This is a genomic window from Dysgonomonas sp. Shenzhen-Wh21 (genome assembly GCF_043392705.1).
Classification (GTDB): Bacteria; Bacteroidota; Bacteroidia; order Bacteroidales; family Dysgonomonadaceae; genus Dysgonomonas.
Window position 1 is genome coordinate 115,343 of the sequence record NZ_JAIXHZ010000078.1, and the last position, 47,494, is coordinate 162,836.

37 protein-coding genes, 1 tRNA gene and 1 pseudogene (1 of these 39 only partly in view) are annotated in these 47,494 nt (G+C 40.7%); 25 read left to right on the forward strand and 14 right to left on the reverse strand.

Annotated features, from left to right (window positions below):
- Positions 1–273, forward strand: the 3' portion of a protein-coding gene (locus tag LDB17_RS05240) for a carboxymuconolactone decarboxylase family protein (RefSeq protein ID WP_252638358.1). Its footprint begins 171 nt before the window's first position; the window shows 273 of its 444 coding nt (coding positions 172–444); its start codon lies beyond the left edge, outside the window; it ends in the stop codon at positions 271–273.
- Between the two features lie 82 nt (positions 274–355).
- On the opposite strand, the gene LDB17_RS05245 is transcribed toward LDB17_RS05240, so the two are convergent.
- The gene (locus tag LDB17_RS05245) at positions 356–2,779 is read right to left on the reverse strand and encodes a sodium-translocating pyrophosphatase (protein WP_252638357.1); all 2,424 of its coding nucleotides are present in this window, start codon (positions 2,777–2,779) and stop codon (positions 356–358) included.
- Between the two features lie 425 nt (positions 2,780–3,204).
- On the reverse strand, positions 3,205–3,966 hold the full coding sequence (locus tag LDB17_RS05250; RefSeq protein WP_252638356.1) for an amidohydrolase: 762 nt from the start codon (positions 3,964–3,966) through the stop codon (positions 3,205–3,207).
- A 170-nt stretch (positions 3,967–4,136) separates the two neighbouring features.
- Here LDB17_RS05250 and LDB17_RS05255 point away from each other — a divergent pair, with 170 nt between their 5' ends.
- Positions 4,137–5,009: a helix-turn-helix domain-containing protein gene (locus tag LDB17_RS05255; RefSeq protein ID WP_252638355.1), complete on the forward strand. Its 873-nt coding sequence runs from the start codon at positions 4,137–4,139 to the stop codon at positions 5,007–5,009.
- Positions 5,010–5,173: 164 nt separating this feature from the next.
- The gene (locus LDB17_RS05260) at positions 5,174–5,563 is read left to right on the forward strand and encodes a nuclear transport factor 2 family protein (protein WP_252638354.1); all 390 of its coding nucleotides are present in this window, start codon (positions 5,174–5,176) and stop codon (positions 5,561–5,563) included.
- A 120-nt stretch (positions 5,564–5,683) separates the two neighbouring features.
- Here LDB17_RS05260 and LDB17_RS05265 read toward each other — a convergent pair whose 3' ends face one another.
- The 3 genes from LDB17_RS05265 to LDB17_RS05275 form a co-directional block, all read right to left on the reverse strand.
- On the reverse strand, positions 5,684–6,796 hold the full coding sequence (locus LDB17_RS05265) for an Mrp/NBP35 family ATP-binding protein (protein ID WP_252638353.1): 1,113 nt from the start codon (positions 6,794–6,796) through the stop codon (positions 5,684–5,686).
- A complete protein-coding gene (gene trmB, locus LDB17_RS05270) occupies positions 6,789–7,550 on the reverse strand; it encodes a tRNA (guanosine(46)-N7)-methyltransferase TrmB (protein ID WP_252638352.1) in 762 nt (253 codons plus the stop codon). Before trmB ends, LDB17_RS05265 begins: the two co-directional genes overlap by 8 nt.
- Before the next feature lie 99 nt (positions 7,551–7,649).
- Complete coding sequence (locus LDB17_RS05275) at positions 7,650–9,491, reverse strand: ABC transporter ATP-binding protein (RefSeq protein ID WP_252638351.1); 1,842 nt, start codon at positions 9,489–9,491, stop codon at positions 7,650–7,652.
- Positions 9,492–10,029: 538 nt separating this feature from the next.
- Here LDB17_RS05275 and LDB17_RS05280 point away from each other — a divergent pair.
- From LDB17_RS05280 to LDB17_RS05325, 10 genes are all read left to right on the forward strand, one after another.
- Positions 10,030–10,599 carry an RNA polymerase sigma-70 factor gene (locus LDB17_RS05280; protein ID WP_252638350.1) on the forward strand — a complete coding sequence of 190 codons (570 nt, stop codon included), beginning with the start codon at positions 10,030–10,032 and terminating at the stop codon, positions 10,597–10,599.
- 130 nt (positions 10,600–10,729) lie between these two features.
- A complete protein-coding gene (locus LDB17_RS05285; RefSeq protein ID WP_252638349.1) occupies positions 10,730–11,689 on the forward strand; it encodes a FecR family protein in 960 nt (319 codons plus the stop codon).
- Between the two features lie 145 nt (positions 11,690–11,834).
- The gene (locus LDB17_RS05290; RefSeq protein ID WP_252638348.1) at positions 11,835–15,182 is read left to right on the forward strand and encodes a TonB-dependent receptor; all 3,348 of its coding nucleotides are present in this window, start codon (positions 11,835–11,837) and stop codon (positions 15,180–15,182) included.
- Positions 15,183–15,230: 48 nt separating this feature from the next.
- Entirely contained in the window at positions 15,231–16,808 is a 1,578-nt protein-coding gene (locus tag LDB17_RS05295; protein ID WP_252638347.1) for a RagB/SusD family nutrient uptake outer membrane protein, read from the forward strand.
- 331 nt (positions 16,809–17,139) lie between these two features.
- The gene (ruvX, locus tag LDB17_RS05300; protein ID WP_006843792.1) at positions 17,140–17,565 is read left to right on the forward strand and encodes a Holliday junction resolvase RuvX; all 426 of its coding nucleotides are present in this window, start codon (positions 17,140–17,142) and stop codon (positions 17,563–17,565) included.
- 7 nt (positions 17,566–17,572) lie between these two features.
- Positions 17,573–18,136: a peptide deformylase gene (def, locus tag LDB17_RS05305; protein WP_252638346.1), complete on the forward strand. Its 564-nt coding sequence runs from the start codon at positions 17,573–17,575 to the stop codon at positions 18,134–18,136.
- Positions 18,137–18,147: 11 nt separating this feature from the next.
- Entirely contained in the window at positions 18,148–18,960 is an 813-nt protein-coding gene (locus LDB17_RS05310; protein WP_252638345.1) for a polysaccharide biosynthesis/export family protein, read from the forward strand.
- A 1-nt stretch (position 18,961) separates the two neighbouring features.
- A complete protein-coding gene (locus LDB17_RS05315) occupies positions 18,962–19,705 on the forward strand; it encodes a polysaccharide biosynthesis/export family protein (protein ID WP_252638344.1) in 744 nt (247 codons plus the stop codon).
- A 49-nt stretch (positions 19,706–19,754) separates the two neighbouring features.
- Positions 19,755–22,151, forward strand: a complete 2,397-nt coding sequence (locus tag LDB17_RS05320; RefSeq protein ID WP_252638343.1) for an exopolysaccharide transport family protein — start codon at positions 19,755–19,757, stop codon at positions 22,149–22,151.
- 109 nt (positions 22,152–22,260) lie between these two features.
- Entirely contained in the window at positions 22,261–24,321 is a 2,061-nt protein-coding gene (locus LDB17_RS05325; RefSeq protein ID WP_252638342.1) for a tetratricopeptide repeat protein, read from the forward strand.
- Positions 24,322–24,587: 266 nt separating this feature from the next.
- Here LDB17_RS05325 and LDB17_RS05330 read toward each other — a convergent pair whose 3' ends face one another.
- Positions 24,588–26,600, reverse strand: a complete 2,013-nt coding sequence (locus LDB17_RS05330) for a hypothetical protein (RefSeq protein ID WP_252638341.1) — start codon at positions 26,598–26,600, stop codon at positions 24,588–24,590.
- A 688-nt stretch (positions 26,601–27,288) separates the two neighbouring features.
- Between LDB17_RS05330 and thrS the strand changes: the two genes are divergently transcribed.
- From thrS to LDB17_RS05365, 7 genes are all read left to right on the forward strand, one after another.
- Complete coding sequence (gene thrS, locus LDB17_RS05335) at positions 27,289–29,241, forward strand: threonine--tRNA ligase (RefSeq protein WP_252638340.1); 1,953 nt, start codon at positions 27,289–27,291, stop codon at positions 29,239–29,241.
- A gap of 239 nt (positions 29,242–29,480) precedes the next feature.
- The gene (locus LDB17_RS05340; protein WP_252638339.1) at positions 29,481–30,050 is read left to right on the forward strand and encodes a DUF4468 domain-containing protein; all 570 of its coding nucleotides are present in this window, start codon (positions 29,481–29,483) and stop codon (positions 30,048–30,050) included.
- A 223-nt stretch (positions 30,051–30,273) separates the two neighbouring features.
- Complete coding sequence (infC, locus tag LDB17_RS05345) at positions 30,274–30,897, forward strand: translation initiation factor IF-3 (protein WP_252638338.1); 624 nt, start codon at positions 30,274–30,276, stop codon at positions 30,895–30,897.
- Positions 30,898–30,950: 53 nt separating this feature from the next.
- Positions 30,951–31,148 (forward strand): 50S ribosomal protein L35, encoded by a 198-nt coding sequence (gene rpmI / locus LDB17_RS05350; protein ID WP_006843779.1) that lies wholly within the window; start codon positions 30,951–30,953, stop codon positions 31,146–31,148.
- Positions 31,149–31,250: 102 nt separating this feature from the next.
- Positions 31,251–31,595, forward strand: a complete 345-nt coding sequence (gene rplT / locus LDB17_RS05355; RefSeq protein ID WP_006798843.1) for a 50S ribosomal protein L20 — start codon at positions 31,251–31,253, stop codon at positions 31,593–31,595.
- Positions 31,596–31,864: 269 nt separating this feature from the next.
- Positions 31,865–32,779, forward strand: coding sequence for a DMT family transporter (locus LDB17_RS05360; RefSeq protein ID WP_252638337.1), 915 nt, complete (start codon positions 31,865–31,867; stop codon positions 32,777–32,779).
- 135 nt (positions 32,780–32,914) lie between these two features.
- Positions 32,915–32,986: transfer RNA gene (locus LDB17_RS05365), tRNA-Arg, on the forward strand.
- A 255-nt stretch (positions 32,987–33,241) separates the two neighbouring features.
- Here LDB17_RS05365 and LDB17_RS05370 read toward each other — a convergent pair.
- Entirely contained in the window at positions 33,242–34,588 is a 1,347-nt protein-coding gene (locus tag LDB17_RS05370) for a DUF6056 family protein (RefSeq protein ID WP_252638336.1), read from the reverse strand.
- Positions 34,589–35,145: 557 nt separating this feature from the next.
- On the opposite strand from LDB17_RS05370, the gene LDB17_RS05375 reads away from it, so the two are divergent.
- Positions 35,146–35,322 (forward strand): hypothetical protein, encoded by a 177-nt coding sequence (locus LDB17_RS05375; protein WP_252638335.1) that lies wholly within the window; start codon positions 35,146–35,148, stop codon positions 35,320–35,322.
- A 417-nt stretch (positions 35,323–35,739) separates the two neighbouring features.
- Entirely contained in the window at positions 35,740–35,991 is a 252-nt protein-coding gene (locus LDB17_RS05380; protein ID WP_252638334.1) for a hypothetical protein, read from the forward strand.
- A 10-nt stretch (positions 35,992–36,001) separates the two neighbouring features.
- On the opposite strand, the gene LDB17_RS05385 is transcribed toward LDB17_RS05380, so the two are convergent.
- Positions 36,002–36,316 carry a hypothetical protein gene (locus LDB17_RS05385; RefSeq protein WP_252638333.1) on the reverse strand — a complete coding sequence of 105 codons (315 nt, stop codon included), beginning with the start codon at positions 36,314–36,316 and terminating at the stop codon, positions 36,002–36,004.
- 193 nt (positions 36,317–36,509) lie between these two features.
- Between LDB17_RS05385 and LDB17_RS05390 the strand changes: the two genes are divergently transcribed.
- Positions 36,510–36,938: a hypothetical protein gene (locus LDB17_RS05390; RefSeq protein WP_252638332.1), complete on the forward strand. Its 429-nt coding sequence runs from the start codon at positions 36,510–36,512 to the stop codon at positions 36,936–36,938.
- A 160-nt stretch (positions 36,939–37,098) separates the two neighbouring features.
- Here LDB17_RS05390 and LDB17_RS05395 read toward each other — a convergent pair whose 3' ends face one another.
- The 5 genes from LDB17_RS05395 to LDB17_RS05415 all read right to left on the reverse strand — a co-directional run bounded on the left by LDB17_RS05395 (position 37,099) and on the right by LDB17_RS05415 (position 44,116).
- The gene (locus LDB17_RS05395; RefSeq protein WP_252638331.1) at positions 37,099–39,708 is read right to left on the reverse strand and encodes a hypothetical protein; all 2,610 of its coding nucleotides are present in this window, start codon (positions 39,706–39,708) and stop codon (positions 37,099–37,101) included.
- 89 nt (positions 39,709–39,797) lie between these two features.
- The gene (locus tag LDB17_RS05400) at positions 39,798–40,970 is read right to left on the reverse strand and encodes a PBSX family phage terminase large subunit (RefSeq protein ID WP_252638330.1); all 1,173 of its coding nucleotides are present in this window, start codon (positions 40,968–40,970) and stop codon (positions 39,798–39,800) included.
- 176 nt (positions 40,971–41,146) lie between these two features.
- Positions 41,147–42,871, reverse strand: a complete 1,725-nt coding sequence (locus LDB17_RS05405) for a hypothetical protein (protein ID WP_252638329.1) — start codon at positions 42,869–42,871, stop codon at positions 41,147–41,149.
- Positions 42,872–43,089: 218 nt separating this feature from the next.
- Positions 43,090–43,554, reverse strand: coding sequence for a hypothetical protein (locus tag LDB17_RS05410; protein WP_252638328.1), 465 nt, complete (start codon positions 43,552–43,554; stop codon positions 43,090–43,092).
- Positions 43,555–43,567: 13 nt separating this feature from the next.
- Positions 43,568–44,116, reverse strand: coding sequence for a hypothetical protein (locus LDB17_RS05415; protein WP_252638327.1), 549 nt, complete (start codon positions 44,114–44,116; stop codon positions 43,568–43,570).
- Positions 44,117–44,307: 191 nt separating this feature from the next.
- Here LDB17_RS05415 and LDB17_RS05420 point away from each other — a divergent pair, with 191 nt between their 5' ends.
- Positions 44,308–46,212: a RagB/SusD family nutrient uptake outer membrane protein gene (locus tag LDB17_RS05420; protein ID WP_252638326.1), complete on the forward strand. Its 1,905-nt coding sequence runs from the start codon at positions 44,308–44,310 to the stop codon at positions 46,210–46,212.
- Between the two features lie 123 nt (positions 46,213–46,335).
- On the opposite strand, the gene LDB17_RS05425 is transcribed toward LDB17_RS05420, so the two are convergent.
- A complete protein-coding gene (locus LDB17_RS05425) occupies positions 46,336–47,028 on the reverse strand; it encodes a hypothetical protein (protein WP_252638325.1) in 693 nt (230 codons plus the stop codon).
- Between the two features lie 218 nt (positions 47,029–47,246).
- On the opposite strand from LDB17_RS05425, the pseudogene LDB17_RS05430 reads away from it, so the two are divergent.
- A pseudogene (locus LDB17_RS05430) lies at positions 47,247–47,494 on the forward strand (hypothetical protein); the annotation flags it as partial.

Sequence of the window (47,494 nt, forward strand, 5' to 3'; positions counted from 1 at the left end):
CGTGATGCTCGTAAAATCGGGGAAACTGAACAACGTATCTATTTGTTGAACGCATGGCATGAAGCAGGCAACTTATATTCTGAAAGCGAGAAGGCAATACTTCGTCTGACAGAAGAGGTTACCCTTATCAGCAAAGGAGGTGTTTCGGCTGAAACATATCAACAAGCAGAAAAGATATTGGGAGTATCTAAACTCGCTGAGGTAATAATGGCTGCGGTGGTTATCAATGGCTGGAACAGGATTGCCATATCCACAGAATTACCGATAGACTAATCGCTTAAACAAACAATAGGGATAATCGCTAAAGATTATCCCTATTTATTATATACAGATTTCAATATTTTACATCAAGCTGCTATGCAGTCTTTATTGGGATTCTCATCCGATAGAATGAACGCCAAACAAATACCAAGCCCAGAATTAAGAATGGTATAGCAATAAATATAGAATAATCACTATCGGGATTGGAGCGCATTTCTATACAGATTTCTGTTGCCAACAATCCGAATAGGGTAGAGAACTTGATGATAGGGTTTAACGATACGGACGAAGTATCTTTGAATGGGTCGCCCACAGTGTCTCCTATTACTGCCGCTTCGTGCAGAGGAGTGTTCTTTTCTTTCAAGTCTACTTCTACTACTTTCTTAGCGTTATCCCAGCTACCTCCCGCATTAGCCATGTAGATGGCCTGGAACAATCCGAATACAGCGATAGATACAAGGTAAGCCACAAAGAAGTTAGGGTCGAGGAATGCAAATGCCAATGTGAGCGAAATAAGGGCGATAAATATGTTCCACATCCCTTTTTGTGCATATTGGGTACAAATCTTGACCACGGCGATAGAATCTTCGATGTCTGCTTCTTTTTTGGTGATATCGAATGTGCGTTTGATGAATTCTACAGCACGATAAGCTCCTGTGGTAACGGCTTGCATAGAAGAACCACTAAACCAGAAGATAACAGCACCACCACAGATCAGCCCGAGAAGTACCGGCGCATCGGTTAGAGACAGTTTCAGCAGCCCTACTTTTTCGAGCAGCAAGATGATGGAGAATATCATCGTTGTAGCACCTACTACGGCTGTTCCGATCAATACCGGTTTGGCTGTAGCCTTGAAGGTGTTTCCTGCCGAGTCATTTGCTTCGAGAAAATGTTTTCCGTTTTCGAAATTAGGTGTAAAACCATATTCATTCTTTATCTCCTCAGATATATTCGGAATGCTTTCTATTTGCGACAATTCGAATACCGATTGGGCATTGTCTGTTACAGGGCCATAGCTGTCTACGGCAATGGTTACAGGGCCCATACATAAGAACCCGAATGCAACCAACCCGAATGCAAAGATAGAGGCGTGAGGGCCTAATATGGCGTCCAATCCCATCTGTGCGGTAAAAAATGCACCTGTCATCAGCGCTGCGATAAGCAATCCTGTCCAGAATGCTCCGAAATAACCGGCTACAATACCCGATAGGATATTCAGTGACGGGCCTCCTTCGCGTGAAGCGGTGACGATTTCTTTCACATGTTTCGATTTGGAACTGGTAAAGAACTTCGTAAACTCAGGAATCAATACCGCAGCAAGTGTACCGCAGCTGATAATAATTGCCAATTTCCACCAAAGGCTGCCATTTGCCGGGTTGCCTGTGATTTCTACCATATCGCCTAGCAATAGGTGGCTCATAAAGAAGCTCGCCGAGATACAAAGAACAGCGGCGATAATGATGAGGCGCATCAAAGGAGACTCGAAGTCGAATTCTTTTTTATTTCCGTATAGTCTTTTCGATATAGCCTGATTGATAAAGAATGCACATCCCGACAAGAAGTCCATCAAGAAACGCATTCCGAATATCCATACTATCAGTTTAGCCTGAATATGCGGATCTTCTACGGCTAATGTGATAAATGCAATCAGAGCAACCCCTGTTACACCGTATGTTTCAAATCCGTCGGCTGTAGGGCCTACACTGTCACCGGCATTGTCGCCTGTACAGTCGGCTATCACACCCGGATTGCGGGGATCGTCTTCTTTTACCTTGAAAACAACCTTCATCAGGTCGGAACCGATGTCGGCAATTTTGGTAAATATACCTCCGGCAATACGCAAGGCACTTGCTGCAAGCGATTCGCCAATAGCAAATCCCAAGAAGCAGATACCTACTATTTCGCGAGGCACAAAAAGAAGGATAATAACCATAAGTACCAGCTCGAGAGAGATGAGGAACAGACCGACGCTCATGCCGGCCTTCAACGGTATATTAACGACATCCAACGGACGTCCTTTTAACGAAGCAAATGCGGTGCGTGCATTGGCATAGGTATTTACACGAATACCAAACCAAGCCACAGTGTAAGACCCTGCCATACCTACAATGGAGAATAACAAGACTTGAATAACAACCCCGAAAGACTGCCCGATCAATCCGAAGAAGTAGATGCATAGCACAAGGGCAATCAATGCAAACAACATCAGAAGGAATTTACCTTGCTGGATCAGATATGTCCGGCAAGTGGCGTAAATAGTAGCAGCTACTTTGAGCATAGAGTCGTGAGCAGGTAATCTCTTGACCTGACGGAACAAGAGAAGACTGAAACATAATGTTCCAGCAATGATCAGTGCACCATAAAATAAAAAATCCCATGAAGTAATCGCAGTTCCAAAGATGTGGAAGGTGCCCTCATGGAGATCAGGAATCGCCAGGTCGGCTTCGCTTGCAAACGTAGATAGGTTAACACCAAGAAGCAGACCAATCAGTAGACCAACATTTTTTAGTTTTTTCATGATAAAAAATTGTATTTAGATAGACAATAACAAACATACTCTCTCCCTAAAATACCAACTGAAAATATGTTTGTTTATCAGTTTCCGCTCCGAACTAAAAATTGTTTTGAATTTACAAAATTTAATCCTTTTTCGATCTATTTTTTATTGATTTTCTTACCGTTAAAAAAACGTTTTAAGTAAAAATAACAATGGAGGAGTTAAATTAACATTTGGCTCACCTCCGTGCTTGTTTTATGATGTTTTTTATATGTTAAACAACATGTTTTGCTTAGTAATAAGCTAATTACCTTGATGAGGCGGTGGATACCTTCAAAAATTATTGTTGCTTGAGATTGTTTCGATTTAACAAATTACAGTTATAAGAAGGAATAATTTCCTGCGATAAACGGATGAGATGCTTCGCCCCTCCGCTTGACAAAATCTTATATTAGTTTAAATTGATCTGCGTCTTGCAGTGCCGGAAATTTATTTCTGAACCTGATTAAATCTTGCATGTCGATTGTTCCGCTTACAATATCTTCTTCTGTTCCGGCTTCAGCGATGGTTTTGCCCATAAAGTCGTAAAGGGCTGTTCCCCCGCTGTATTGTACATAAGGGTCGCTGCCTGTGCGGTTTACGGCTGCTACATAACAAACGTTTTCTATGGCACGAGCCCGCACTAGGGTATTCCATGCATCCAAACGTACGGTAGGCCAGTTGGCTACATATATTATCATGTCATAGTCACCCCTGTTGCGCGAATAAACAGGAAAGCGTACATCATAACATATCTGCAACAGAATGCGGAAACCGTGGTATTCTACAACGACTCTTTCTTCTCCGGCGGTGTATTCTTTATGTTCTCCCGCAAAGGTAAACAGATGTCGTTTGTTATATGTCGCATAGCTTCCGTCGGGTTTGACGAAATAAAAGCGGTTGTAGTATTTTCCATTCTCTTCGGTGGCTACACTTCCTGCCAAAGCCATATTGCGGCGTAAAGCAATGGATTGCATCCACAGCAGTGTATCTGTATCAGCTTTTTCGGCTGCACCTTTGGGTGATGTGCAAAAACCGGTGGTGAACATTTCGGGTAAAACGACAAGGTCTGTAGAATCTGATAACGAATCTATCAAATTCTCTACATGATCTCTGTTGGCTTCAGGCTTCTGCCATACGATGTCAGTTTGCAGCAATTTAATGTTCATGTATATCAGATATTTATTTGATGATATTAGCTTCGAAGTTAAAGATTTTCTATAAAAGAAAAAAGTTACATTTTGTAAAAGTCTATTTTAATTTCAGGCAGAAATGAATTTTGCTTTCGCTTCGTATCATCTGTAACGATTTTTTGTAGATTTGTATATTGTTAAAAGGAATGAAATCAATACCTGTATATAATTTTCATAAAACAAAATACGGAGAAGAACTCCTTATCGATGTTGTCAGGCTTGCAGATATACAGAAGTATATACAAAAAGATCCTGTACACACATTATCTTATTATGACATTACTTTTATAGAGAGTGATAATGTGGCGTTTGGTCTCAACAATAGCAAATACACGTTGGATAGTGGCGATGTTGTTTTCTCAAAGCCCGGAGATGTGCGTGCATGGATAAAAAGCGAAAATACGCCGGATGGCTATGCGCTAATTTTTGAAGGTGAATTTCTACTTTCTTTTTTCAACGACCCACTCTTTCTGCAAAGCCTTTCGTATTTCGGAACACAAAGAAAGATTCATAAGATAAGTATTGCTGCTATAAAGGAACGGATAGTATATCTTGTTGGCAATATAACAGCCGAAATGCAAGACTATCAGTCGAAAGACAAACATATATTAAGGGCATTGCTTTATGAAATACTGATGCTCCTCGACCGTGAATACAAAAAGCAAAATGAAGGTGAAAGCGAAATGCGGGTAATGCCGAGCAGACATGTCGATTCTTTTGTCGAAGCGGTAGATAAAGACTTCAGGGAGTTTCACGACACAGCGTATTATGCCGACAAGCTGTGTATAACACCTAATTATCTGAACGCCATCGTGAAAAAGGCGATGGGTGTAAATGCAAAGCTCTATATTCAGAACAAGATACTTGCGGAAGCAAAAAAGATGCTGGCGTATTCCAATTTGTCTGTATCTGAAATAGCCGAGCATCTTAATTTTGAGACTTCTTCTTATTTTATTCGCTTTTTTAGAAAATATACCCACTCCACACCGCTGCAATATCGCAATAGTGAAAAACGTTGAAAAGTGCTATTTTCTCCGTAGTTTATATCCTGATAAATAGGCAAACGATCTCTATTTTTGTCTAATAAATATCTATTTTATTAAAATGAGTCGGGAGTCTTTCTTACACTCAGAATGACAGAGAAGTGAAATGATAAAGAATACATAATCTAATAACAAAAGACATGGATAAAGAAATCATCAAGAAAAAGATCATCGAAATGGAAGTTGCAGCTTTGGAGCTTTGGAACACAGGAAACCCTGACGGTTATCTGGCTATTTACTCTCCTGACTTTACCTATTTTGATCCGTATCAGGAAAAAAGGCTTGACGGCTTTGAGAGAATAAAAGAGTTGTATGAGAGTATGAGAAATAATTTTCAGGTAGAGCGTTACGAAATGATAGACCCTGTGGTACAGGTATATCCACAAACGGCTGTGTTGACATATAATCTGATTTCTTATTCCGGCGAAGAGCTTTACCGATGGAATTGTACCGAAGTGTATCAATTGAACGACAAGGCTGAGTGGAAAATAATCCATAACCACTGGTCGCTGATAAAACCGTTGGGATAAAAATACTTCTAGTCATTGACAGTGTATTTCCTATACCTTATTATTATAAACGAAGCATCTCTACTAAAATAGTGGAGATGCTTTTAATCATTGATCTGATAAATATCTTCAGCTTGTACCTTATCTATTATGTATCTCTACTTTTTGAGTAGGGGCTTTTTCTGCATTGCGTTTTTCTACCGAACTGATAAAGTTATCGGCAAGATGTGCAAACGCCATTCCCGTGATCGTGTTTTCGTTCAATGCTACAGGCACACCCTTGTCGCCACCTTCGCAAATGCTTTGTACAATAGGTATTTGTCCTAGTAATGGTACATTCATTTCTTCTGCCAGATTTTTTGCACCTTCTTTGCCGAAGATGAAATACTTGTTTTCAGGCAGTTCGGCAGGAGTAAACCATGCCATGTTCTCTACCATGCCGAGGATAGGCACATCTACCTTTTCGTTGGTAAACATATTGATTCCCTTGCGGGCATCGGCAAGTGCTACCTGCTGAGGGGTGCTGACTACTACCGCTCCGGTTATTGCAAGCGTTTGCACCAGTGTGAGGTGAATGTCGCTTGTTCCGGGTGGAAAGTCGATAAGGAAATAATCGAGTTCGCCCCAGTTACCGTCGTTTATCAGTTGCTTCAATGCATTGCCTGCCATTGCTCCACGCCATACTACAGCGTCGTCTCTGTTTACAAAGAAACCTATCGAAAGCATTTTCACGCCATACTTTTCTATCGGAACGATGTATTCTTTTCCGTCAATCGGTTCAAGAAACGGGCGAGCTTCTTCTTCGTCAAACATTTTGGGTAACGAAGGTCCGAAGATATCGGCATCGAGCAAGCCCACCTTGTAGCCTTTCTTGGCAAGGGCAACCGCCAGATTTACCGATACGGTGCTTTTGCCTACACCGCCTTTTCCGGACGATATGGCAATGATATTTTTTACCTGAGGCAGTGCTTTCACCGGTTTGGGTGCTTCTACCTGTTGGGTTTTTACTTCAATATTTCCTTTTATGTCGACATTGGGGTCAACGTAAGTCAGGATAGCTGTTTCGGCAGCTTTCACTATCGATTTGATAAACGGGTCGTTCGCTTTTTCGAAAAGTAGAGAAAAGCTTACTTTCATTCCGTCGATGTGGATATCGTCGGACACAAATCCCATTTCTACGATATCCTTCCCTGTGCCGGGATAACGCACATTGCGCAGTGCGTCGATAATTAATTTAGGATATATATTAGCCATTTTTAGTTGATTGATTTAATATATTACTTCGCCCAAAGCTGCGATAGTCGTCTTTTTCGATCTCTATGTCGGGTTCTATCCAGTGGTCGCGATGTTGACATTCAAATTTTATATACTTGATATTTAAACCCCTTGCCAGCCATTGTTGTTCATAGTAGGTTTGTATTTTAAGTATATCGTCCACAAGCTGAGAGTGATACAGATCGTCCGTTTCGAACAGTACAGGCAAAGCGTTTGCTTTCACCATCTCGCTGGTGTAGGTGTACATGAAGTTGCTGTCTGTTTTGAGGTGTACAATACCCTTGTCGGACAAAATCTCACGGTACAGCTTCATAAAGCGGGTAGAGGTCATCCGCTTGTTTACCTTGCTCATTTGCGGGTCGGGGAAGGTGATCCATATTTCAGACACTTCGCCCGCTGCAAAGAAGTGCGTTATCAGTTCTATGTGCGTGCGCAAGAATGCGACATTTTGCATGCCGGCTTCAAGAGACTGCTTTGCCCCTGTCCACATGCGTGCGCCTTTTATATCTACTCCTATGAAATTTTTGTTCGGATATAGCTTGGCAAGCCCTACGGTGTATTCGCCTTTGCCGCAGCCCAGTTCGAGGACTATCGGGTTGTCGTTCTTGAAGAAAAGCGAGTTCCACTTCCCTTTCATCTCAAATCCTTTTTCCTGCAAAACGGCAAACGGATATTGGAATACGTGCGGGTATTCCTCCATGTTGGCAAATTTGGCAAGCTTATTTTTTCCCATTGTTGTCAGCCCCCTATACCTCCGGAGGGGGAACCGGAATAAAAAATTCTTATATAACCCTCTTTGTACAAAGCCTCCCTTCGGGGAGGTTGGAGGGGCTCAAAACTGCTGCATGTCGCACAGTTTACGATAGTAGCCATTCTTTTCGAACAGCTCGTCGTGATGTCCACGTTCTACAATTTCGCCTTCGTGCATCACACATATTTCGTCCGCATTCTTTATTGTAGAAAGGCGGTGAGCGATAACCAGCGTGGTGCGGTTCTTCATCAGGTTGTCGAGCGCATCCTGTACCAGGCGTTCCGATTCGGTGTCGAGTGCCGATGTGGCTTCGTCGAGAATCAGTATCTGAGGGTTCTTGAGGATGGCGCGGGCAATGCTGATGCGTTGGCGTTGACCGCCCGACAGTTTGCTGCCCCGGTCGCCTATATTCGTGTTGTATCTTTCTTCGGTGGCAATGATAAAATCGTGGGCATTGGCTATCTTGGCTGCCTCTACCACTCTTTCCATTGTGGCGTCATCTACACCAAACGCAATGTTGTTGTAGAATGTATCGTTGAAAAGGATTGCTTCCTGATTTACATTACCCATCAGCGAGCGGAGGTCGTGCACATCGGCATCCTTGATGTTTATATCGTCGATATAGATACCTCCCTTGTTTACGTCATAAAAACGGGGTAGGAGGTCGGCCATCGTAGATTTGCCCGAGCCCGATTGTCCCACAAGGGCAACTGTTTTCCCTTTAGGAATGGTGAGGCTTACATTCTTGATGATCCAATGACTGGTTTCGTATTTGAATTCTACATTTCTGTAGGTGATCGATTCTTTTAGTGATATTGGTTTCGGATTAGCAGGATTTTTAATGTTATTCTCTGCTTTTAGTATCTTGTCGATACGTTCAACCGAAGCCATCCCTTTTTGTATGGCGTAAACCGATTTGGATAGGTCTTTGGCCGGATTGATGATCAGATAAAATATAGTCAGGTAATAAATAAACTTCGATGCGTCCATTGATCCCGATCCGTCTAATATAAGCGTTCCTCCAAACCAAAGTACACAAACCACTGCAATCGTTCCCAAGAATTCGCTCATGGGGTGTGCCATCTGTTGGCGGCGAGCGATCTTGTTCGACATGTTTCTGAAAATATTGTTAGACGAGTCGAAACGGGTTTTCATCTTCGACTCGGCATTGAATGCTTTGATGATACGCAGTCCGCCCAGCGTTTCTTCTATCTGCGAAACAAGGCTTCCCCATTGGTTTTGTGCTGTCACCGATCTGCGTTTGAGGCTTTTGCCTACCTTGCCCATTATGTATCCGGCTATAGGTAGTAGTATCAATACGAAGATGGTAAGTTCCCAACTGATAAAAAGCATTGTACCCAGATATACGAGTATCATAATCGGGTTTTTGGTAACCATATCGAGCGAACTCATCACCGAATTTTCCACCTCGTTTACATCCCCTGTCATACGTGCAATAATATCGCCTTTGCGTTCTCCCGAGAAGAAACCGAGAGGCAGCGATAGTATTTTGTCGTTTATCTGTTTGCGGATATCCCGTACCACGCCTGTGCGTACATCTACAATATAGTGAGCACTGAGGTAGGTAGCACCGGTTTTGAATAAGGTCATCACCACAAGTGTTAGCCCCAAGCCAAGCAATACTGCTCCGCCCGAGTGTGTGGCCATCATATCCGAAAGGTATGCGTAGAAGTTGTTTTCGAGAACCTTATAGTTGAGCATCGTGCTGATGCTTGAAGTATCCACAGGCATGTATTCGTATACCTTTTCGTCTACCTTAAACAATATACGGAGTATAGGTACTATCAGCGCAAAAGAAAATACATTGAGGATAGCACTCAGTATGTTGAACACAAGATTTAGTGCTACTTGCCTTTTGTACGGAGGTACAAACCTCCTTATCAGTGTTATAAAGTCTTTCATCAGAAAGTTTTTGGGTGAAAAAATGTCGGGGTTTACGTCCCGGCGAAAAACGGCTGCAAGTTAGCCATAATTCTTTATTTATAGAATAGCTTTCAGGTATTTTAGATAATTGGCATATATGTTGTTTTAATGGAAATGTTTTGTGATATTTGACACTTAATTGGGTGAAGCAAGGCAAATATAGAGTATGGTAATGATATACGGTATGCAGCAGTTGTGCCGACTCTTTTTATTGTGAGATTTTGTGTTAATATTTCCGTTGTGAAAGATTTACAAAAAAATGAAATCTTACAGTTGATATTTTAAGAGTCTGTTTGAATTTTGCTCGTTCCAATTTTTAGAACTGTTTTCAGGATGATTTATTCTTTTGAGAAACGATAATAGCAGGCTATTAAAGTTGAACAAAAGGATAAAGCGGACAAAAAGAGACTAAAAATGAACGAAGAAAATCGGAGAAATATTCATAGAAAAATATTCGTGGAAAATTTAAACAGGTTCTAAATAGTTCCTACTTTTGTATTGTCTAAATGATGTATGAATGGTTAACCCTGTAAATCCAAAGTTTAATAGTTTTTTCACGAAATACTATAACCGCTTTGTTCGTTTTGCTAATTCGTATGTACGTAGTATGGATGTTGCGGAAGACCTCACCACAGAGGCCTTCATGATTTATTGGGACAATAAGGATAGCCTGAGTGCAGATTCTAATATAGAGGCATATATATTGACGATAATAAAAAACAAATGCCTCAACTACCTCAAACAAACAGAACGCAGAAGCCGGATACTTACCGATATGGGCAGCTATGCTCAATGGGAGCTTGATGTGCGTATCAGTTCGTTGGAAGCATGCGACCCCGAAGAGATATTCTCCGAAGAGATACAGCAGATTGTGAGAGATACACTGGCCAAACTACCACAGCGAACAATCGATATATTTGTTGAGAGCCGTTACAAAGAAAAATCGCATAAAGAAATAGCCGAAATGTTTGGCATTACACCCAAAGGAGTTGAATTTCACATCTCAAAAGCCCTGAGCTTGCTTCGGCTAAACCTGAAAGATTACCTTTCGGCGTGGATTGCGCTTTTCTTTATTCTGAATAAGTAGCTCTTGCTTATAATCGAATTTCATTTTTAATATTTGTTAACAATATTTTGACTAGGGATGTACTGCCTTCGTTTGTTATTCTTATACACGACATTCTTATAGAAAAAATATAAATAGTCGCAAAAAGTAAATGGATTCAGAATTGTTATTTAGGTTTTTTGAAGGTTTAACTACTGATAGTGAAGATCAAACGATAAAAGAATGGTTTGAAGCATCGCCTCAGCATCAGGAGCAGTTTTATCAGGAGAGAAAACTTTTTGATGCCTTGATCCTGCATCACGACCAAAGCAGCATCACTGCCGATAGTAGCATATTGGTAGAAGAACCGTCGACAGACCGTAAACGGATACTGTTTGGTACATTTATGAAAGTGGCGGCTGTTATTGCTATCTTGCTTATGAGCGGATTGCTGTACATGCAAATAAAAAACAGTAATGAAGACTATGGAATGCAGTCTATCAGTGTTCCTGCCGGGCAATATGTAAACCTTTCCTTGCCCGATGGTACACAAGTATGGCTCAATGCCCGTACCAAAATAGAATATCCGGTATCTTTCAATAAAAAACAACGTATCGTAAAGCTCGACGGGCAAGCCTATTTTGAGGTGGTGCACAACGAGGATAAACCCTTTATAGTAGAAACATCGAAAGGAAACGTGAGCGTACTGGGAACCAAGTTTGATGTGATGGCATATTCGGGTGAAGACGATTTTGTGGCCACACTGATGGATGGTAAGGTAAAGGTAGATCTTACGTCCGACCCTAGCCAGTCGTTGACCCTCAGCCCCAACACCAGAGCAGTTTTGAGAAATGGCAAGCTCGAGGTTTCGGGTATCGAAGACTATGATGTCTACCGATGGAAAGAGGGCTTGATCAGCTTCAATAATGCCTCTTTTGGCAGTATTATGCGCGACTTTGAAAAAATATACGGACTAAGAATCAATATAGACAATACGCATGTAGGCAAATATTCGTACACCGGTAAGTTCCGTTTTGTAGACGGCATCGACTATGCGTTACGGGTTTTGCAAAGAGATATAAAATTTGAATACCAAAGGGATCCTGAAACCCATATCATTAATATCAAGTAAAAATACAATCACTCTAAAATGTAAGCCAATGAAAAATATCTGATCGTAACAAAAAGTGCCAAAAAATGCTGCAACATTTTTTGGCACGTGAAACCAATACAGTTTTAATAAAAAAGAGTATCAATCTCATTAACAAAACAAATCTATGAAAAATAATGATTTGAAGGATGTTTTTTATTTAAAATATCCGGAATTAAAACAATTGACAAAAATCATGAGGGTTTTTATTTTATGTCTATTATGCAGCATACAATTCTTATTTGCTGAAAACTCTTACTCTCAGAGTGCAAGAGTGACAATGAACCTGAAAAATGTTAAGTTAGCCAAAGTCTTAAACGAAATCGAAAGCCAAACCAGCTATTTGTTTATTTACAATAACAAGGTTGGTGTAGATCAGACAACCACTGTGAACGTAAAAGATAAGCCCACCGCGGAGGTGCTTGATCATGTGTTGAAAAATACAAATATCAGCTATAGCATGGAAGGTGCACATATCATCCTTTCGGCGAATGCAAATACCAAAGAGACGAGTGCAACTCAGCAAGACAGGGTGGTAACAGGTACTATAAAGGATAAGAATGGCGAACCGCTCATCGGGGTTAGTGTCGCCATAAAAGGGACTACTACAGGTACAATGACCGACATTGACGGTAATTTCTCGATAAAAGTTCCTGCAGGAAAAGCGTTGGAAGTAACTTATATTGGTTATGTTTCGCAAACGCTGAATGTAGGAAGTCAAACTTCGTTCGATGTCGTATTGAAAGAAAGCGACGTGAACCTTGACGAAGTGGTGGTAACTGCTTTGGGTATCAAGAGAGCACAAAAGGCATTGAGCTACAATGTGCAGGAAATAAAAGGCGATGAACTTACAGGAGTAAAAGATGTAAACCTGATGAACTCCCTGTCGGGTAAAGTGGCCGGTGTAAACATCAATGCATCTGCTGCCGGTATCGGTGGAGCTACACGTGTGGTAATGCGTGGTTCTAAATCTATAACAAAGGATAACAACGCATTGTACGTGATAGACGGTGTGCCTATCTTCAACGCCAACAATGGCGGATTGAATCAGAACAATGAGTATGCCGATCAGCCTCGTGGAGAGGGAATCTCTGACCTCAACCCCGACGATATCGAAAGCATGTCGGTGCTTACCGGTCCTGCCGCTGCTGCCCTTTACGGGTCTAACGCTGCAAATGGTGCGATTGTGATCACAACCAAAAAGGGAGCTACAGGTAAACCAAAAGTGACAATATCCAACCAGACTACATTCTCTCGTCCGTTTGTGATGCCTGATTTCCAAAACAAATATGGAAACAAAACAGGTGAGTATAAGAGCTGGGGCGATGTGCAAAACAAATACGCTTACAATCCTTCAGACTTTTTCGATACAGGTGCTACTTCCCAAACATCGGCTACACTGTCGGTAGGTACAGACAAGAATCAGACATTTATGTCGTTGGGTTCTACTAAAGCCAATGGTATAATACCTGAAAACGATTATATGAAATACAATGCAACGTTGAGGAATACAACTAAATTCTTGAACGATAAAATGATCCTCGATTTCGGCTTTAGCTATATCAAGCAAAAAGACCAGAATATGATGGCTCAGGGACAATACTACAATCCGCTTACTGCAATATATACGTATCCGAGAGGCGAAGATTTTAGCTACGCCAAAAACTATGAAGTATATAGCGATGCATTGGGATACAACGTTCAGCAGTGGAAGTTTGGAGACCAAGGCTTAGGTATGCAAAACCCATATTGGGTGATCAATCGCAACAGAATGGTAAACAAGCGCGACCGCTATATGATGAACGTAAACCTGCAATACAATATCTTCGACTGGATGAATGTAATGGGACGTGCTCGTCTCGACAATTCGCAGAATAACTTCACGCAGAAGAATTATGCTTCTACTCACCAATTGTTTGCATCCGAAACAGGACGTTTCAAGTCTACAAAAGAAGACTACAAACAAGCGTATGCCGACTTGTTGTTGAACATCAATAAGTACTTCGGCAACTACTCTTTGTCTGCCAATATCGGTACAAGTATCTCTGATATGCGTTCCGACGAAAGCGGCGTAGATGGTGCATCGTTGATGATTCCTAACTTCTTTGCGATAACAAATATCGACAAGAATGCACCTAAAACCAGATTGATACAAGACGGCTGGCACGAACAAACACAGTCGGTATTCGCCAATGTGGAACTAGGCTGGAAGAGCATGTTGTACCTTACATTGACAGGTCGTAACGACTGGGCTTCTGCTCTTGCAAACACAAGCAACAGCTCGTTCTTCTACCCATCGGTAGGGGTTTCGGGTGTGGTATCCGAAATGGTGAAATTGCCAAGCTTTATTTCGTATATGAAAGTACGTGGGTCTTACTCTTCGGTAGGCTCGGCTATTCCTCGCAACTTGTCTATCCCGACATACGAATATGACGAGCAGGGAGGTTTCTGGAAAACCAACACATATATGCCGATAAAAGACCTTAAGCCTGAAAGAACAGGATCGTGGGAAGCAGGTTTGAGCACTAAATTCTGGGGCAACAGACTGAGCTTCGACATGACATGGTACAAGTCTAACACCAAAAATCAGACGCTTGAAGTACCTGTATCTCCTACTACAGGCTATACATCGATGTATATACAAACAGGTAATGTAGAAAACCAAGGTGTGGAAATCACATTGGGAGCCGACAACAAATGGGGTAACTTCAACTGGAACTCGACTTTTACTGCCAGCTACAACAAAAATACGATCAAACAGCTCGGTAAATATGCCGATCCTGTTACCGGAGAGATGGTTACACTTGAGTCTATTTCCCAGGGCGGTATAGGAGCTTCAGAATTCCGTTTGATGGCAGGCGGTACAATGGGCGACTTCTATGTTAAGAAAAAATTGAAATATGATGATAAAGGAGCTGTCGTTCTGAACGAAAACGGTAGCCCTGAACTCGAAAACACAATGGATAAAGTGGGCTCGGTGCTTCCTAAATGGAACTTAGGCTTCAGAAACGACTTCAGATGGAAAGATATCAACTTTGGATTCCTCGTATCGGCACGTTTGGGCGGTATCGTTGTTTCTCCTACACAGGCTATTTTGGACGGATTCGGCGTAACTAAAGCCACTGCCGTTGCCAGAGACAATGGAGGCGTAATGATCGGTAATACGAAGATCGACCCTTACAAATACTATTCTGTAACAGGACAAACCGAAGGCTTATTGTCAGATTATATCTACAAAGCCACTAACGTTCGTTTGCAAGAAGTATCGGTAGGTTATACCCTGCCTAGTAAATGGTTCAACGATGTAATGAAAGTAAATGTATCGTTCGTAGGGCGTAACCTGTGGATGATCTACAACAAAGCTCCTTTCGATCCAGAAGCAACAGCTTCTACCGGAACTTACTTCCAGGGTATCGACTACTTTATGCAGCCAAGTCTTCGCAATTTGGGATTCAGCGTTAAGGTAGAGTTCTAATATTAATTCATTACGATTATTGTTTATACAATATTAAAAGTTAAAATTATGAATAACAATATATTTCAAAAGATAAAAACAGGACTTGCTTCAGCACTGTTGTGCTCACTTGTTTTGGTATCATGTACCGACAATTTCGAAGACATGAACAGAAATCCTGCTCAACCTACCGACAAGGAAATTCTTGAAGGTTACTACAAGCTGGGTGCATTTTTCCCTCAGATGCTCAACTATGCGTATCCTGCACAGGAGAATGCTTACCAGATGGGCGAAAACCTTATCGGTGACCCATACGGACGCTATCTGTCTATTGCAAATACATGGTCTTCAAACTTCTCTACTTTCAATGCACCTGCCGGATGGATCAACTCTCCGTTTAAGGATGCTTTCGAAAAAGTATATGGTGGATGGACACAAGTGAAGGAGCAAACCAAAGGCGAAGGTCCTCTTTATGCATGGGCTCAGATATTGCGTGTTACGTCTATGCAACGTATCACAGACCTCTACGGACCTATCCCTTACTCCAAAGTGGGTGGAGGAAGCCTTGGTTCGGCTTACGACAGTCAGGAAGACGTATACAAAAATATGCTTGCCGATCTGGATGCTGCTATTGCCGAGCTTACAACATTTGTTGCTGCCAACCCCAACTATACGGCGATGGCTAAATTTGACAAAGTATATAGCGGAGATTTTACCAAATGGATAAAATATGCCAACTCGCTCAAGCTTCGTATGGCGATGCGTATCGTATATGCAAATCCCGAACTTGCTAAACAAAAAGCAGAAGAAGCCGTAAAACATACATTGGGAGTAATCGTAAGCAACAATGATATTGCACAGAATGCATTCCCTCAAAATCCAATCTGGACAGTAACGACATCATGGGGCGACTCGCGAGCTTGTGCCGATATTATCGCCTATCTGTCGGGCTATAGCGATCCCCGTTTGTCCAGATATTTTACAAAAAGTCAGGTGTCAAATGGTCCTGAATATCTTGGTTTGAGAACAGGTATTGCTGTTCCGGGAAAAGACTGGGCCGATAAATATTCGTCTGCTACTTATACCCAAACAGCACCAACATTGTGGCTTCCTGCTTCGGAAGTAGCATTCTTGAGAGCCGAAGGAGCTCTAAGAGGCTGGGATATGGGTGGTACAGCCAAAGAGCTTTACGAAGAAGGCGTTAAGCTGTCATTCTCTCAGTGGTTGGCAAGCGGAGCCGATGCCTATCTGCAAGATGCAGTAAGCAAACCGGGCGACTACAACGATCCTGATCCTGCGTTGGCAGCAAAAGCCATAAGCACGATCACAATAAAATGGAACGATGCAGATCCGTTCGAAACCAAATTGGAGAGAGTTATCACTCAGAAGTGGATTGCAATGTATCCGCTGGGACAAGAAGCATGGAGCGAACAACGCCGTACCGGATATCCACGTTTCTTCCCTGTATTGGTAAATTCGAATACCGATGCAAATCTGAAAACAAGATTCGCTTCTCGTATTCCGTTCCCGCCTGATGAGCAGAACAATAATACACAGAACTACAACGAGGCTGTGAAACTGCTAGGCGGACAAGATAACTATAGTACAAAACTATGGTGGGATAAGAACCCGAACAAAGGATGGTAAAAGGTAAAAGAAAGATGATTGCCCTTTTATACGTAAATGCCCGTTTCGGCATCTGATAGATTTGATATTGGATTTCGGATAAGTACAGGTAGTAAGATTCGTTCTTGCTACCTGTATATATTTTATGAAAGACCTGTATTGTTACGATTTGCATGCCGACCCAAAACAATTGTTGTTTCGTGATGTTACAAATGTAGAGATGATTGATGAGTCAGGTGTCAAAATTATGCTCCGAGAAAGACGAAGCAGTCAAAAGAAATGACACGCTTATTATATTTACTTCTTTATATTAGAGGGAAATAAATATTTTTTCTACCTTTGCCGAAATAATATGGGAAGATATTTAGCTCTGGATTATGGAACAAAGCGGACAGGTATCGCAGTATCGGATACACTTAAGATAATAGCTAACGGACTGACTACTGTGCCCACCCATACTCTTTTGGATTATCTGAAAACATATTTGCAGAAAGAAGATGTAGAGCGCATCATTGTGGGTTTGCCAAAACAAATGAATAACGAATATTCGGAAAACATGAAGCATATCCGTCCATTTGTTAAGAAGTTGCAATCTCTCTATCCCGATATGCAGATAGAATATTATGATGAGCGGTTCACTTCTGCCTTGGCACACAAAACAATGCTGGACGCAGGATTAAAGAAAACAGACAGACAGAACAAAAGCCTTGTAGACGAGATCAGTGCGACTATTATACTGCAAGGGTACATGGAAAGTTTACGATTACAAAGCAAATAATTAAACAATGATATTACCAATATACTTATACGGACATCCGGTGCTTAGGAAAGTCGGAGAAGATATTACAAAAGATTACCCAAATCTGGAGACGCTTATCGACAATATGTTCGAAACCATGTACAATGCCGATGGCATCGGACTGGCAGCACCTCAGATAGGGTTGGCTATTCGCCTTTTTGTGATAGACCTCGAGCCGTTGGCCGAAGATGAACCCAAATACGCAGGATTTAAGAAAGTGTTTATCAATCCTCGGATAGTAGAAGAGTCGGGCGAGCCTGTGAAGTTGGAAGAAGGATGCCTCAGCATACCGGGAATCAACGAAATGGTGGAGCGTAAAGAGAGAATCCGCATTCAGTATCTCGACGAAAATTTTGTGGCTCACGATGAGGTGTATGAAGATTTCTTCGCACGTTGCATTCAGCACGAATACGACCATATAGAAGGCGTACTGTTTGTAGATCTTATCTCGGGAATCAGAAAACAATTGATAAAATCTAAATTAAATAACCTACTAAAGGGGAGGACAAATTGCCGATATAGAGTAAAACCGGTGCAATCAAAAAACTAAGACCTGTTATTATGAAAAGTGTGATCAAGGTATGTATAATACTTGTTTCTATTTTTTACAGTCTTAGCTCTTGTGTAACAAACAAGGACACAGACTTTTTACAAGACATAAAACTTAAATATCCCGAAACGTCAGTCAAGCCCGATCAATATCGTGTGATACCGGGCGACCAACTCAGCATTGTTGTATATGCGTGGGATGAACAAACCAAAGCCATGTTTTCGGCTTATACCCCTCGTTTCTCGGGGCAAGGTATCAGCGAGCGTACAGGAGTCGACGCTTACTCGCAGACAAGAGGTCTCGACGATGCAGCCGGAGTACCTCCTGTAACCGTATATGCCGACGGAACGATAACATTTCCCTACATCGGTAAGGTGTATGTGCAAGGGCAAACGATGCTCGAAATAAGGAATGTTATATCAAACAAGCTGAATGCCTATGCCGACGGAACTACTGCCGAAGTGTCTCTCTACAACAGATACTTCAGCATACTTGGCGAAGCGGGGGCAAATCGCATACACATGCCCAGTACGACCATGACTATCTATCAGGCTCTCTCTATCGCCAGCACGATAGGAGCATACGCCGACAGATCGAAAGTGAGCATTATCCGCCAGACGGAAACAGGGTCTACCGTAAAGACATTCGACCTCCGAAGCAAGGATATTATAGATTCCGAATATTACTATATACAGCCCAACGACGTGTTGTATATCCCTCAGATGAAACGTAAGTTTCTTGGTACAACCACTTCTTTTGCCGGTTTGTTCGGTTTGCTGACATCAGTGGCCGGGGTTATTGTATTTACACTTAGAGTATTTTGATATGAAGGCTATAATATATTACATGTTATCCGGTTTGATGATGGTTGGTATATTCTCTTCCTGCATCTCGAGTGAAGAAATAAATTATCTGCAAAATATCAACTTGCAATATCCTCTACAGCCCTATACCGAATACAGGCTGGCTGTGGATGATAAAATATCATGCTCTATCTCTACCAGCGACGAAGAAGTATTCCGTGCTTTCAACTCGGTGGTGGGTCCCAATCAGAATGCCCTGAAAGCATATACCATCTACAGCGACAGTACAGTTATTCTCCCTTTCTTCGGCAAAGTCAAGGTTGCAGGCCGTACGGTTCAGGAGGCAGAAGATATTATCCAGAAGCTGATACAGGAGTCTATCCTCGATGCACAAGTAAAAGTGACATTGTCAAGCAACTATTTTTATATACTTGCGTCTAACAAACAGGGCTTCTATTCTGTTTATAAAGATAATATGACCATTTATCAGGCATTGGCCATATCGCAGCAGACTACGGGTACGATGGATTTGTCGAAGGTAAGTATCATCCGTAGAGACGCTTTGGGGAATTCGGTAGTAAAAACTTTCGACCTCAGAACCCAGGATGTGATTCAGTCCGAGTTTTACTATATACGCCCCAACGACCTGATATATTTCCCTACAAACAAGAATTCGTTCTTTAATATAGAATCGTTAGGCTCGTTTGCGGCAACGATGATGATCCCTCTTACATTCCTCGTGTATACGGTGATGTATCGCTGGTGATCGATATAAATACAAAAGCAACCCTTTCTAGCACAAATACTTTGTTACGATGGACATAAATAATAAACCTGGAGCTGATACGGATCCGTATTTCGAAGAGATAAAGGCCAAGACGACCTTGTCTTTCGACTTCGTACTTTGGTTTTACCGCATATTGAAATACTGGTATCTCTTTGTTATTTCGATAGCGCTGTTTATGGCATACGCATTTATAAAAAATAAATCGTGGGTGCCTTTCTACGGAATTCAGGCTATGATAATACTCGAAGACCGTGGGTCGAGTATGATATCGGGAGCAGTGCCGCTGGGAAGTATCTTGCGTAATACCGAAAATCAGCAGATTGTATTAGAATCGTACGGGCTTACCGAAAGAACGGTAAAGAACCTGCCGAAGAAGATGCATATCGACTATTTTATCCAGACAAGGTTTAAATATATCAGCCTTTACACCGATTCGCCCATCGAGATTGCTATCGACAGCCTCGAAACAGATATTACGCCCGAGGCGTACAGCAAAGTGTTTGATGTGTCATACGTTAGCGATAGCCAGATACGTGTGAGCTATAAGGATGGTTTGGACGGAGAACCCGAAGAAGCCTTCAATGTCGTGTTTGATAGTCCTGTAGAGAATAAATTCTTTAAAGGGACGATTCGCAAAACGAAGAATTTCAAGCGCGACTTTCTGCCCTTTAGCTTCCGCTTCTTTACCAATAGCCAACTCACAGGGATGTATAGCGGACGGGTGTCTACTGCCCTCAAAACCGAAAACTCTACTGCTCTTACCGTCAGCATGTACGGAACAGATCCGGCTAAAGATATGGATTATCTGAAAGCTCTTTTGGATGAGTTTCAGGATTATAATCTGGCTTTGAAAAACCAACAAGCCGATCTCACGATCAAGTTCCTCGATGCCCAGATAACCGTTATCAACGACTCGCTGAATATATCACGCCTCAAGCTCGAACGATTCCAGAAAGAGACGGGAGTATATGAGGTGTCTTCGGCTACCGTGAGGCGGGAGCTTGATGTTGCCGATGTGGATCGAGATCAGGTGGCGATGCGAGAAAAAACAGTACTGTTTACCACACAGAAGATCAAAGAAGGCATTATGGGTAGTTCGGAACTGATAGACCCTGTAAGCATAGGATTGACAGACGAAATAAAATTGTCGAGATACGTTGAGGAATATAATCAGGAGCTTAGGAAATCGAAGAACTTAGGACCTAAGAGTCCGATTTATATGACGGCTATCAACAAGCTCAACGAGAGCCGTGTGCAGATATTGAGAGAGCTGCAACTTATTCAGGTGAAGCTTCAGGATCAGAAAGACCTCTTGGTGAAGAAATATCAGAACCTCGATCTCAAACTTGACAACCTGCCTCCTCAGGAGCGCGACCTGATAAAATATCAGCGAGAATATAACGTGAACGAGATGTATCACCAGTTTCTTACCCAAAGGCAGTACGAAGCCAAGATACAAAGAGCATCCAATACACCCGACAACTTTATATGGGAATATCCACGTATGGTTGGCGGAGCGATGAATACGGGCGAGAAGAGCAAAAATTATATGTACTTCCTGATGATTGCTTTGGTTATTCCGTTGATCTTTGTCGTAGTCAAAGAAGAGGTACTCAACTTTGCGATTACGTCTAAAGAGGAATGTGAAAAAATATCGGGATTGCCTGTTATCGGGACTATCGAGAATATCTCGAAAAAGCTCGCGGGCGGTGTCGTGCTGGTGAAGAATTTCCCCAAATCGAGCTTTGCCGAGTCGTTCCGAAATATGCGTGTGCGCATAGAATATATGGCTCAGCGGGAGAATAAAATCACTATATTGGTTACCTCAACCGAGCCTGCCGATGGTAAAACATTTATCGCTACCAATGTGGCTTCTGTGTACCAGTTGATGGGTAAGAAGGTAATCATCGTCGACCTCGACCTTAGACGACCTTCGGTAGGAAAAACGCTACAGATCGACGCACAAAAGGGAATATCCAACTATCTGATAGGGCAGGTTACTCTGGAAGAAATCATTATTTCGCACCCCGACTACGGATTCGATATTATCCCTGCCGGAACGCTGCCTCCTAATCCGAGTGAGCTGATCAAGACTGCCAAAACCAAGCAGCTGTTGGAACATCTGAAAGAAGAGTACGACTATGTGATCGTAGACTGTAGTCCGGTAGGTCTTGTTTCCGATGCCTACATTCTTTCATCTATGGCCGATACAACGCTGTTTGTGGTGCGCCGTGCCAAAACCAACAAGGCGTTCTTCAAGAGCGTGATTACACAACTTGGGTTCGATGGTGTGGAAAACATAGCCTTGGTGTTCAACGATGTGAAGGGTAGGGAAGGCTATTACGGAACATCACGTTACTATGGTGATAAAACATACTATCTGAAGAAGAATTCGTATTATCACGACGACTATTTTGAAAGTTAAATTTCGAAAAACTAAAAAATATAAAAAAGAGAGGCTCCAACGGTCTCTCTTCTTTTTTGTTAATGTATTATTCATATATTTGCCAATCGTTGATTAATACACTATAATCGTGAAAAAGTATCTATTCTCAATATTCCTGTTATTTAGCAGTCTGTCTAGTTTTGCCCAAATAAATACGGATAGAGTAATCCTCATCGGGAGAAATTCGCTTTACTATGAAGATTATGTACTTGCTATTCAGTATTTCAATCAGGTGATAAAAGCAAAGCCATATCTTGCCGAGCCTTATTTTTACAGGGCAATCGCAAAGTATTACCTCGACGACTTTAAAGGAACGGAAGACGATTGTACGTTGGCATTGGAGCGAAATCCCTTTATATCGAAGGCATATCAGTTGAGAGCCGATGCCCGCCAAAATCAGAATAATTACGACGGGGCGTTGGAAGATTATAAAGTGTCTTTGGATAACTATCCGAACGATAAGTTTACGCTCGTAAATATGGGTATTGTCAACATTCAGAAGAAAGATTATGGCCAAGCCGAGAAATATCTGAACGAACTGCTTCGCATATACCCCACATATACTCAGGGGTATCTGACACGTGGAGCCATGTATCAGGAAAAAGGAGATACTATTCAGGCATTCGAAAACTACAATGAAGCCATCAAGCAGGATAAGTATATGGCTCAGTCGTACTCTATGCGTGGATTGCTCCATTACTACAAGAAAGACTATGATAAGGCTTTAGCGGACTTAGACGAAGCCATAAAGATAGAACCTCTCCAATCGGGCAACTATATCAACCGGGGGCTTATTCGTTATTCCAAAAACGACCTTCGTGGCGCTATGGCCGACTACGACAAGGTTATAGAGCTTGATGCGAACAATATAATCGCACGTTTCAACCGAGGCTTGCTACGTGCACAGGTGGGTGACGACAACCGAGCCATTGCCGACTTCGATGTAGTACTCAAGTTTGAGCCTAACAACTATATTGCTTACTTCAACAGGTCTCTGATAAAGAGTAACATCGGCGACTACAATGGAGCCATCGCCGACCTCAATGTGGTGCTTGCCCAGTATCCCGAGTTTTATCACGGATTTTATAGCAGGGGCGAAATCAAACGCAGGCAAAACGACCTGAAGGGTGCAGAGCGTGACTTCAATTACGCACGAAGCGAAGAGGCCCGTAAGAATAAAGAAATGGCAGCCAAAGGAATTACCGAAGAGGAGGCTAAGACAAGGGAAACGTCGGACAAGGATATCGATAAATTTAACTTGCTAGTTGTTGCCGATAAGAAAGACGAAGAAAAGAGTAAGTACGAAAGTAACTCTCGTGGACGTATTCAGAACAAGCAAGTGCGCCTTGAGCTCGAACCTCGTTTTGTGATTACTTATTACGAAAAACCGAACGACATCAGACGTTTTGTATATTATAGCCAGTTGGTAGACGGTCTCAACCGCAAGGCTACATTGCCTAAAAAGTTGAGGATAACCAACAGCGAAGCCGCACTGAATGAGCCTCAGATAGCGGATCACTTTTGGTCGATAAACGAGCTGTCGAAACGTATAGAGGAAAGCCCTGCGAATGCAGAGTTATACTATGCTCGTGCGCTGGATTACATGCTGGTTCAAGATTTTGGCAACTCTATTGAGAATTTCAATAAGGCGATTGCTCTCGATCCTCGATTTACGTTGGCTTATTTCGACTTGGCGGTGGTATATACCAAGCAGTTGGAGCTGAAAGAGAACGTTCCGGAATATGACAAAAAATCGGAACAGCCCGATGCCCTTTCTTCTTTGACAGGAGCTAATGCGAAGAAAGACGCTACCTTGACAGGTGCAGGAGCATCGATGCTCGATCCGGGAAAGATGGAGTACGACCTCATTGTGAAGAACTACAGCAAGGTTATAGAGCTTAACCCTGAGTTTGTATATGCTTACTACAACAGGGCGGAAATACGCTACAAGCAAAATGATTTTCGTGCGGCCATCTTAGACTATAACGAAGCCATCAGACGCGACCCTCAGTTTGCAGAAGCATACTATAATCGTGGGTTGGCACGCTTCCAGATCAAGGACAAAGACCGTGCTTTGGATGATATGCGCAAAGCCGGAGAGCTTGGTGTGATAGAAGCCTATAGTATTATCAAGCGTATGACCGAGTAGTCTTCTCTTTATTAAGCGACTGAATAGAAATCAAATAATAAAAGATTTATTAGCTCCGAGTTCGGAGCTAATTTTTATTATATCTGCGACGGGGATTTTTCGGTGAAAGGTTATGACTAAAAATAATCGGTTGAAATGATCTCTCGAAAATAGGGGATACACTCAACCTTACTTTCCTTAAAAAACAAAAGAAGCCCGTATCTCAATAGGCTTCTTTTTGATATGCAGTAGAAGTGTTTGTCCCCCACTTCTTCAATAACACAAAATCAAGGTGTGTTTATACCGTTAAATTGCGCTTGTTTAAGTGCCCAAGCAAGTGTATTGGCCCATATAGTGGAGTTATACACACTATAAACCGGTGTTGTTTTACCATAATTTGGCTTAGGTGTAGGGAACATATTCGTTGGATCCCAATTGAAAGGGCAGAGGGTATTTCCTGTTTGAGTATTTCCTGATGTAGCCGAATATACAGACGAGCAAAACCCTCCATCGCCAAAGTAAACCAAGTTGAGCGATTTGTGCTTAAATCCTGTTACATTCGCAAGATACGCAGCGTCAGCTGTTGATGTATAGTCGTCGCCCCACGAGTACACATCTATTTCTCCTGACGGAAGATTGGCTATCGACATAGCCCACGAAGCATCTTCACCCCAATATTTATTTCTTACGTCACCAAAAGGGCCATTTAGCACATCGTCGTTCACCGCTGTTGTTTTATAAACAGCTCCCGCTCCTCCTGTTGTTGATATTGCGCTTTGCGTAATGTTTGGATTTGAAAAGAGCTGGCGGAATAGTACCTGTGCACCTCCGTTGCTTGAGGGGTTGGCCTCCCAGAATAAAACCAATACGCCTTTTTTGTTTACAAAGTCTATGAGTGCTTGGCGCAACAATATCTGCTCCCCTGATGCTCCACCGGCATATATGTCTTGGCCAATATAGCAGATATCCACCTTTTTATTTGTCAGCTGATCCATGATATAAGATGTTTGTGTTAAATTTGGGAAACCATTGATGGCCGGATAAATAATATCAAAGCCTTCAGTCTTTACAATACTATTTTCGTTTTGTCCAAAATTGTTTGGCGAAGTCAATACCTCGTATGATCCTCTACCCGGCGTTCCCGGAACCCATCCGTAAAGATCTACATATCCTAACACCAACATCTTCTTTTTGGGTATCACCACAACTACAGTTGCGTTACAGGTAGTTACCGATTTCTGGCTGTTTGAAGTCAGAGTCATATACTTGTTGTTTACACTGGTAGGTATTCCTGTACCTTTGAGCTGTATGGTCATCGATGTTGAAGTCAGAAGTCCTTGATCTTTGAACGATATACCGTCAACAGTGTTTGTTTCTATCAGATATGTTGCTCCTATTGCGGCAGCGTCAACATTCAGTTTCAATTCGATGTAATTTGTATTCGGATCTAACGCTTGGTCTACCTTGTATACGCCTTTCACTTTTACAGAACTACAATCCATCGTGTAAAGCGGTTTTTTAGAAGAGTCTTTCACATTGATTCGCAAAGGGTCACAAGTGGTCAGTTGTTTCCCGTTTGCTGTTATTTTTATCAGGTCTCCCGGCGTTCCTACCGTATGGTTGGTTGGTGTTCCTGCTCCCGGGATAGAAAGAAAATAATAACCTGTAGCCAGAAAAACGCCCGAAGTGGTGAAGTAATAGCCGTTAGAAGGGTCGGGCATTGCAGTTATATTATATGCCCCTGCCTTGGTTACGTGCAATGGTATAGTCATGTAGTTGCTTGCATTCAGCGATACTTCGTTTTGGTATATACCTTCGAAAGTCAACGAGTCGCAATTGCCTATTTCTACAACGGCATTCCCTAACTTAGATTCGAAGCAATTCCATTTTGCGCCATCCCATTGGTTTAGTCCCAGACATAGTTCTTTATCGTCATCTTCTACCAAGTTGTATACAATCAGTCCGGTGTGCATCTGGTCTATACTTGCCTTGTTTGCTGCATAATCATCGTTAGGGCCGGAAGCCGGATTACTCGAGTCTTTCAAAAACATAGGGAAGAGCTGGTTCTTTTGCGAGAGGTTTACACGGGGTAAGGCTAACCCTTTGGAAGCATTGGCTGTACCATCAACGATATTTTCCTTGTCTTTCACCTGTAATAATGCTCCGGCTACAGTAGGCTCGCCCGAACCAATGGTTACTTGTGCATTTATAGCCAGGCTTGCGCAGAGAAAAGACACTAACAATAATAATGTCCCCAAGAACATCGGTTTTGGTATTTGCCTCATGTTTGTTTGTCTCATGTAGTTTTTTAATTTTAAGTTTTTATAAATAATCACATAGTTTTGTTTGTCGCGTACGACTTTATGTTTTTGTATCTTTTTTTATTCTTATCAAAACATCAAATTGTCCATCTCTTTGTTTGTGACAATGTTTTGTCGCTGTCGCAGACGAGAAGTATTTTGATTTTCATAAAAATATAATATTTTTTGTCATATACTTTTGTAAAGTTTAATGCCTGATTTGTTTATGACAAATAAAAGAGAGGGAATTGATTTAAAATAAAGAAAAACTATATGTAAACTGTCCTTATACTACCGATGAAATGAACATATTTTGTACATCATCAGAAAGAAATATATGCTTAACTAAACATACTTTTCTAGTCAGAATTCATAAATAAGTCTTCCGTATTACCGACTTGTATTGCCTCGTTTAATAAATGTTTGTCACAAATACCTTGCAAATATAATAATATTATATAAAAAAACAACCCTTTAATAATCATATAACTAAATAAATAAGAAGAGCTTAGGAAGAAGCCTTCAGTAAAATAGGCTTCGGCAATACGGATGCGGGGCATAAATAGCCGAATTGGATAAAATCTGTGATGGCTAATTATATTAATCTGTAAAAAATGTTTATTTTTGCAAGTTCTGGAAAGCAGCTTATTTGTAGGAGCTGCATAACTAAAAAAAGAGAAAGACGAATATGATTAAAATTACATTTCCGGATGGTTCCGTAAGAGAATTCGAAAAAGGAACAACATCTATGCAGGTTGCTGAGAGTATCAGTTCCCGTTTGGCGCAAGACGTGCTTGCCGCAAAGGTAAACGGAGAGGTTTGGGATTTAACAAGACCAATAGATACGGATGCGACGATCGAATTGCTGAAATGGGAAGATGAAGACGGAAAGCATGCATACTGGCATTCGTCGGCACACCTTATGGCCGAAGCGGTGCAGATACTTTACCCTCATGCAAAATTTGGGATAGGCCCTGCCATCGAGAATGGATTCTATTATGATATAGACTTTGGTGATACTCCTGTCAAAGATGCCGATTTTCATAAGATCGAAGCTAAAATGATGGAGTTGATAGCCAATAAGGAAGAGATCAAACGTCAGAGCATCACAAAAACCGATGCGCTAAAAATGTTTGGCGACCGTAACGAGGGGTATAAGGTAGAACTTATCAACGACCTCGCGGACGGAACCATTACAACATATACACAAGGGGTATTTACCGACCTTTGCCGTGGACCTCACTTGCCTAATACATCGTATATCAAGGCGGTGAAGATACTTAGCGCGGCAGGTGCATACTGGCGTGGCGACGAAAAGCGCAAGCAGCTCACACGTCTTTACGGTATCACTTTCCCTAAAAAGAAAATGCTTGACGAGTATCTTTTGATGCTCGAAGAAGCTAAGAAGCGTGACCACCGCAAAATAGGAAAAGAGCTTGAACTGTTTGCCTTCTCCGAAAATGTGGGTAAAGGGCTTCCATTGTGGTTGCCTCGTGGTACACAATTGCGCCTCAAACTCGAAGACTTCCTGAAGAAAATTCAGAAGAAATTCGAGTACCAACAGGTGATGACACCGCATATCGGTAGCAAATTGCTTTACGTAACTTCGGGTCACTATGCAAAATACGGGCAAGATTCTTTCCAGCCGATACATACACCGGAAGAAGGGGAGGAGTTCTTGTTGAAACCGATGAACTGCCCGCATCACTGCGAAATATATAAAATCGTTCCACGCTCATACCGTGACCTGCCTTTGCGTATGGCCGAGTTTGGTACTGTATACCGTTATGAGCAAAGTGGCGAGCTTCACGGACTGACAAGGGTGCGTGGGTTTACTCAGGACGATGCACATATTTTCTGTACACCAGAGCAGCTCAAAGAGGAGTTCCTCAAAGTAATGGATATTGTATTCATTATCTTCAAGGCGCTTAATTTCGAAAACTTCGAAGCACAAATCTCACTCAGAGACCCTAACAATCGTGAAAAATATATCGGTAGCGATGCAAACTGGGAAAAAGCAGAGCGTGCCATTATAGAAGCCTGCGAAGAAAAAGGCTTGCCGGCACGTGTAGAGCTTGGCGAAGCGGCATTCTATGGTCCTAAGCTCGACTTTATGGTGAAGGACGCATTGGGTCGCCGTTGGCAGTTGGGAACAATACAGGTAGACTACAACCTTCCGGAGCGTTTCGAACTCGAATACACAGGAGCCGACAATCAAAAACACCGTCCGGTGATGATTCACCGTGCGCCGTTTGGGTCGATGGAGCGTTTCATTGCCGTGCTTATAGAGCATACAGCAGGGAAATTCCCGTTGTGGCTTGCTCCCGATCAGGTGGTGATATTGCCTATCAGCGAGAAGTTTAACGACTATGCTCACCGTGTGTCTCACTACTTCAAGCAACAGGGTATCAGTTCGCAGGTAGACGACCGCAACGAAAAAATAGGTCGCAAAATCCGTGACAACGAATTGAAACGTATCCCTTACTTGCTGATTGTAGGAGAGAAAGAAGCCGAAAGTGAAGAGGTTTCAATCCGCAAACAAGGTGATGGTGATAAAGGATCTATGAAGTTTGTGAACTTTGCCGCACAGCTAAATGAAGAAATGGAACAAATGATGAATGCTTGGGAGCATCAGGCTTAAGTCTCGTCATTTTACTAAGTGATATAAAAGAGTCCCAAAAGTTATAAGAACTTTTGGGACTCTTTGCATTCTCATCGTTTTATGGATATGCCGATGATGCTCTAAGGGTTACATTATATATACTGTAATATATAGATTGTAATTTGATCCTGCTTTTTAGCTAAGTTTGGCTGTTCATGCGGTATTTAAGGTTTTATTTCGTATATTAGTTTTTTAATGCAAACATAAAAGACAAAACAATGAAAAAAACTTTATTAATTACACTCATTTTGGGAGTGATTTCATTATCCTGTTTTTCACAGCAATTTGAATTAACCCCCGAAGGGTTGAGAGATGCTGCTGATACGTCTAAAGACTTTTTGGTTATTCCTGTTGACGGAAAATCGGCATCAGACTTGTATAGTATATCCAAGCGATATGTAAATGAAAAAATGTCGAATCCCAAATTTGCAATAAAATCCGACTTGGATGGAGATTATTTGCGATATAGTCTTTATTACCCAACGATATTCAGCTTTTCTAAAATGCTGGTTATCCTTAAAGTAAATGGTGCTTATCAGATAGAGATGAGATTTCGGGATGGACGTATTCGGTATAATATCACAACTCTGAGTTTAACCTTCGAGGAGGGTGGCAATGAGTTTTATATTGCTGCCAGTAAAATGAAAGGCTGGGCTATTTTTGATAATAAGGGAAAGCTTTTGATGAAAAATGAAAAGCAAAAACTTGAAGACCATTTCAACAGTGAAGTGCAGATGTTTGTTGATTTCATTCAATCGGATGGAGCTAGTGTAAATGATAATTGGTAAATAAGAACCGTTATACAAAACGAAATCTGATTAATTGAAACTAAAGTGATGAAGCTGTGACAATTTTGGATGTATAAATAAGAATAGGGGGCATCCCCCTTTGAATTAAAAAGATAGGGAAATTTATACAAATTCAATAAGTTTTTTATTACCTTTGCACCCAGCTTTGTTTTAAAAATAAAAATAAATAAAAAATAAAGGAAAAGAATCTAACATTTTTTGAATGAGGAACAATAGATTTAATCAAAAAAAAGAAGAGTTACACAAGATCAATAATAACATTCGAGCTAGAGAAGTTCGTTTAGTCGGAGATAATGTCGAGCAAGGGGTATACTCTATTGGTGAGGCTTTACGATTGGCTGATGAGCTTGAGCTTGACCTCGTTGAAATCTCTCCAACAGCAGAACCTCCTGTGTGTAGGATTACAGATTATCAGAAATTCCTCTATCAACAAAAGAAAAAGCAAAAAGAAGCCAAAGCCAAATCGGTGAAGGTGGTGGTGAAAGAAATTCGTTTTGGACCACAGACCGACGACCATGACTTTAACTTCAAGCTGAAACACGCCAAAGGATTCCTCGAAGAAGGCTCTAAGCTAAAGGCTTATGTGTTCTTCAAAGGACGTTCTATCTTGTTTAAAGAACAAGGAGAGGTGTTGCTGCTTCGTTTTGCTACCGAGCTCGAAGACTACGGAAAAGTAGATCAGTTGCCGGCACTTGAAGGTAAGAGAATGATCATGATGATGTCTCCTAAAAAATCACCTGCAAAGGCTGCTCCTGCTAAACCGAAGGAAGATAAGCCAAAGGTGAAAGTGGAAAAGAAAGAGGACGAAGAAAAAAGCGCAGAATAAGCAGTTCGAAAGAATTGCATTCGTATATAAATTAATTTAATTAATAAACTGAGATGCCAAAAAAGAAGACTAATTCCGGTGCCAAAAAGAGGTTTGCCCTTACCGGAACAGGAAAAATCAAAAGAAAACATGCTTTCAAAAGTCACATCTTGACTAAGAAAACAAAAAAACAGAAAAGAAACCTTACTCACACTACAACAGTAAGCAAGGTGGACGAAAAGTCTGTTAAGCAATTGTTGGGAATGAAATAATTGTATTTCTTAAAAGCAAGTTTTAAAGATTTATTAACCGGATGTATGCAGCAAAGTGTTTTTGAAATAAGAAAACCGCTATCATTCAAAACAATGTAAATTATGCCAAGATCAGTCAATCATGTTGCTTCGCGCAACCGCAGAAAAAAAGTTCTGAAATTAACAAGAGGTTACTATGGAGCCCGCAAAAATGTGTGGACAGTAGCCAAAAACACATGGGAAAAAGGTCTTACCTATGCTTTCCGTGACCGTCGTGCTAAAAAACGCAACTTCCGTGCACTTTGGATACAACGTATCAACGCTGCTGCACGTTTGGAAGGTATGTCTTACTCTCGCCTGATGGGCGCTCTTCACAAGAATGGAGTAGAGATCAACCGTAAAGTTCTTGCAGACCTTGCAATGAACCATCCGGAAGCGTTCAAAGCAATCGTAGATAAAGTAAAATAAAGAATATCTTTATATACAAAGAAAAAGCAACCCGCAGTGGTTGCTTTTTTTGTTTCTATACGTTATCGAGTTTGTCTATTATGGGGCTTTTCTTCATTGCTGATTTTGTTATTGTATAAAAAAGCTATACTTTTGCACCTCAGATAAGGATTTTGCTACTTATACTCCAGCGTTAGGGAAGAAAATAGGGAGTATGGGTATCCTTTTGTAAAGAGTTCTTTGCATACCCTAATAATTTAGATATACTAATTTTTAAATTATTTTGATTGATGAGTAAAAGCAAAATTTACCTGCCTCTCTTAGTGTTGGGAACTGCATTTTGGGGAATTTCGTTTCCTTTATCCAAAGATGCATTCGATTCTATCCACCCTTACACATTCATGTTTTATCGTTTCTTGATTGCGACTTTCATTCTGGCTTTGATATTCTACAAGCAGATTCCGAAAATAAACAGTGAAACAATCCGTAAAGGCGCTATTGCCGGGCTATTCCTTTTTATGGGTATTTGCTGGCAAACGGTGGGGTTGAAGTATACAAGTTCGTCCAACGCCTCGTTTATTGCGGGGGTAGAGGTCGTGCTGATTCCTTTGTTTGCGTTCCTGTTTATGAAGAGATCTATTCAGACACGAATGTGGGTGGCGTGCCTTCTGGCTTTAGCCGGGTTGTATATTATTGCCATGGCGTCGGGTTTCTCAGACTTTAGGATCGGAGACCTGATGGTGTTTGTGGGGTCGTTGTTTTATTCGGTTTACATTTTGTATGTGGGCAAGATCAGTACAGATTCACGGTCTGATGTAACGGCTATTCCGTTTGTTATCATACAGCTATCTGTTTGTGCTCTTTTGGCGGGTGCATTAACTGTATCTACGCAGGGCGTTGGGGCTATCTCGATGTCGTTGCCTTTTGATGTATGGAAGGCTTTGCTGTTTGTCGCCATTTTGTCTACGGCTTATATGTATTGTATTCAGAATGCGGCTCAGAAGTATATTGAGGCCGAGAAGATCGCGTTGACATACTTGTGCGAACCTATTTTTGCGACTGTATTTGCGTATATAATATTAAATGAAGAGATAACAAGCCGAACAGTGATTGGTGGTGCACTTATATTGTCGGCAATGCTTTTGGCGGAAGTAAACGTCATGGCTGTATACCGACGTATCAGGGCGTTCTGTACTGTGAACTAAATTGAATGAACCGATTGTAGTCAAAAAGAGATATTCGCTGAGAGTGTCTCTTTTTGTTCTTTGTGGGGGGCTGTAAGATAATTTTGGATTGTATACAAAAGCTGGGAATAATTTTATATTTTTGTGTCGCCTAACGGCCCTGTAGTTTAATGGATAAAATAAAGGATTCCGGTTCCTTAGCTGTGGGTTCGATTCCCGCCAGGGTCACAGAAAAGCAAGTATAGCGACTGTATATCATTGAATATATAGTCGTTATTTTTTAGGGGGAGGTTGGCAGGGGGAGATTTGTGAATTACTTACTTATTGGATTAGGAATACATCAAACACGACACTTTCTTTGTCAATCTTTCTCATCTTCTATTCTTTCTCTGTTAGTAATAATGGGTTATCGTCTAAATGGGTTTGTAATTTATAATGTGTTCATATACTCCCGTATTTACATGTTTTTTTCTATATGTTTATCTAATCTGAAATAACGGCAACCGAATTAATATTATAATATCTTGCATAGTCAGTATTCCACCAAACATGAGGGTCTGAACTTAAATCAGAAAATCCATATTTGGAATGGTATTGCTTCAGTTTATCTCTATAAACAATGTCCCTCACACCCTTCTTTTTCTGATCTTCTAAGTAGGTAATTCTTAATTCCCAGAAATCGTGAACTTCTTTTATTGTAATAAGCTTTCTAGCATAATCATAAGAGAATATACATGTCATAAAAACAATGACGATAGCGTATGTTAATTTAGAATATTTTATTTTTAGATTAACATTACAAACAAGGATCGCAATCGCAATAATGATAAGTATAATAGTTCCAAAAAGTGCTCGTTTAGGGAATGTAGGGGATAGAATCATTATAAAAAAAGAAAAAAGACCTGAAAGTATGAATAATAAGGAGTTTAGCACCATATTTTTTCTTTCACGACGATTGGTGAATAAAAAAATAAGTAGTGCAATTGCCCATATTATTAGTAGGGGTAATATATAGCTTTGAAAATGGTTGATAGCCACTTGTAGGATGTAAAGAGGGATGTCATGTTCTGCCAAACCCTGTTTGTTGTAATCTTGAATAATAATGTCAGCTCTCTTATAGTTGCCCGGTGCAAGAATCATAAAAGCGTATCCGATAATTGTTCCCGTTAATCCGATGACAGACCATTTCGGTATTTTAATTTTATAGTATTTGCACAAGATTATTGTTGATAAAATGAACATAATAAGTGCTATTCCTAAATTCTCATTAGTCCACCCTGCAACCATTCCGAACAGAAAGAAAAGTATTGCTCTAACATTACTTTCTTTATATAATCGTGTGTTTATATAATTGTAATAAGGATACATAAACATTATAACGATTAATGATCCCCACAGATAATTGGCACTTCCAGTTTTCCATATTGCATTAGAACAAAACTCAGGTTGTAGGAACCAAATAAAAACATGTATTAAAAGCAATAATGATATTGAAGAATATGTGGTTAGTTTACTGTTCGTTATAGATATTCTATATATTGAGTATATTAATATTATATATGCCAATGCGTTAAAAATGCTGGATATACGAAAGTCTATCATTAAAAGCAATTGAGCAATAGTATGAACAACTGTCCTTCCTCCCCATATTTCATAGTGATTAAGTTGTGAGGTAACTATATCAAATAAATTTTCTATTCTTTTATTTTCGTTAAATACAAATGAGTATGAGAAATCATCAGCTAATAAAGGATAGTAATAGTTGATTGGATATATAATTAAAAAAGCAATAAGGGCAATGAATGATAATGAAATATTTTTATTGTTCATTTTGTAATAGTTGTCATAAATGTGTTTGTCAAAGTAAATGAAATATATTTTACTTCGAAATATTTTGTCTTGCAAATGTGGTTATCTTTTTCAACAACTCACCCTTTCCGACAGATTTACTCTATCTAAAATGAAAAATTAATATTTTTTTACACTTTTTCGGTGTTATGGGGCGAACTTTTTCGGAGGTGGGCTGTTTTATGTCTGTAGTTTTGTAAAGTTTGTGTTAAGGTTGGGAAGTCTGCGAAGTGATTTCGCGGGCTTCTTATTTATTTTATTCCTTTTGGAAAATGAAATTTAATTTTAGTTTTTTCTTTAGTTTCTGGTGGATATATGGCTATATTATTTTTCTTTTATCTGTATATGGAATATATCTTTTTAGAAAGAAGAGAAGAGACAAAGCTTATACAGTTTTTGCAATAATCGCTTTCATCCTTCTTGTTACTTTTATGGATGATATCTTATCTAAGCTATTTTATTAGTTTGTTGCCAATTGGATCTCTATTTTTTCTGATCTTTTTCTGTTTTCCTCTTATTCATTTTTTTACATTTGCGGTATGAATAAAATTGTTCTATTTATCGTCAGGGGTATATACAAGACTACTCCTCCATATAAGGATATGCCGGATACATTATCAAAAACAAGTATATACTTGCATTTCGTTTTTTATCTGGTAGTAGCTATTGTCAGTTTGGGATTGATTATTAATATTTTTACGCGTTTTCTTGATTAGAAGTTAAGCTTTTTATTTAATTATATCTCAATTTTTTTGCCATGTTTAAAGAAAGAATATGTTATTCATTGGATAAAATATTACTTTAACTTTTTAATTCTTTAATTACTTTAGGTAGATGATTATACTCAAAGATATATTAGGAACAGTAGTTATATTTTTTGCTTTCATTCTAATGGCGTCGCCTCTATTGGCAGTCTTCTGTTATTTATGCTCATTTTTTGCAAAATATCATGGGCTAAAATATAAAAGTACACTTTTTTTAATTATTGCAATATTTCTTACTATAGTATCCGCCTCCATTTATTCTATGTATGGGAAGTATATCTTGTCGTTTTTGGGGTTAAGGTAATTTATTCCAAACACATTGTTAAAACAATTGATGATATTAACTTTTACATTTTTAATAGCACAAATATGAAAAAAACACTAACGCGAACTTTAATCCTATCTTTTTTTATCTCCCTCAATTCATGTATGGTAATCAATTCATTGCTTGGTATTAATCAGTGCAATTATCCGAATTGCGACAGGGAATGTGCCGATAATTGTAACTATTGCTCGTTCCATTGCGATGGTTATGGCCTTCCCGCTGATCTCGATGCCAGAACAGGGAAGTCAATTGATAAGCAGTTGGAGCAATACCGAAACGACCAGAAAAAGAAGTAATTTCGATACTTTAAAAGAAAAGAGCATACACAAATATCGTCAGAAGCATAGCCGATATAGTAAAGAATGGGATAAACAAAAACTTATCCATCCTCTTGCTAATGAAAAGATAAACCAGAATATTGATAGAGACAATTAGCCCTACAATATATGCTTTCATGGTTTTTCCTACAACCACAAAAGGATTATATAATAAATACGCATCGCTCGATTGGTGGGGATAGCCGTATAGTTTTTCTACTATATACCCTATTATCAGATATAGAAAAATAAGACCAAGAAGATATAAGAGGCTATATAAAGCACTGTAGGCAACTTTTTTCATAAAGCGATCGTTGAATTTCTGTATTTTTTGTAACAATTTATTCAAAAGACGAAAGTAGCAATAAGAAATCACTTTTTGATTGAACGGTTTCTCGATTATTACTTTCTCGATACGCAGAAATCCCATTTTAACTAAAATACTTGCTTCCTCAGCTATTTTCTATATCTTTACAGTCAAACAAACCGAGGCAAAAATGAAAAAACTACTATCCATAATCCTACTGCTCAGCCTGTCTGTAGCCTTCTATTCGTGTGGAGGTGATATGGAAGAGGAAACGAAGAAACCCCAAGAATTTGTATGGAACGGCGATTGGAACGATCCTGCCGACCCTAATTTTAAGCCGGAAGGGTTTAATCCGATAAAGGGGGTATGGAGGTTCAATTGGGATACTGATAGGGGAATTTGCTTTTCTGAAGATTTCAAAGTATATAATGTATACTTCCATCCCAATGGAAAATATACTATGGAATTGTGGAGAGAAAAATATATCATCAATGATAAAGCCTTTAAAAATCTGCCAAATGAAATAAATAGATATAAAGTGAAAAACAATAAATTGCAATATACATATGAACTTGAAAAGGATGAATCATGGTCAAATCTAACAAAAGTCCAAGAATAGAAAGAGGATGTATCAAAAGCAATTTTTACGATCATTCTGTCATCCTGGCTGTAGGGAAGAATCTCTTTTGAGAGGAGAGACGTTTCACTATCGTTCAACATAACAATAGAAAGTAATACGTTGATAGTATGTTTTTATTTTTGATATACCCTCTTCTGTATTATTTTATTTTGCGAATGAGTTTTAGTGTTGCCTGATTCTTACCTAAAGGGTCATAACCATCTATTTCAGCTACATTATAAAGGTCTCCGTTGAATCGGATAAGCGATTTATTTAAATTCTTATATTCTTCCGCACTAAGTATGCAATCAATTATTGTGTAATCGTTGCTGTTGTCAAGTAGGAAGAAGAAATTTTTCATAATCGAATCGGTTTTGTTTTCATAATCCAATATCATTTTATATGTATCATTATATTCGTTAGAAACAAGGGCAACCTGTACATTCCTGTTCTTTATGGTTTCAATATTAAATATTCCTGACTTATACCAAAAACGTTGGGCTTTATCATAATATCTTTTCTTTAACATTTCTGAATAATCCCCATCCCATGCTTCATATTCGGAAATAATAGGTACTTCTATGACGAATTCGCCCTTACTGTCAAGTAACCTCCTGTACCAGTTGTAAGAGAATGTTGATGTTTGTGTTATTTTATTTGTTTCATTACTGCCTGTATAATATTGTCCACCACCACTATTCCCCGAATTGGTGAGTTTTTCATCCGTTTCCCTGCCGGTGTTTTCATCTATTTTATTTTTCATTGTCCGGTAATAACCTTCTTCGTCTGTATCAATTGTAAATCCCAATTCATACATATAAGGCAGTTTTAGCGATTCGTTCCGATGTAGTCGGATATTTGCATATCTATCGATATCTATTATATTGTCCAGAGACTGAACAATTTCGTTGCCTTTTATTCTTAGTTCAAAATTAATATCCCCTTTATGAGTAAGCTTGAGGTTATAAGCTTTGCAGAAGTTGTCTATCCAATCATTGATTTTTATTCCGTTAGGTAAGAAATTGGTCAAATTTAAATTTCCTTCGTCAAAAGAAGCCGGGTCATTCCAATTCATTGGGATACCGGGTTTACTAGAGCCATTCTTATCTACAGTAAGCCAACTTCTGTATGGACTGAATGGGGTAAGTGAGAGATCAAATTCAATACTATGATTGTTCCAGCCCCTGTTAGACTTTTCGTAAGTGGATGTGGATACTAGGGCGATGCGTTCTCCTGCATTCAGCCAGACTATCTGAGATATATTTCCGGTTGCACTGCCGGTACTTCGTGCTGTTTTTGTTGCAGGTGCATTCTCCAGTTCTACTTTAAATAGGGATGCTTCTGTTCCATCTTCATAGATATAACCTGTACTTTTTACAGCGGAATAGAATCGACTATCTATGCCATCTTCAAAGCCATAACTCCACGATTCCCCACCGCTTATTGCCATTGGGTTGTGCTGTAAACCATCTGTCACTGTAGGGTTTTTGTAAGTTGAGTATGAGGAAGACTCTCCACCCCATGAAAAACCGCATATCATATTCAGGTTTTGTTTCGGATCTATAAATGTCACCTCGTGAGGCTTCGGATATATATTTCCGCTTTGTCCCTCCTTTTGATTAAGATTATTCTGGTAAAAGGAATTATCGAAATGTTGTTTCGGCAGAAATGTTCCCTCAGTATATCTTAAAACTTTTACCTCATACATGGGGCTACCAAAAGTTCCCGGAATAATCTGTGGACCTCTATCAGTAGAGAGCGAGGCAGATTTTATAGCTAGATTAACGTCAAAATCAAGTTTGTAAAGCCCATCCTCTGGAACAATCATCTTTACAACTTTTGCTATTCTGCTGTCTTCCACACTTATATTATCGCCCGGGTCTTCTCTTTCACTGACTTTTATGTTTTGTGAATAAAACAAATCAGTATTGATCGACATAAGATTTGTACCCGCTTTCTCTAAAGTATCATATTGTGTTTCCTTTTTGTTGATATTATCTTCCATATAGTTTCCCCAAATGCCCTTGATTCTCATTCTGGAAGCACTCCATACCATTCTGAATTCTTCCGGATTCTTGTAACTGACATACAAGTTATTTATCCTTTCATCGTTCAGGGCATCTCCGGTAAGAGTATAGTCGGCATTCTTAAATATTTGCTTTAACATATGGATACAATTAACAGAAGGAGGAATATCTTTTACATCCAATAATACCGAATCATCTAAAGTAACTTTAAACTCATCTGTAATGTTTTTATTATTAGTGTCCTTCGGCAACAACCCATATAGCACCAACGGAAATATACAAGGCGAAATTTCTCCATATACCGATTTGTCGTGCCCCCCGGTATTGTATCGAGTAATATCGTCTACCCCTGTAAATGGGATAAGCCATTTTCCTGCCTGATTCATCATCGTTTCTCCAAAAATATCCTTTGCGGTGAGGGGGGCGGGCACTCCCAAATTGCCTTTGTAGCTGTCTTGCGTGATCTCACTCAAGCGGAATTTACCGTCGAGGATAAGGATACCATCCACATACAGGCGAGCGTCTTCATAGATGCGAAACTTGCCCTGTACCTCCTCCACATTCACATGGCTGAAAATCTCGTTGTTGTTAGGTGTGGCAGGCAGCGTTATCTCGTAAGACATCTGTGCGTCTTTCACGCTCAATTCGGCAGGATTGATAAACTGGCGTTTTAGCCGTATGCCGAGGCTCTCGGGACTGTTGATGTCGCAAAGGCGGTTTTTGATGTATAGTTCTATGCTCATGATTTGTATTTATTTGTAAATTAAGTGACTGTCTTGTATTTGTTATGCTGACTTTATGGAGCATAACAGTTGTTTCGTGACCAACATATCTATCTCTTTCCCTTTATGATCGAATAGCTCAACTCCGAACCACGTTCCATCAGCTTGTTGAGGCAAACATACCGTTGCGCATCTATCGAGTGGTTGTAGCGGTCGATGGGGCGGTTTGTAGCCTCGCCGTTGAGGTCGGTCTGCCAGCGATAGTTGCGGTACTCGTTGATGATATTCGTGCTTCGCTGCGTGATGCGCTTGCGGTAACGGTTGAGTATCGAGATACCTGTAACGATGCTGTCCTTGCCTTTCTGTGCAGGCTCTACTCTCCATCCTTGCGACCTTATCTCGCTGATGCTCTTCGGTTCTGCGCTATCGGCTACGATGGGGATGTCTTGCGCTATGCCGTAAGATCGCAGGGCGTTGGATATCATCATATTGTCGTAACCCTTGTCGTATAGCAGTTCGTCTATCCACAGCTCGCCTTCCGACAGGCGCATGTCTACTATCGCCGTAGGGTCGTTGGTGAAGCCGAAATCTATGCCTATCCAGCGGTTTTTGTAGGTGTGGGGCATCGCTTTCACTACTTCCCAATTGGTCATAATAGACCCTTTGAGCGAACCTGTAAGCCCTTCGCCATACACCTGCCACCAGTTTTTGTCGCCTCGGTTCGATTCTATTTCTTTCACCTGCGCCTCCGTCAGATACTCGTTGTCTTTGTATGTGGAATGGATAAGAATGGCATCGTCGTTTAGCAATACCTTTTGGTCGAGCCAGAACTCAAAGCAAGGATTGCAGTCCAGAAATATCGTATCGGTGGTACGGATAGCCAATTGCCTGAACACCTCATATTCTATATTTATGCACTCGTTGATATACAATATATTTCGGCTCGGGCCATGTACTTTCGAAGGATTATCTGCCGAGAAAAATTCGATAATGCAGTTGTTCATCCTGTAAATCTTGTCCGTTGCGTTCCACTGTCGGGCATTCCATTTATTCTCCTTTTGCAGAATTTCTTTAAAGTCTCGAATACAACCTTTTTTGAGGTGCGGCATCGACTCCGATACAATGGATATTACCCTCGGCTTATCCGAATATTCGGCAATAAAAAACAGTAATTGCAACAAGCTGTATGTCTTCGACGAGCGTGTAGAACCTTTGTTTACAATGTACCTGTAAGGGTAGTTGTAGGCTTTCAGATTTTTGTCAAATACGGTTGTTGTATTCATTGTATATTTTCTGTTGTTTTCTCTTTTATTTCTTTTCGCCTTTAGTGTCTATCCCTTCGCCGTCCGTCGTCCTTAGGGGTTTGCAACCCCTAAGCTTTACTATAAGGATTTTAAATCCTGATTGAAATCACTTTCGGATTGCAAATCCGAAAGAACGGTGGAACGCTGCGTATTAGCTAGTTATACGAATCAGAATAATGATACTTCATCTCCACCCTATAAAGCTCGTCTTTCGAATTTGGCTTTATATTCATTTCATCCACAATGATATACCGCTGTGTTGCCTGCTCGTAAACCATACGTGACGCACTCATTTCTTTGAGCCAGTTGCATACATCCCTGCGGAGAGGCATAGTTTGCACGGTGAACTGCTCGGTAACGGTTTTGCTATACACCGATTCGATGTCGCTGCTCGTTGTAAAATAAGGAGTCTGCGTTTTGAATATTGTATTAGCCTCAGCCTTGAAATCGGTGTGCTCCGTTCCCGAAAAGTTGAAACTGCTCCATCCGCCCAGTCGGTTGAGGAATGCAAAATCCTTTACCTTATACAGGCATTCGGGAAGTATGCCGAACGTCAGTTCGTGGCTTATCTGTACGGCTTGCGACTCGTTGCCCGAATAGATCAGATACGCACGAACAAGACCTGTGTTGGGGTATTGGTGGAGTAGGGTGTCGATGTCGAGCTTGATGGTGTTTACCATAAAAAAATCCTTGCGGGCTTTCAGGTGCTTAGTCTCTTTCGCTATCATTAGCCCCGATTGCGACAGCAGCTCATAACAGATGCCAAACCGATACTCATCAGCAATGCTTTTGCTATGCTCGGCATCGGACAGTATGAAATTGAAATACTGTGTTTGCCCTTTTATATGAAAGAGTTGAGGCTGATTGGTCAGCGGCTTTACCCTATTGATGGTTTCGGGGCTTTTAAACCTTTCTTTTGTGTCGAACACATAATCCGAAAGGTCGTTTTTCTCCAACGTGCGGTTGTATCCGGCGATGGAGTAGAGCACAGGCGAATGGTAAAGCGGCGTGGTGTGAGAAACGGTTTTGTCGGTAATTACACGTTTGGCTGTAAACCGAAAATCTTTGATCGTTCCCGTGTCAACCCAGTCCTCTGCCTTCAAGAAAGTTGTGGGTATCGTATTGTTTTCCAGTATATTCGTATTGAACCACAGCGGGGTATATGAATATGCTTTGGTAAGGGTTATTGCCTTTGTGCCCATATTGCTGTCCGAGGGGGTGTCGTCCTCGCCAAGAAATATACCTGTGTCTTTGTACATGTCGAGGTGTATCCCCACATTGTCGTAACCGATAGCCAGTGTGTCTGTGCCTGCGGGATAGGTCTCTGCGGGATTGCCTGTGATACCGAAAAAAGTTCTGTTTCTGCCATTGCTGTTTTTTCGAAAAACAAACGAGAAGATATACTCTTTTCCACTACCGTTGGATACGATGTTTATTGTTTTATTGTCATCGGGCGATATGGAGATTTTGAAATTCTTGAAAAACTCATTTTTCTCCAAACCCTCCTTCAGAGCCAGTGCCGTGTTGTGGTATTCGTATTGCCAGGCAGGACCTGCATAGTCATGGAATTTGCCCAGATAGAAAGCCCCGGGCTCGTTTAGTTTGTCAAGATCGGATGTGCCCTCAAACTTATGCTCTTTGCCCGATTCGGCTTCTATGATGCTAAATGAGGATATGTTCTCGTATATCTTTATGCCGTGCACATCGGGTCTGATAAAGACATAGCCACACCCTGTGAGCTTGAGTTGTACCTCTACCGGCTTGCCTTTTGCGGCAATATTGGCTTCGAACTGTATATAATTGGGGTTACCCGCCAGAGAAACCTTTGCGGGTTTTATTGTTGCTTTGGCTATGTCAGAGCCGTTAATAAAGTATCCCATATTGTGATGTTGTTTTAGTTGTATGAAAATATTGATGTGTATTTGTCCGTTCTAAGTCTCCGTTCCGTCCTTCGGGGTTTGTAACCCCGAAGCTTTATTTTCAGGATTTAAAATCCTGATTGAAATAGCTTTCGGATTGCAATTAGCAATCAACGGAGTGTAACGTAGTTAAATCCGAAAGAACGATAGATGATATATCATTGCTTATAGTTAATGCGTCAGTTGAAATATCTATTCAGTTCGTCGATCGTTGCTTCAAAAAGTTGGTCGTACCATTCGGTTTCAAACTTGCGGTCTATCCTTTCTTCCAACGTAGCGAGTATGGGACGCCCTTCGTGTCCGTCTCGCCAGATGGCCCGTGCGATGAGAAACAGGGTGCTGTTGTCGGTAGGGATGTTTCGCGATAGTGCCCAGTCTCGCAGCTCGTCCAATGGCGGAAACTTGCCTTTGCGGGGTGCTCTGCCTTTTTCGAGAAAGGTGATATAGTTGTCGAAATAGGCTTCGATCACGATATTTCCGTTTGCCTTTCGCCACGATACATTCACGTCTTTCGCCTTCTCTCGCAGTGTGTTTTTATTCACCTTGGGGTTGTTGCTGACTTTGTCGTCTTTGAAAATATCGCCTGCAAGAATGGCTATTTCGTTCGTTATCTGATCTATTGCTTTTTTTAGTGCCGATGTCATTGCTTTAGATTTATTACTTCTTTGTTTTCAGATCAAAATCGGGAAACTTATTCACAAACACCTCGCAATTGCCGGCAGGCGACAAGTCGAAACACTTCAATGCCTCACCCTTAATGAACTCCTTGCTTGCATCAAACTGCTGATCGATGAGGCACAGGTTTTGCATGTTTGCCTGTGTAAAGTTGACTGAGAAACGGCAACCCGCCGCATTGTCGTCGTAGTAATCGCTGAGTGTCATATAGTCCCAATCGGGAGTGATGGAGATGCCCAGTGTGTCACGCTCTCGCTTGATGCGTTCTATGATATTCAGCCCGGTAGAGAAGGCAAGGTTTTGCAAATGGCTTACCGACTCTTCACTTTGCGGTAGAAAAAGGATTGAAAAGCTCACCGAGTTAGAGAATGTATTGTTTCGGTTGTTGCCCCGCAAAGGGTCTTCGAGCCAAAAGAGGGGATAGGCCTCTTTGCCGCTGCCCAGCTCGTAATTGCGCCCATAATAGAAGGCTTTGATAAGCTTATGCTCACGGGCTTGCTGCCTGAAAATGTCGATTATACTTTCTATCATTTCTAAAAATTTAGGATGTGTTTATTAATAGATAATTTTCTTAGAAAATGATGAAAAGGGGCGGGGGAAATTAGATAAAAAGATATGATTTAACCTTTAGATGGAAAAATACAGCTAAACTTTCATTTATTATTTTATATTTGTAAATGCAAATGCATTAGCACTGATTTTACTAAACAAACATAGCTATCATGAAGAAATACTTATTAACATCTATCTTATTCTTTTCCCTTTTACTTCTTATGTCTTGCAGCAGTGAAGAAAAAGAGCCTGTAACTGTAAAAGTAGGAAATATAAAAGGTCTTGTCGAAAAAGGGCCATTTGTATCAGGGACCTCTGTGAGCGTTTACGAACTGGACGAAAAACTCAAGGCAACGGGTCGTGTTTTTGAAACCAAAACAAATGACGAAGGTGCATTTTCTATCAACCCGTCTACTGCTCTAGTTTCAAAATATGTAAAACTCTCGGTGAATGGGTTTTATTTTAACGAATATACGGGCAAGCTATCTGATGCACCTGTGTCGTTGGAGGCTATAACCAGTATTGAGGATGTAAACAGTGCGAATGTGAATGTAAACATCCTCACACATCTGGAAATGCCACGTGTTGTAAATCTTGTCTCGGGTGGAACGAGTTTTCAGGCAGCAAAGCAGCAAGCCCAAGCAGAACTGTTGAAAGCTTTTTTGATAACAGACAAAACGCTGATTCCTGAAACGGCAAGTATCACAGGAAACGATACTTCGGCTAATATCTTGATAGCCATTTCGTCTATATTGCTCAATGAGAGGAGCGATGCTGCCTTTACCGAATTTATGAGTAAACTAAGAAATGACCTTACAGACGGACAAGTAAGCGAAGAAACAAAGAAAGCGATTGCTTCATCCAGTTTGGGCTTAAGCTATAGTCGAATCAAGGAAAATATAAAGAAAAGATATGAGGAGCTGGGTAAGACTGTGGAGGTCGGAAACTTCGAACTGTTTATCGATGGCGACGGTGACGGACAGATAGGTGACAGCTATGAAGAAGATGTACCAAACATATTTGAGCCTGAGGATATTTTTAACTCGGAGGAAAATGTGAAAAACTTCTGTGCTTCGTTAGCTATAGATGAATACAAGTTTTTACAAAACCAATATTTAGTTGAAGGCTTATACGCAAATACAGTAAACGCCGAAAAACTGAATAGGTACTATGATTTGAAACAGATTTACGATCACAACCTGACAGCTAATATGCCCATGATTTATGACCTGTGGTCATCAGCATATAGGTCGGTAACGAGAGCGAATGTACTTACCTCTGCCGAGAGTAAGCACGACTGGTTTAAGAAATACCAATATCTTGCAAAAGCTTACAGAGCATATTTATACTTGGGTATGACTGATATGTGGGGAAATATACCTCTTGTAACAGGATACAATTCAGGTGTTTGGCAAGATGCTATATCTTCTACTTCCAAAAATGAAATATTAGAATTTGTTATCAGCGAGCTCGAAAGTGTTTACGCACATCTTCCCGAAAGCAGCTCAGGATTTGAATGCTCTAAGTATTTTGCAAAAGCTATTCAGGCAAGAGCTTATCTGAATAAGAAGAATTATAGCAAGGCTTTGGAATGCCTTAACATTATTGTCAATAGTGGTAAGTATTCGTTAGAAAGCAATGTAAACGCTATATATGCAGGAGGCAGCAAAGAAATGATATTCGAATTGCCTAATACTGACGACTATTCTAGTTTGCCGTATCGTGAACTGGTACAAAAAGGTAATAATTTAGCAGTGTGCCGTTATGCAGAAGTTTTGCTGATGGCTGCTGAAGCAAATATAGGGTTGGGGAATACGAATCAGGCACTCAAATACCTCAATCAGGTGAGAAAGAGAAATGGTGGCGATCAGATCGATGGATCGTCAAATGTACAGTCAGCCTTGCAGAATGAATGGAAAAAAGACTTGGGAAATGAAGGTTTATATTTCTCTGTACTCAAACGTATGGATAAGGCAAAAGAAATATTGAATATCGAAGATTATAAACTTCTGTTTCCTATTCCTCAAAGGGAGCTGGATATGATTCCGAATATGAAACAAAACCCCGGATATTGATTCAAGTATAATCCGAATAAATATAGCAATGCCCGCATCCGATATGCGGGCATTCGTTTTTTATATTTTATCCTCTCATCTGTCTCTCAAACTTATACTGGTCTTCTTCGGCGTGCGACTTGTCTATTTTGTAGAGGAGAAATCCGAACACTTCGCCAACTGTTTTTCGAGTGATCGTATCAAATAGGTGTATCTTATCCTCTGCCAGATCGGCAATCGTTTTATACCACCCCCATTTATTGCAAAAGTCTTTGTATCCTTTAGAAACCGGGCGGCTTGAGTCATTACCGTCGAATAGTGGTTCAAAATCGCTTCGTATTCTCTCTTTTTGGATAAAAAAAAACTGATCAGCGGCAGAGCCTTGTCGCATGTCAGGTTTTTGAACATTTCGGTACGTTCGCCCAATAGATCGGGGTTGTACTTTTCACCAGCAGGTCGGCAAAGGATGGCCAGCAGTTCGGAGAGTTTGTACTCGCTGTCGCTACCTATCACGTTTTCGGCATCGACCCATTCGCCGAGGGTGAGTTTGTCGGCAAAGGATACGAAGTATTCCGTGTCTCCCACTTTTACTGCGTTAGCAGGGGGCAGTTCGCTGTCGAACACAAAGTCTACAATCTCGGCAAGGGCATTAAACACCTGCGCAGGGGATTCCAGCAGTACATTCGCATCGATGTTGCACACATCGGCAACGAAATGAACCTGATCGAGCTTGGTTTCGGGCTTTTGCATGTAAAGTTTTTCGTAGCGCGATAGTTTGATGTCGCTCCAGTTTTCGGGGATTTCTAGTTTTACGTTGTTTAATTCTACTGTTACCATACGTTTTTTAGTTGTTTGTATAGTAATAGATAATTTTGTGGAAAGATGATGAATAGGGCGATTCTTTGTATATTTGGTGATGTGTTCGAAAGGATGACGGAGGGAAAGTAAAGCAGGGGATTGCAAATCCCCTGTAACGAAGCAGTTTTCGTTTGAGACAATTAAACCTTCTCCAAGATTTATATTCTAACAAGAATAAAACTATAAATGTAAATACTATGAAAAAGGTGATTGCATTATTTATATTGACACTTTTATATACTCATTCTGCTGACTTGTGGGCGATAAAGCATCATTCACAAGAGTCTGCCAAAGTGAAGATTTCTTGCCAAAGAAAGATAACATCATTGGGAGGCGGTTATTCGAAAGATGATTTCTCTGTTTATTTTCGAGGAGAAAAGTTAAGGGGTGCCTCTGCCAGCTCATTTAAATATCTGGGTGGCGGCTATGGCAAAGATAATTGGAA

Coding starts and splice junctions, on each gene's coding strand:
- LDB17_RS05285 (WP_252638349.1), top strand. CDS start 10,730: ATGGATTCAGAATTGTTATTTAGGTTTTTTGAAGGTTTAACTACTGAT.
- LDB17_RS05405 (WP_252638329.1), bottom strand. CDS start 42,871: ATGGGATACTTTATTAACGGCTCTGACATAGCCAAAGCAACAATAAAA.
- trmB (WP_252638352.1), bottom strand. CDS start 7,550: ATGGGAAAAAATAAGCTTGCCAAATTTGCCAACATGGAGGAATACCCG.
- LDB17_RS05255 (WP_252638355.1), top strand. CDS start 4,137: ATGAAATCAATACCTGTATATAATTTTCATAAAACAAAATACGGAGAA.
- infC (WP_252638338.1), top strand. CDS start 30,274: ATGAGGAACAATAGATTTAATCAAAAAAAAGAAGAGTTACACAAGATC.
- LDB17_RS05390 (WP_252638332.1), top strand. CDS start 36,510: ATGAAAAAACTACTATCCATAATCCTACTGCTCAGCCTGTCTGTAGCC.
- LDB17_RS05410 (WP_252638328.1), bottom strand. CDS start 43,554: ATGACATCGGCACTAAAAAAAGCAATAGATCAGATAACGAACGAAATA.
- LDB17_RS05400 (WP_252638330.1), bottom strand. CDS start 40,970: ATGAATACAACAACCGTATTTGACAAAAATCTGAAAGCCTACAACTAC.
- LDB17_RS05340 (WP_252638339.1), top strand. CDS start 29,481: ATGAAAAAAACTTTATTAATTACACTCATTTTGGGAGTGATTTCATTA.
- LDB17_RS05385 (WP_252638333.1), bottom strand. CDS start 36,316: ATGAAAAAAGTTGCCTACAGTGCTTTATATAGCCTCTTATATCTTCTT.
- LDB17_RS05315 (WP_252638344.1), top strand. CDS start 18,962: ATGAAGGCTATAATATATTACATGTTATCCGGTTTGATGATGGTTGGT.
- LDB17_RS05245 (WP_252638357.1), bottom strand. CDS start 2,779: ATGAAAAAACTAAAAAATGTTGGTCTACTGATTGGTCTGCTTCTTGGT.
- ruvX (WP_006843792.1), top strand. CDS start 17,140: ATGGGAAGATATTTAGCTCTGGATTATGGAACAAAGCGGACAGGTATC.
- LDB17_RS05360 (WP_252638337.1), top strand. CDS start 31,865: ATGAGTAAAAGCAAAATTTACCTGCCTCTCTTAGTGTTGGGAACTGCA.
- def (WP_252638346.1), top strand. CDS start 17,573: ATGATATTACCAATATACTTATACGGACATCCGGTGCTTAGGAAAGTC.
- LDB17_RS05310 (WP_252638345.1), top strand. CDS start 18,148: ATGAAAAGTGTGATCAAGGTATGTATAATACTTGTTTCTATTTTTTAC.
- LDB17_RS05260 (WP_252638354.1), top strand. CDS start 5,174: ATGGATAAAGAAATCATCAAGAAAAAGATCATCGAAATGGAAGTTGCA.
- LDB17_RS05370 (WP_252638336.1), bottom strand. CDS start 34,588: ATGAACAATAAAAATATTTCATTATCATTCATTGCCCTTATTGCTTTT.
- LDB17_RS05420 (WP_252638326.1), top strand. CDS start 44,308: ATGAAGAAATACTTATTAACATCTATCTTATTCTTTTCCCTTTTACTT.
- rplT (WP_006798843.1), top strand. CDS start 31,251: ATGCCAAGATCAGTCAATCATGTTGCTTCGCGCAACCGCAGAAAAAAA.
- LDB17_RS05295 (WP_252638347.1), top strand. CDS start 15,231: ATGAATAACAATATATTTCAAAAGATAAAAACAGGACTTGCTTCAGCA.
- LDB17_RS05375 (WP_252638335.1), top strand. CDS start 35,146: ATGAATAAAATTGTTCTATTTATCGTCAGGGGTATATACAAGACTACT.
- LDB17_RS05395 (WP_252638331.1), bottom strand. CDS start 39,708: ATGAGCATAGAACTATACATCAAAAACCGCCTTTGCGACATCAACAGT.
- LDB17_RS05275 (WP_252638351.1), bottom strand. CDS start 9,491: ATGAAAGACTTTATAACACTGATAAGGAGGTTTGTACCTCCGTACAAA.
- LDB17_RS05280 (WP_252638350.1), top strand. CDS start 10,030: ATGGTTAACCCTGTAAATCCAAAGTTTAATAGTTTTTTCACGAAATAC.
- LDB17_RS05380 (WP_252638334.1), top strand. CDS start 35,740: ATGAAAAAAACACTAACGCGAACTTTAATCCTATCTTTTTTTATCTCC.
- LDB17_RS05290 (WP_252638348.1), top strand. CDS start 11,835: ATGAAAAATAATGATTTGAAGGATGTTTTTTATTTAAAATATCCGGAA.
- LDB17_RS05425 (WP_252638325.1), bottom strand. CDS start 47,028: ATGGTAACAGTAGAATTAAACAACGTAAAACTAGAAATCCCCGAAAAC.
- LDB17_RS05320 (WP_252638343.1), top strand. CDS start 19,755: ATGGACATAAATAATAAACCTGGAGCTGATACGGATCCGTATTTCGAA.
- LDB17_RS05265 (WP_252638353.1), bottom strand. CDS start 6,796: ATGGCTAATATATATCCTAAATTAATTATCGACGCACTGCGCAATGTG.
- rpmI (WP_006843779.1), top strand. CDS start 30,951: ATGCCAAAAAAGAAGACTAATTCCGGTGCCAAAAAGAGGTTTGCCCTT.
- LDB17_RS05415 (WP_252638327.1), bottom strand. CDS start 44,116: ATGATAGAAAGTATAATCGACATTTTCAGGCAGCAAGCCCGTGAGCAT.
- LDB17_RS05330 (WP_252638341.1), bottom strand. CDS start 26,600: ATGAGACAAACAAACATGAGGCAAATACCAAAACCGATGTTCTTGGGG.
- LDB17_RS05250 (WP_252638356.1), bottom strand. CDS start 3,966: ATGAACATTAAATTGCTGCAAACTGACATCGTATGGCAGAAGCCTGAA.
- thrS (WP_252638340.1), top strand. CDS start 27,289: ATGATTAAAATTACATTTCCGGATGGTTCCGTAAGAGAATTCGAAAAA.